A 57,671-nucleotide genomic window follows, 5' to 3' on the forward strand; every position below is an offset into this window, starting at 1 on the left:
GGCGACCTGGTGGGCCACCGTCTGCAGAGCGCTCAACGTGCCGCCGAACGCCTCGCGTCGAGCCGTGTGCGTGAGCGTCGCGTCGAGTGCCGCCTGTGCCATGCCGACCGCGAAGGCGCCCACGCTCGGCCGGAAGAGGTTGAGGGTGCTCATGGCCACCCGGAACCCCCGGTCGGGTTCCCCGAGCACGTCGTCGGCCGTGACGGGCACGGCGTCGAAGTCGAGGGTCCCGATGGGGTGCGGTGAGAGCAGGTCGAGCGGGGTGCCGGTGAGCCCGGGGCGGTCGGCGGGGACGAGGAAGGCGGTGACACCACGGGCGCCGGCGTCCGGGGTGGTGCGGGCGAACACGGTGGCGAAGTCGGCCTCGGGGGCGTTGGAGATCCAGCACTTCTGACCGGTGAGCCGCCATCCGCCGGAGCCGTCCGGGTCCGCCCGCAGGGCCAGCGCCGCCGCGTCCGAGCCCGCGCCGGGCTCGCTGAGGGCGAAGGCCGCGACCGCGCCGCCCTCGCACACCCGCGGCAGCCACCGGTCCCGCTGGGCCCCGGTGCCGTACGCGTGCACCGGGTGCGCGCCCAGGCCCTGCAGGGCGAGCGCCGTCTCGGCCTCCGTGCAGACCTGCGCCAACGACTCGCGCATCAGACACAGACCGAGCGCGCCCGAGGTGAACAGGCGGGAGAGCAGCCCGAGGCGGCCCAGTTCCGCGACGAGCGGGCGGTTGACGTGGCCCGGCTCGGCCTTGTCCACGAGAGGGCGCAGCCGCTCCGCGGCCAGCGTGCGCAGTTCGGCGCACCAGGCGGTCTGTGCCGGATCGAGCGAGAATACGGTCACTGCCGGTCCCCTCTCCTGCCGGGCGGCCGCACCGACCGCCGAGGCGCAGGAGCCGGTCCGGCCCCCACGGCTTCGCGAGCCGGCCGGAAGGCGGGGCCGCCCCTGCCACGGTATCGCGAACTGTTGACTGTCGTCACCAACACGATACGCTCCCCGTGCGAGCCCACCACGACAAGGGGGCGAACGGCCATGGATCCCAGGGACCCCACGGACACCGCCGACGCCGTACGGCCGCCGGTCTCGGCGCACGTCGACACCTTCGCGCGCGACCATCTTCCGCCCCCGGACCAGTGGCCGCAGCTCCGCTTCGAGCTGCCCGAGCTGCGCTACCCCGAGCGGCTGAACTGCGCCGTCGAGCTGCTCGACCGCACGGTGGAGCGGTTCGGCGCCGGACGCCCGGTGTTCCGTACGCCGTCCGGTGACGTGTGGACCTACGGCCAGCTGCTCGCCCGTGTCGACCGGATCGCGCATGTGCTGAGCGCCGAACTGGGCGTCGTACCCGGCAACCGTGTGCTGCTGCGCGGGCCCACCACTCCCTGGCTGGCCGCGTGCTGGCTGGCGGTGCTGAAGGCGGGCGCGGTCGCCGTCACCGTGCTGGCCCAGCAGCGGCCGCACGAGCTGACCACCATGTGCGGCATCGCCCAGGTGTCGCACGCGCTGTGCGACGTGCGGTCCGTGGACGACCTGGTGAAGGCGGAGATCCCCGGGCTGCGGGTGACGACGTACGGCGGGGACGCGCCCGACGACCTGCTGCTGCGGATCACGGGCGCGCCGGACGAGCCCTACCCGGCCGCGGCCACCGCCTCCGACGACATCGCGCTGATCGCGTTCACGTCCGGCACCACGGGCCGCCCCAAAGGGTGCCTGCACTTCCATCGCGATGTGCTGGCGACAGCGGACACCTTCTCGAAGCACGTGCTGCGGCCGCACGAGGACGATGTCTTCACCGGCAGTCCCCCGCTGGGCTTCACCTTCGGCCTCGGCGGGCTCGTCGTCTTCCCGATGCGGGCGGGTGCCAGCTCCCTGCTCCTCGAACAGGCGGGCCCCGGGCAGCTGTTGCCCGCCATCGCGGAGCACCGGGTGTCGGTCCTGTTCACCGCGCCGACCGCGTACCGGGCGATGCTCGACGAGCTGGACTCGTACGACGTCTCGTCCCTGCGGCGCTGCGTCTCGGCGGGCGAGAACCTGCCGGCGGCCACCTGGCGGGCCTGGCACGAGCGCACCGGGCTGCGGATCATCAACGGCATCGGCGCGACCGAGCTGCTGCACATCTTCATCTCCGCGGCCGACGAGGGGATCCGGCCCGGTACGACGGGCGTTCCCGTGCCGGGGTGGCACGCGCGCGTGGTGGACGAGGGCGGCCGGCCCGTGCCCGACGGCGAGCCGGGGCTGCTCGCGGTGCGCGGTCCGGTCGGCTGCCGCTATCTCGCCGATCCGCGGCAGCGGGAGTACGTGCGCGGCGGCTGGAACATCACCGGTGACACCTATGTGCGGGACCCCGACGGCTACTTCAGCTATGTCGCCCGCGCCGACGACATGATCATCTCGGCCGGCTACAACATCGCGGGACCTGAGGTGGAGGACGCGCTGCTGCGCCATCCCGACGTGGTGGAGACGGCCGTCGTGGGGCGCACCGACGCGGCGCGCGGCCAGGTGGTGGTGGCGTACGCCGTACTGCGGGCGGGCGCGCACCGGGACGCCGAGGCGCTGCGCGGCTTCCTCAAGTCGGAGCTGGCGCCGTACAAATGCCCGCGCGAGATCGTCTTCCTGGAGGCGCTGCCGCGCACGGCGACCGGGAAGCTCCAGCGTTTCCGGCTGCGGGCCGACGCCGAGCGGGTGCCCGGGGAGGGCGGGCGCGCGTCCGTGACAAGTCCCCGCCCGGCGGACGGCGCCGGTCCTCCCCCGGCCGGTTCTCCCCCGGTCGACCCTCACGCAGCCGCCCCTCACGCAGCCCCTTCCGGCGGTCCCGTACCCGTGGAAGGTCATCCGGAATGATCTACGCCCTCTAGAGTGATCAACGTGTCCGAGCAGCACGCCCCCCGGTCCCTCATCGTCACGTTCTACGGCGCGTACGGCCGCCATGTGCGCGGCCCCGTGCCGGTGGCCGAGCTGATCCGGCTCCTCGCCGCGGTCGGCGTCGACGCCCCCTCCGTACGGTCCTCCGTCTCGCGGCTCAAACGGCGCGGGCTGCTCGCGCCGGAGCGCACACCGGCGGGCGCGGCCGGATACGCGCTGTCGCCCGACGCGCGCCAACTGCTCGACGACGGCGACCGGCGCGTGTACGCGGCGGTGCCCCCGCGGAACGAGGGGTGGGTGCTCGCCGTGTTCTCCGTACCGGAGTCGGAGCGGCAGAAGCGGCACGTGCTGCGTTCCCGGCTGGCCGGACTCGGCTTCGGGACGGCGGCCCCGGGCGTGTGGATCGCGCCCGCTCGTCTCTACGAGGAGACGCGGCACACCCTGCAACGGCTGCGGCTCGACCCGTACGTGGACCTGTTCCGCGGCGAGCACCTGGGATTCGCGGCGACCGCCGAGGCGGCCGCGCGCTGGTGGGACCTGGCCGCGATCGCCAAGGAGCACGAGGCGTTCCTGGACCGCCACGCACCCGTGCTGCACGGATGGGAGGGGCGCGCGGACACCCCGCCCGAGGAGGCGTACCGCGACTATCTGCTCGCCCTGGACTCCTGGCGTCATCTGCCGTACACCGATCCCGGGCTGCCCGCCGAGCTGCTGCCCCAGGACTGGCCGGGCGTCCGCTCGGCCGCCGTCTTCCGCGCGCTGCACGCGCGGCTGCGGGACGCGGGGGCGGAGTTCGCGGGCGTGGATCCGGCGGTCTGAGCGCCGGCCGGTCGTTCCTGCCGAGACGCGCGACGGCCCCGGAATCATGGTCCCGGTAACAATCCAGCGCGCTAAGGGAACCCTCAGGTTCCTCCGTCCCTCCTCTCAGACTTCTTACCTAGCGTCGGGGCGCATGACTCTCCTGCGCAGTCTGAACCGGGCGCTCACCGCCACCACGGGCCTCCAGGTGCGCCGGGCCGCACCGGCCGCACCACCCGGGCGGAAGGCCTCGGCGGTCAAACCGGCGAGGCGGCCCACGCCGGTGTACCGATGTCCGGCCCCCGAGGAGCTCGCCACGGACCGGTTGCTGCGACAGCCGGTCTTCATCATGTCTCCCGTGCGTTCCGGTTCGACCCTGCTGCGGATGCTGCTCAACGCCCACTCCCGGCTGCACTCCCCGCACGAGCTGCACATCCGCCGTCTGGAGGTCGACTACGGGAGCAAGCTCTCGCAGCGCGCGATGAGCGCACTCGACCTGGAGCGCGGCGACCTGGAACACCTGCTGTGGGACCGGGTGATGCACCGCGAACTGACGCGCTCGGGCAAGGACTTCATCGTCGAGAAGACACCCAGCAACGCGTTCGTCCACGAACGCATCAGAGACTGCTGGCCCGATGCGCGCTTCGTCTTCCTGCTGCGCCACCCCGTCTCCATCGCGCAGTCGTGGCACGAGGGCGACCCGGACAAGCGCACCTATGACGAGGCGGCCGCCGACGCGCTGCGCTACATGACGGCCGTCGACACCGCGCGCGAGGCCATCACCGGCGGCCACACCCTGCGCTACGAGGACATCACCGCCGACCCCGGGAAGGAGCTGCGCGGGCTCTGCGCCTTCCTGGACCTCGACTTCGAGCCGGCGATGCTCGACTACGGCAGCCGCGACGCCTCCCAGCTGGTCAAGGGCCTCGGTGACTGGCGGGACAAGATCCGCAGCGGCAGCGTGCAGTCCGGGCGCGCGCTGCCCGCCGAGGAGGAGATACCCCCGCTGCTGCGGCCGATGTGCCGGGCCTGGGGCTACAGCTCGTGAAACCGCACGCCGAGATAGCGGAGGTCTGGCCGCGCGACGGCTGCATACGTCTGGTCGGACACCTCCACGGACGGTCCGTGCGGGACACGGACGACTGGCAGCTGCTGCTCGTGCGCCGGGCCCGCACCGACCGGTGTCTGCGCTACAAGGTGCGACTGACGGGCGACCGGTTCGAGAGCGAGCTGCCCCTCGCCGACCTGTCGACCGACGACCAGGCCGAGGCCGGGGAGTGGGACATCCATCTCACCGACGGTGAGGCGCAGTTGCGCGCCGGCCGGCAGCTCGACGACATCCGCGACAAAAAGAAGATCATGGTGTTTCCGGAGCAGTGCGTGGGCCGTCTACGGGTCCGTCCGTACTACACCGTCAAGAACAACCTGTCGCTGAAGTGCCGTACGGGAGGCGACGCATGACGGGACGTCAGTCACTCCCCCGCGTCCGCTATCTGCTGCTGCACGCGTACGGCCGCGGCGGCACCATCCGTACGGTGATGAACCAGGCCAACTCCCTTGCGGCGGCGGGCTGGCAGGTCGAACTGGTCAGCGCGGTGCGTCGCCGGGACGACCTCCAGTTCCCGCTGGATCCCCGGGTGCGCGTCTCCACCGTCGTCGATCTGCGCGAGGAGGCCCACACCCCGGCCACCGGGCTCGTCGGGCGCTGGCGCGAGTGGCACCGGGGCCGGCTGCTCGACCGGCCGGCGAGGCACATCCCCGCGGGCGAGTTCGGCTACCGGTACTTCAACCAGTACGTCGAGCGGCGACTCATCGCGTATCTGCGCACGCTGACCGACGGCGTCCTGGTGACCACGCGGCCCGCGCTCAACTTCCTCGCCGCCGGGCACGCCACCGGCGGGGTGGTCCGGGTCGCGCAGGAGCACATGAACCACGGGACGCACAGACGCGATGTGCAGCGGCGCATCCGGGAGACCTATCCGCACTTCGACACGGTCGCCGTCCTGACGGAACGCGACCGCGAGGAGTACGCACGACTGCTCCCCGGCACCCGGGTGGTCCGCATCCCCAACGCCGTGCACTCGCTCGACCAGGTGCCCTCCCGCCACCAGTCGAAGATCGCGGTCGCGGCCGGCCGGCTCTTCCCGCAGAAGGGCTTCGACCTGCTGATCCCGGCCTGGGCGAAGCTCGTGGAGACGCACCCCGACTGGCAGTTGCGGATCTACGGCAGCGGCGAGAAGAAGACCGAGCTGCGTGCTCTCGTCGAGGAGCACCACCTCTACAACCACGTCTTCCTGATGGGTCACACCGACCGCCTCGACGACGAGCTCGCCAAGGCGTCCTTCTACGTGCTCAGTTCGCGCTTCGAGGGACTGCCCATGGTGATGATCGAGGCGATGAGCCACTCGCTGCCGGTGGTGAGCTTCGACTGTCCGACCGGCCCGGCGGACGTGCTCACCCACGGAGTCGACGGCCTGCTCGTTCCACCGGAGGACCCGGACGCGCTCGCCGACGCCATGAGCCGGCTGATGGCCGACCGACGACTGCGGGCGGACATGGGCGTCGCCGCGGTCCTGACGGCCTCCTCGTACGGCCCCGACGCCGTGCACCCCCGGTGGGAGGCGCTCTTCCGTGAACTCCACGCACAACGACGCCCGGGCGGCGCCGTGAAAGGACAGCGCGCATGACCACCACGTCCAGGGCGCAGGGAGCCACGGTCTGGCTCACCGGGCTGCCGAGCGCGGGCAAGACCACCATCGCCCGTGTCCTCGCCGGCCGGCTGAGGTCCGAGGGACACCGGGTCGAGGTCCTCGACGGCGACGAAATCCGCCGGTTCCTCTCCGCCGGTCTCGGCTTCTCCCGCGCGGACCGCCACACGAACGTGCAGCGCATCGGCCTGGTCGCCGAGGTGCTCGCCCGCAACGGCGTGCTGGCCGTGGTGCCCGTCATCGCGCCGTACGCCGACAGCCGCGAGGCGGTGCGCAAGCGCCACGAGGCGAGCGGCACCCCGTACCTCGAAGTGCATGTGGCGACCCCCGTCGAGGTGTGCAGCCGGCGGGACGTGAAGGGCCTGTACGCACGCCAGGCAGCGGGCATGCTGACCGGGCTGACCGGAGTGGACGACCCTTACGAGCCGCCGCTCGACCCCGCGCTCAGCCTGGAGACGCAGCTGCAGACACCCAAGGAGTCGGCGGACGCGGTCCACGCCCTGCTGGCGACGAGGGGGCTCGTGTGACAGACCTCCTCTGCACCCCCGGCGCCCTCAAGTCCCCAGCGTGAGCCGGGGTTTGGGGGCGTCCGTGCGGCCGGTCCGCGGGGGCCGGCTGCCGGCGCGGTACGGCAGCGGCCAGGCGACGCCCGGGCCGGTGTACTCCTGCTCGGCGGCCGCGTGCAGCGTCCAGTGCGGGTCGTAGAGATGGGGCCGGGCGAGCGCGCACAGGTCCGTACGCCCGGCCAGGATCAGGGAGTTGACGTCGTCCCAGGAGGAGATCGCGCCGACGGCGATCACCGGGATCCCGGTCTCGTTGCGGATCCGGTCGGCGAACGGCGTCTGGTACGAGCGCCCGTAGTCGGGGCGTTCGTCCGCGACGACCTGCCCGGTCGACACGTCGACGGCGTCGGCACCGTGCGCGGCGAAGGCGCGGGCGATCCCGACCGCCTCGTCCGCGCCGTTGCCGCCCTCGGCCCAGTCGGTCGCCGAGATCCGTACGGTCATCGGGCGCTCCTTGGGCCACACGGCCCGTACCGCGTCGAAGACTTCGAGCGGGAAGCGCAGCCGGCCGGCGAGTGAGCCGCCGTACGCGTCGGTCCTGCGGTTGGTGAGCGGCGAGAGGAAGCCGGAGAGCAGATAGCCGTGCGCGCAGTGCAGTTCGAGCAGGTCGAAGCCGCAGTGTGCGGCCCGTCGCGCAGCGGCGGTGAACTGCTCGCGCAGCTCGTCGAGTTGGGCACGGTCGAGCTCGCCGGGTGTCTGGTTGTCCGCCGTGTACGGGATCGGGGAGGCGGCCACCACGGGCCAGTTGCCGTCCTCCAGGGGCTCGTCGATGCCTTCCCACATCAGCTTGGTGGAGCCCTTGCGCCCGGAGTGGCCGAGCTGCACGCCGATCGCCGTACCCGGTGCCTGGGCGTGCACGAAGTCGGTGATCCGCCGCCACGCGTCGGCCTGAGGGGACGTGTAGAGGCCGGCGCAGCCCGGGGTGATACGGCCCTCGGCGCTGACGCACACCATCTCCGTCATCACCAGGCCGGCGCCGCCCAGCGCCCGGGCGCCGAGGTGCACGAGGTGGAAGTCGCCGGGGACGCCGTCCGCCGCCGAGTACATGTCCATGGGCGAGACGACGACCCGGTTGCGCAGGGTCAGTCCGCGCAGCCGGAACGGCGTGAACATCGGTGGCGTGCCGGCCGGGCAGCCGAACTCGCGCTCCACGGTCTCGGCGAAGTGCGGGTCGCGCAGCCGCAGGTTGTCGTGGGTGACCCGGCGGCTGCGGGTGAGGAGGTTGAAGGCGAACTGGCGTGCCGGCTGGTCGAGATAGAGCCCGATGTTCTCGAACCACTCCAGGCTGGCGCGGGCGGCCCGCTGCGTGGACGCGACGACCGGCCGCCGCTCCGCCTCGTACGCGAGCAACGCCTCCTTGAGCGTCGGCTGTTCCTCCAGACAGGCGGCCAGCGCGAGGGCGTCCTCCACCGCCAGCTTCGTCCCGGACCCGATGGAGAAGTGCGCGGTGTGGGCGGCGTCGCCGAGGAGCACCAGATTCCCGTGCGACCAGCGGTCGTTGACGACCGTACGGAAGGTGGTCCAGGCGGACCGGTGGGAGCGCAGGGCACGGCCGCCGAGCGCGTCCGTGAAGATCTTGGCGCAGCGCTCGACGGACGCCTGCTCGTCCAGCTCCGCGAAGCCGGCCGCCCGCCAGACCTCTTCGCGCATCTCGACGATGACGGTCGACGCGCCGGGCTGATTCTGTGGCCCAGCAGGCCTCGTCGAGGTGGGGTGGTCGGGCGACGGGCGGGAGAAGGGGTAGCCGTGGAGTTGCATCACGCCGTGCTCGGTCTCCGCGATCTCGAAGCGGAAGGCCTCGAAGGCGAAGTCGGCGGCGAGCCAGATGTAGCGGCAGCGGTGCTCCTCGATGGACGGTCCGAACACCTCGGCGTGCGCGCCGCGGGCGAGGCTGTGCACTCCGTCGGCGGCCACCACGAGGTCGTACTCCGCGGTCAGCCGGGCGGTGGACGGGGCCTCGGTCCGGAAGCGCAGGTCGACGCCGAGCGAGCGACAGCGCTCGTGCAGGATTTCCAGCAGCCGGCGCCGGCCGAGCGCGGCGAAGCCGTGGCCGCCGGAGGTGTGGCGCACTCCGCGGTGCACGATGTCGATGTCGTCCCAGCGGACGAACTCGTCGCACAGCGCCGCGTACACGACGGGGTCGGCGTGCTCGATCCCGCCGAGGGTCTCGTCGGAGAGGACCACGCCGAAGCCGAAGGTGTCGTCGGGCGCGTTGCGCTCCCAGACGGTGATCTCCCGTTCCGGATCGAGACGCTTGAGCAGGGCGGCGGTGTAGAGGCCGCCGGGTCCGCCGCCGATGACGGCCACACGCAGGGCCACGGTCACCGCCCCCGCCACTTCGGCGGCCGCTTCTCCGTGAACGCCGCGTGGAACTCCGCGTAGTCCTCGCCGTTCATGAGCAGCGCCTGGGTGGCCGCGTCCAGCTCCACCGCCGCGGCGAGCGGCATGTCCAGTTCGGCGGTGAGCAGGGCCTTGGTCTGGGCGTACGCGAGCGCCGGGCCCTCGGCGAGCCGGCGGGCCAGCGCCTGGGCGGCCTGGTCGGAGCGGCCCTCGTCCGCCAGTTCGCTGATCAGGCCGATCCGCTCCGCCTCGGGCGCCCGGACGGGTTCGCCGAGCATCAGCAGCCGGGTGGCGTGCCCGAGCCCGACCACCCGGGGCAGCAGATACGCGGCGCCCATGTCGCCGCCGGACAGTCCGACGCGGGTGAAGAGGAAGGCGAACCGGGCCGAGGGATCGGCGACCCGGAAGTCGGCAGCCAGGGCGAGCACGGCCCCGGCGCCCGCGGCCACCCCGTGCACGGCGGCGATCACCGGGAACGGGCACTCCCGTACGGCCCGCACGACCTGCCCGGTCATCCGGTTGAAGTCGAGGAGCTGGGCGGTGTCCATCGCCAGGGTGGCGCCGATGATCTCGTCGACGTCACCGCCGGAGCAGAAGCCGCGCCCCTCTCCCGCCAGCACCAGGGCGCGGACGGATTTCTCGCGGGACAGCTCGGCGAGCAGATCGCGCAGGTCGGCGTAGGCGCCGAAGGTGAGCGCGTTGAGCTTCTCGGGGCGGGCGAGGGTGACCGTCGCGACCCCGTCGCTGACCCGGCACCTCACGTGCTGCCAGTCGGGGGTGCGGGCGGCGGAGCCGGTGAAGGGACTCATGACGTGCGGCCTCCTCGGGCACGGTCCCCCGAATTTATCACTCATCCGTGACTGTCGTCACGAGTACGCAATAGACCTGCCCGGAAGGCGACGGTCCCGTCATCGAGTCACGGATCCTCGATAGCCCCGTAACGACCGGATCACCCGTGCGAGGCGGGCCGTTCCCGTGGGTACGACGGCCGGTACCCGGGACGAACGTCCCGGCAGGCGCCCGCCGGGCGCCTCTGTTCCGGAACGCCGTACCCTTCCTATGTTGAAAGCAGGACAGCCTGCTGATGAACGGACCCACGTTGCACGAGCCCCCCGCTCCCGCCTCCTGGCGCATCGCGCTGCCGCACACCGCCGCGGCCGTGCCGGTCGCCCGCGCGCTGGTCCGTACGGCGCTGGCCGAGCTGAAGCACTCGGCCGACAGCGACACGGCCGAGCTGCTGACGGCGGAGCTGGTCGCGAACGCCGTGGAGCACACCGCGGGGACCGGTCCGATAGAGCTCGTGGTGGAGCTGCTGCCGTCGGGCTGTCAGGTCGAGGTCCACGACCCCGACCCCGCGCCGCCCGGCGACCTCACCGTCCCGCACCCGCTCGGCCCGCCCGACCCCTGGCAGGAGCACGGACGCGGCCTGCTGCTGATCCGCACCCTCAGCTCGTCCTGCGGACACCGCCCCACCGAGTCCGGCAAGGCGGTCTGGTTCAGACTGCCTGTCGTGCCGCCACAGCGCCGGTACGTGTAGGTTCCGCAGCGGCTTCCGCATCCGGCGCCGCGAGCCGCGAATGGCGAATGGCGGCGGGTTCCTGGCCTCCCCCGCCGGCCGTGGTGATCGCGTCGAACCCGATGTACGAGAAGAACGCGGCCGTCGCGCCGGCCCCGATGCCGCCAAGCCCGGCCCCCGCGTGCGGGAGGCCCGGGCCGGTCAGGCCATCGTCGCCACCAGGACGGCCTTGATGGTGTGCAGCCGGTTCTCGGCCTCGTCGAAGACGACCGAGTACGCCGACTCGAAGACCTCGTCGGTGACCTCGAGCGACTCCAGGCCGTGGCTCTCGTGGATCTCCCGCCCGACCTTGGAACCCAGGTCGTGGAAGGCCGGCAGACAGTGCAGGAACCTGACGTCCGGGTTGCCGGTGGCCCGCAGGACGTCCATCGTCACGGCGTACGGGGACAGGGCACCGATGCGCTCGTCCCAGACCTCCTTGGGCTCGCCCATCGAGACCCAGACGTCGGTGGCGACGAAGTCGGCGCCGCGGACGCCCTCGGCGACCTCCTCCGTGAGCGTGACCCGGGCCCCGCTGTGCTCGGCCAGCTCGCGGGCCCGGGCGACGATCTCGTCAGCAGGCCAGTACGCCTTCGGGGCGACGATCCGGACGTCCATCCCGAGCAGCGCGCCGGTGATCAGATACGAGTTGCCCATGTTGAAGCGGGCGTCGCCGAGGTAGGCGAAGCCGATCGAACCGAGCGGCTTGTCGCTGTGCTCGGTCATCGTGAGGACGTCGGCGAGCATCTGGGTGGGGTGCCAGTCGTCGGTCAGCCCGTTGTACACGGGCACTCCGGCGTACGCGGCGAGCTCCTCGACGCCGGCCTGGCTGTCGCCCCGGTACTCGATCGCGTCGAACATCCGCCCGAGCACACGCGCGGTGTCCTTCACGGACTCCTTGTGGCCTATCTGCGAACCGGACGGGTCGAGGTACGTGGTCGACGCGCCCTGGTCCGCGGCGGCGACCTCGAACGCGCAGCGGGTCCGCGTCGAGGTCTTCTCGAAGATCAGCGCGATGTTCCGGCCCCGCAGGTACTGCGTCTCGGACCCCGCCTTCTTGGCCGCCTTCAGCTCCGCGGCCAGCTCGAGCAGACCGCGGAACTCCTCGGCGGTGAAATCCAGCTCCTTGAGGAAGTGGCGTCCGGCGAGGGCGGTCGGGACTGTCGCCATGAGGGCGCTCCAGGGTGACGAAGACGGGGACCCTTGGAATTCTATACGACGCTCAACATTTCTATACGAAGACCTGCGCTGACCCCGTACGACCGTACGACCGTACGACCGTACGACGCGTCGGGCGCCCCGCTCCCCACGAGGGTCCGCCCGCGCGGTCCCTCCTACACGGCGTCCCGCTGGACGGGACAGCTCATACACCGGGGCCCGCCCCTCCCCCGGCCCAGCTCACTGCCCGGGATCTCTATGACCTCGATGCCCTGCTTGCGCAGATGGGTGTTGGTGGTCGAGTTCCGCTCGTAGGCGACGACGACACCCGGCTCGACCGCGAGGACGTTGCAGCCGTCGTCCCACTGCTCGCGCTCGGCCGCGTGCACATCCTGGGTGGCCGTCAGCACGCGGATCTCGTTGAGCCCCAGCGCGGCGGCGATCGCGCGGTGCATGTGCTCCGGCGGATGGTCGGTGACCTTCAGCTCCTTCTCCCCCACGCCCTGCTCGATCGTGTACGAGCGGAGCATGCCGAGCCCCGCGTACTGCGTGAAGATGTCGCCGTCGACCATCGTCATCACGGTGTCGAGGTGCATGAAGGCCCGCCGCTTGGGCATGTCGAGCGCCACGATCGTGGTCGCCGAGCCGGCCTCGAACAGCTTGTGCGCGAGCATCTCGACGGCCTGGGGCGTCGTCCGCTCGCTCATGCCGATGAGTACCGCGCCGTTGCCGATGACCAGCACGTCACCACCCTCGATGGTGGAGGGATAGTCCGCCTGCCCTTCCGACCAGAGATGGAAGGTCTCGTCGCGGAAGAGCGGGTGATGGCGGTAGATCGCCTCGAAGTGCACCGTCTCCCGCTGCCGCGCCGGCCAGCGCATGGCGTTGATGGAGACCCCGTCGTAGATCCAGGCGGAGGTGTCCCGGGTGAAGAGGTGGTTGGGCAGCGGACCGAGCAGGAAGTCGTCGAGGTCCATGACATGGAAACGCACGGAGGTCGGCTCCGGGTGGGCGTCCAGGAACTCCCGCTTGGTCATGCCGCCGACCAGAGCGGCGGCCAGCTCCGGGGCGGACATGGTCTCGAAGGCGTCGCGGAGATGGTCGGTGGCGAGCGGCCCGTACTCCTTCTCGTCGAACACCCGGTCAAGGACGAGCGATCTGGCCGCCGGGATCTCCAGGGCCTCGGTGAGCAGGTCGCCGAAGAGATGGACGGCGACACCGCGGTCGCGCAGGACGTCCGCGAAGCCGTCGTGCTCCGCACGCGCCCGGCGCACCCACAGCACATCGTCGAAGAGCAGAGCGTCCTTGTTGCTGGGCGTGAGCCTTTTGAGCTCTAGGTCCGGCCGGTGCAGGATGACGCGGCGCAGCCGCCCGGCCTCGGAGTCGACATGGAATCCCATGTCTCCATCCTGACCATCGGGACGCGCGTTCACCCGCCGATCGACGGGACCGGCCCTCGCGGATCCGCCCCACGGGCACCCGACGGCCGCCACCCAGGCCCTGACCCATCGATTTCGTCCCCTTGACGATAACGAGGTCGACCGATTATCGTCGCACTGACGACAATGAGCGAGGGGGCCGCTGAGTCCGCTCAGTGGCAAGGGGGTTGTTCCATGGCCGACATCACCAGGCGTTTCGGCTGGCGCCATCTGCGCGGTGCGCCGACCGCCCATGTACGGCACCACCGGTCGGGCCGGCTGCTGCACGACGGACCGGGGCTCAGCTTCTGGTACCGCGCGCTGAGCGCCGCGCTCTCCGAAGTCCCGGTCGACGACCGCGAACTGGCCATGACCTTCCACGCCCGCACCTCCGACTTCCAGGACGTGGCGGTGCAGGCGACCGTCACCTACCGGATCAGCGACCCCGCTCTCGCGGCCGGCCGCCTCGACTTCTCCATCGACCCCGACACCGGCGTCTGGCGCGGGGCACCCCTCGAACAGCTCGGGACCCTGCTGACCGAGACCGCTCAGCAGCACGCGCTGGACGTCCTGGCCCGTACGTCGCTCGCGGCGGCCCTGGTGGACGGGGTCGCGGCGGTGCGCGAACGGATCGCGGGCGGGCTCGCGGCGGAGCCGCGGCTGCCGGCGACGGGCATCGAGGTGGTCGCCGCCCGCGTAGTGGCGCTGCGCCCCGAGCCCGAGGTGGAGCGGGCGCTGCGCACCCCGGCGCGGGAGCAGATCCAGCAGGACGCGGACAAGGCGACGTACGAGCGGCGCGCCGTGGCCGTCGAACGGGAACGCGCGATCGCCGAGAACGAACTCGCCAGCCAGATCGAACTCGCCCGGCGCGAGGAGCAGTTGGTCGACCAGCGCGGTACGAACGCGCGCCGGGAGGCGGAGGAGCGTGCCGCGGCGGACGCGGTGCGGGCCGGCGCCGAGGCGGCGCGGACGGTCCGCCTCGCCGACGCCGAGGCGGCCCGCACCGTGCGCCTCGCCGGGGCCGAGGCGCAGGCCGCACGGGAGGTCGGCGAGGCGCGGGCCGCGGCCCAGGACGCCTGGCTGCGGGTGCACGCGGAGGTGCCGGTCGGCACCCTGCACGCCCTGACGGGCACCCGGCTCGCGGAGAACCTGCCGCGGATCGGAAGCGTCACGGTCTCGCCGGACGTCCTGACCGGGCTGCTCGCCCACCTGGGCGCGGGCTCCGCCGCTTCGGCGCTCGACGGACCCTCGGGGGAGTCCGCGTGAGTCTCGCGCCCCGGGTCGTGCTGGTCCACCGCACCACGGAGTACGAGGAGTTGGTGGCCCGGCACGGCACGCACGGGCAGGCGGCGTTCTTCCTGTCGTCCCGGGGGCGGGACATCGAGGAGGTCGCGGAGCGCTCCCGCAGAACCCGGCGGGCGCTCTCCGACATCGCCGCCGCCGTTCCCCTGACCTGGCGTCAGGCCCGGGTCGAGCGCGGGGACTTGGACCGCTTCCTCTTCGCCCCCGAGGACGTGGTGGTGGTCGTGGGACAGGACGGTCTGGTCGCCAACGTGGCGAAGTACCTGGCCGGGCAGCCCGTGGTCGGCATCGACACCGACCCGGGCCGCAATCCCGGCGTGCTGGTGCGCCATCGGGCCGGTGACGCCGGCGCGTTGATCGCCTCCGCGGTGGCCCGGGGCGGGCAGGCCGAGGAACTCACCATGGTCGAGGCGGTCGCGGACGACACCCAGCGGCTGCTCGCGCTCAACGAGATCTATCTGGGTGCGGCGGGGCACCAGACGGCCCGGTACCGGCTGGGGCTCGACGACGACAGGGGTGTCGTCGAGCCCCAAGCCTCCTCCGGGGTCCTCGTGGGCACGGGGACCGGGGCGAGCGGGTGGCTCCGGTCGGTGTGGCAGGAGCGGGGCGAGCCGTTCACCCTGCCGGGGCCCACCGAGGACCGGCTGCTGTGGTTCGTCCGCGAGGCCTGGCCGTCGCCGGCCACGGGCACCTCGCTGGTCGGCGGCGGCCTCACGCGCGCCGCGCACCTGCGGCTCACCGTCGAGTCCGACCGCCTCATCGCCTTCGGCGACGGAATGGAGAAGGACGCGGTGGAGCTGGTGTGGGGACAGTCGGTGCGGGTGGGGGTGGCGGACGTACGCCTGCGCTTGGTCGGGTGAGGGGCGCGCGGCCCCTCACCCATGCCGCACGCAGCCGACATCCAGCGCGCCGGCGGTGCCACGTCCGGGCCGCACATCAGCGCGCTGCGGGCCGGGGGTCACCCCCGGCCGCGCTGTGGGCCGGGGGTCACCCCCGGCCCACACCTCACAGCCGCGGGTCCACCGGCTCCGACTCCAGGGCCAGTACGCCGAACACGGCCTCGTGCACCCGCCACAGCGGCTCGCCCTCGGCCAGCCGGTCGAGAGCCTCCAGGCCCAGGGCGTACTCGCGGATCGCCAGCGACCGCTTGTGGTTGAGGAAACGGCCGCGCAGCCGCGCGAGGTTCTCCGGCCGCGTGTACTCGGCGCCGTAGATGATCCGCAGGTACTCGCGTCCCCGGCACTTGATGCCCGGCTGCACGAGCCGTCCCTTCTCGCTCCGCACCACCGGGCCGACCGGCTTGACGACCATGCCCTCGCCGCCGCGTCCGGTCATCTCCAGCCACCAGTCGACACCGGCCTGCACGGACTCCGCGTCCCCGGTGTCCACGAACAACCGCCGGGTCGTCTGCAGCAGCCCGCTCCCGTCGTGCTCCACGAGCCGGTCGATCAGCGCGAGCTGTTCGTCGTGCGGGAGGGCGGCGAGACTGCGGCCCTGGACGGCGAGGATCTGGAAGGGCGCCAGCCGGACCCCGTCCAGCCCGTCCGTCGTCCAGCAGTACCTGCGGTACGCGTCCGTGAACGCGGCCGCGTCGGCCGCCCGTTCGCGCTGCTTGGCCAGCAGGTCCTGGACGTCGACACCGCGCGCCGCCGCTCCTTCGAGCGCGGCGAGCGCACCCGGGAACACGGCCCCCGAGGCGGCGCCGACCGCCGCGTACTGCGAGCGCAGCAGCCCGGACGCCTTCAGCGACCACGGCATCAACTCGGCGTCGAGCAGCAGCCAGTCGACCATGCCGGAAGCGCTGTCGGAGGCGGCCAGGTCCGTCCACAGTCCCGCCTCGGTGGCGGCGTCCCGCAGCCGGCCGAGGATCTCCTCGGTCACCGCGGGGTCGTCGAAGAAGGGACGGCCGGTGCGCGTGTACAGCGCGCCGGTGGGCCCGCCCTCGACGCCGAAGCGCTCACGCGCGGCGTCCGCGTCCCGGCAGACCAGCGCCACCGCCCGCGAGCCCATGTGCTTCTCCTCGCACACCACCCGCGCGACCCCGTCCTCCCGGTACTGCGCGAAGGCCTCGACCGGGTGCTCCAGATAGCCGTCGAGGTGCGAGGTCGCGGTCGGCGCCATGGTCGGCGGCAGATACGGCAGCAGCCGCGGGTCCACGGCGAAACGGCTCATGACCTCAAGCGCCGCGGCCGCGTTCTCCTCACGGACGGACACCCGTCCCGCGTGCCGGGTCTCGACGACCCGCCGCCCGTGCACGTCCGCGAGGTCGAGCGGCCGCCCCTCGTGTCCGCCGGGCGCCTCGGAGGCGAGCGGCCGGGCCGGCTCGTACCAGACCTGTTCGGCCGGTACGTCGACCAGTTCGCGCTCCGGCCAGCGCAGCGCGGTGAGCTTGCCGCCGAAGACGGCACCCGTGTCGAGGCAGATGGTGTTGTTCAACCACGTGGCCTGCGGCACCGGAGTGTGCCCGTAGACGACCGCCGCGCGGCCCCGGTAGTCCTCCGCCCACGGATAGCGCACCGGCAGGCCGAACTCGTCGGTCTCCCCGGTCGTGTCGCCGTACAGCGCGTGCGAGCGCACCCGGCCCGACGTACGGCCGTGGTACTTCTCCGGCAGCCCCGCGTGGCAGACGACGAGCCGTCCGCCGTCGAGGACGTAGTGACTGACGAGCCCGTCGACGAACTCCCGTACCCGCGCCCGGAATTCGTCGCTCTCCCCCGCCAGCTGCTCGATGGTCTCGGCGAGACCGTGGGTGTGCTGGACCTGGCGGCCCTTGAGGTGGCGGCCGAGCTTGTTCTCGTGGTTGCCGGGCACGCACAGGGCGTCGCCGGACGCGACCATGGACATCACGCGGCGCAGGACGCCCGGGGTGTCCGGGCCGCGGTCGACGAGGTCGCCGACGAAGACGGCCGTACGGCCTTCCGGATGCACCCCGTCCACGTAACCGAGCTTGCCGAGCAGGGACTCCAGCTCCGCGGCGCAGCCGTGGATGTCGCCGACGATGTCGAAGGGGCCGGTGAGGTGGGTCAGGTCGTTGAACCGCTTCTCGGTGCGGACCTCGGCGCCCTCGATCTCCGCGACGCCCCGCAGGACGTGCACCTTCCGGAAGCCCTCGCGCTCCAAGTGGCGCAGGGAACGCCGGAGTTCGCGGGTGTGGCGCTGGATGACGCGGCGCGGCATGTCGGCGCGGTCGGTACGCGAGGCGTTGCGCTCGGCGCAGACCTCCTCCGGCACGTCCAGGACGATGGCGATGGGCAGGACGTCGTACTGCTTCGCCAGGTCGATCAGCTGACGGCGGCTCTCCTGCTGCACGCTGGTCGCGTCGACGACGGTGCGCCGGCCGGCCGCGAGGCGCTTGCCCGCGATGTAGTGCAGCACGTCGAAGGCGTCGCCACTGGCGCTCTGGTCGTTCTCGTCGTCGGCGACCAGGCCCCGGCAGAAGTCACTGGAGATGATCTCGGTCGGCTTGAAGTGCCTGTGGGCGAAGGTGGACTTGCCCGAGCCCGAAGCACCGATCAGGACCACGAGGGAGAGGTCGGTCACGGGCAGGGTGCGGGTCTTCGCGTGCGTCTCGTTCGTCATGCGGCCTTCTCCTCCTTCGGGGCGGTCAGCGTGAACACGGCCATCTGCGTGGGCGGGCCCACCTCGGGGTCGTCGGGTCCGACGGGCGTGAACCGCACGTCGTAGCCGTGCCGTCGGGCGACCTCGTGGGACCAGGTACGGAATTCCTCGCGCGTCCATTCAAAGCGGTGGTCGCCGTGCCGGGAGTGACCCGCCGGGAGCGTCTCCCAGCGGACGTTGTACTCGACGTTCGGCGTCGTCACGAGCACGGTCTTCGGGCGGGCCGAGCCGAACACCGCGTACTCCAGGGCCGGCAGCCGGGGCAGGTCGAGGTGCTCGATGACCTCGCTCAGCACGGCCGCGTCGTACCCCTTGAGCCGCTTGTCGGTGTACGCGAGTGAGCCCTGGAAGAGCTTGACGCGCGCGGCCTGCCGCTCGCCCATGCGGTCCAGCTTCAGCCGGCGCGAGGCGATGGTCAGCGCGCGCATCGACACGTCGACCCCGGCGATCTCGGTGTACCGGGGGTCCTTGAGCAGCGCCTGCACCAACTGCCCCTGGCCGCAGCCGAGGTCGAGGACGCGCGCCGCACCGGCGGCGTCCAGCGCGGCGAGGATCGCGTCCCGGCGGCGGACGGCGAGCGAGACGTGCTTGCCTTCGGGGTCGGGGGAAGCGAGGGCGTCGGCACCCTCGGAGGGGCCGGTGCCTTCGGGGACGTCCGCGTGACCGGTGTCCTCGGCGCGGGCGGTGCCTTCGGTTTCCGCGGATTCCTCGGGCAGGCCGGTGTACGGCACGTCCTCCACCGCGTTGTCGATCTGCTCGACCTCGCTGTCGTCGGCCTCGGCCAGCCGTACGAGCTCCAGCCGCTGCATCGCCTCACGCGTCAGCGACCAGCGGCGCGCGAGGTACCGGCTGGTGATCAGCGTCTGCTCGGGGTGGTCCGGCAGCCAGCCCTCGCCGGCCCGCAGCAGCTTGTCGACCTCGTCGGAGGCCACCCAGTAGTGCTTGGTGTCGTCGAGCACCGGGAGCAGGACATAGAGGTGCCGCAGCGCCTCGGCCAGCGTCAGCTCCCCGGCCGACTCCAGAACCAGGCGTACGTAGCGGGAGTCGCCCCACGCGGGGAACTCGGTGTCCAGCGCCACCGCCTCGGCGCTCACCGTCCAGCCGAGCGGCTCGAACAGCTTGCGTACCAGGTCGGCGCCCCCGCGGGCGGGCAGGGCCGGCACCTCGATCCGCAGGGGCAGCGGCTGCCCCGGCAGATCGGGCTTCGCGTTGCACTGGCCCTTCATCGCGCTGGAGAACACGGCGCTCAGCGCCACCGCGAGCAGCGACGACGCCGCGTACGGACGGTCGTTGACGTACTGGGCGAGCGCCGCGTCGGGGGCGCCGCCACGGCCCTTGCCCTTGCCGCGCCGGACCAGCGCCACCGTATCCACCTCGAGCAACAGCGCGGCCGTGCACCGCTCGACGGACGCCTCGGGATACAGGACGTGCGCCGTGCCGTAGGAGGTGGAGAACGCCTGCGCGTTGTCGGGATGCTTGTGCAGCAGAAACCCGAGGTCGGTCGCGGGGCGCTCTGGGGTGCCGGTGGTGCTGATCGTCAGGAACACGTGTCCGAGTATGTGCGGTCCGCCAGGCCCCCACCAGGGAATTTCCGTCTCTCCCGGAGGCCTGGGACGAACCTGCGACACATCGCCGAGGCGGTTACACCAGCTGCGACTGGACCTGGGCCGAGATCAGGTCGAGGTGGTCCAGGTCGTCGAGGTCGAGGATCTGGAGGTAGACGCGCCGGGAGCCGATCTCCGCGTACCGGCCGATCTTGTCGACGACCTCAGCCGGCGAGCCGGCCAGGCCGTTGGCCTTCAGCTCGTCGACCTCGCGGCCGATCGCCGCGGCACGGCGGGCCACCTCGTGGTCGTCCTTGCCGACACAGGCCACCAGCGCGTTGGAGTACACCAGGTCCTCGCCCTTGCGCCCGGTCTCCTCGGCCGCGGCGCGGACCCGGCCGAACTGGCGCTCGCTGTCCTCGATCGAGGCGAACGGCATGTTGAACTCATCGGCGTACCGGCCCGCGAGCCGCGGCGTGCGGGTCGCGCCGTGGCCGCCGATGAGGACCGGGATCTTCGCCTGCGCCGGCTTGGGCAGTGCGGGCGAGTCGGTCAGGTCGTAATGCGTGCCGTGGTGACTGAAGGTCTCGCCGGCCTCGGTCGCCCACAGACCCGTGACGATGGCCAGCTGCTCCTCCAGACGCGCGAACTTCTCCTTCGGGAACGGAATGCCGTACGCCTTGTGCTCCTCCTCGAACCAGCCCGCGCCCAGGCCCAGTTCGACCCGGCCGCCCGACATCTGGTCGACCTGCGCGACCTGGATGGCGAGCACACCGGGCAGCCGGAAGGTGCCGGCGGTCATCAGCGTGCCGAGCCGGATGCGCCGGGTCTCACGGGCCAGCCCGGCGAGGGTGATCCAGGCGTCCGTGGGGCCGGGGAGGCCGTCGGCCGAGCCCATGCGGAGGTAGTGATCGGAGCGGAAGAAGGCGTCGAAGCCGAGGTCTTCGGTGGCCTTGGCGACCGTGAGAAGGGTGTCGTAGGTGGCGCCCTGCTGGGGCTCGGTGAAGATGCGAAGATCCATACCTCCATCCTGCACGGTCGAACGCCGGTCAACCCCGTCGGTCCCGCCGGTCGCCGCCTGCCACGGTCGGGTGAATATCCGTCCACCCCGGGTGGGGTGCGGGGCCGTGCCAGTGACCCGGCTCAGCGGTGATCGTTGGCTCGGGCGGAGCCGGGCCGCCCGGCACTCGTCGCCGGCGTCGCCGGGGCGTCACCCGTGCCGGTCCCCTTGCGGGGCCGAGGCCGAGGAGGCCGTCATGTCCCAGGAAGCCGTGCCGCAGCAGGGGGTTCCTGAACAGCCCGGTGCTGAGCAGCCGAAGGGGCTGTTGCAGCAGATGGAGGAGCTGATGGCGGCGCTCAATGCGGATCTGTCCCAGCTGGACGCGCACTTTCAGTCTTCCGGGGCTCGGGGTGTGGCGGTGGCCGCGGAGGACTCCGAGTCCGCCTGACGTCACGGCCTACCGGCCTATGGGTTGCCTCCGGCGGACGGGTCGCCTCCGGCGGACGGGTCGCACCCCGGCCGACGGGTCGCATCCACCCCGGCTGACGGGCGCGCCTGCGGCGGGCTTCTCGCCCCCTCCGCCCCTTCCCGTCCCGTCCCGTACCTGGGGCTCCGCCCCAATCCCCGCTCCTCAAACGCCGGAGGGGCTGAGACTTGCCCCGGCGACACTGATGTTTGTCCGGGCTGCAGTTGAGGCCGCCGCGCCAGGGCCGGGCGGTGGGAGCTTGCCCGGTCCTCAACCCGGCGCCGGGTCCCGTTCCGCCACCCCCTGGTTCTGGTCTCGGGCCGCCAGGCGGCGGAGCATTTCGAGGACGCGGTCGCGGGACTCGTCCGCGGCGTCGATGGCCTCCATGCACTGCCAGTACGTGCTCTCGTCGTCCGCCGCGCAGGCGACGCCGACGAGGGCGATGCCGACCTCACCGAGGAGGCCGCCGAGGTCGAGGAGGGTCCGGCGGGCGTCGCCGAGGTCGGTGAGCTGGGCGGCGCGCAAATCGGCGACGTCGATGGACGGAACGTCCAGGACGCCACAGCCTCGGCCGGCCAGCTCGGTCAAACCCAGTGCCTCGCCCCGTAATTCGGGTGGCCCCGACACTGCCAGGCGGCTGCCGATCGCCTGCGCCAGAGCCTGTGCCTGCCACACCTCCGTCATGGTTTCCGGTATCTCGCCGCTCCTCGCCAGCGCACGTCTGCTCGCCGCGATGAGCCGCACAGCGTCCATGCGCTGCCCCCGTCTGTCCGACGCGCTGATTTCGCACGTCCGCCCGAACTCCGTTGTCCACTACCCAGAGTGAGGGTCGACGGGACGAAAAGCCAGAGGAAGCCCGAAATCTGTGGACACGGAGTTGGTTGTGGACAACTCAACGACTCCGGAGAGTGACATACGGACGCTCCCGCTCAGGGCCCCTCCGGAGCCGGAAATCTCCGTTCGTTGCGGTCGATCTTCGCGTCCAGTGCCGCGAGCGGGTCGATGCCGAGCACCTCGCACAGCTGGAGCAAATAGGCGAGCACGTCCGCGACTTCGTCGGTCACCCGATGCGCCGTTTCGGGGTTCTCCATCACCCGCGCCGATTGCTCCGGGGTCAACCACTGGAAGATCTCGACGAGTTCAGACGCCTCCACGCTGAGCGCGGCGACCAGGTTCTTGGGGGTGTGGTACGGCCCCCAGTTCCGCGCGGCCGCGAACTCGGCCAGGCGGCGCTGCAGATGCGCTACGTCCAGTTCCTTCACGTTCCCAGATCTACCATCCGTGGCGTTCCTCGTGGCCCCGGGCGCCCCGGTCAGGTCCGCGAAGTCAGCGTCCGCGCCGCCGGCCCGGCTTCCGGCACCCCCACCCGAGGGCACGGTGTCACCGCCCCCACGGCCCCCGCCGCCTCCTCAGCCTTCCCCCACTCCGTCCGCCGGCCCCAGATCCACCACCGTCGCCCCCTCGGCCCCCGCCACGTCGCTCACCGCGGCCACCAGGCGGATGTGTCCCTGTTCGCACATCCGGGCCGCCAGCCGCAGCAGTTCTCCGCTCTGGCGTGGGTCCATGCGGCGGTCGAAGCCGTCGGCCAGGACCGTCAGGGTCTGGAGCGCCTCCGGGACTTCCCCGGCGGGGTCCACCTCCAGCACTCCGGGTCCGGTGAGCAGCACCAGGGCCAGGGCGAGGTACCGCAACTCGCCGTCCCCCAGCAGCCGTAGATCCGTACGGCGGCCGTCGCCGCGGTCGAGCAGTCCGCGGACCCGGCCGTCGAGGCCTGGCTCGGACAGCAGATCGGCGACCGGGCCGGTGCAGCCGGCGCGGACCGCCGCGACCAGCTGCCCGTGCCGCCGTCCGCACTCGGAGCGGGTGCGCCACAGCACGTCGGCCAGGTTGTCGCAGCCGCGCAGCAGCCGTCCGCCGCCGGCGGACACGGGCGCACGCATGCGGCGGGGCCGGGGGTCGCAGGCGAAGACGGACCGCAGTGCGATCACCATCTGCTCGGCGGCGGCCAGCACTTGGCGCTGGCCGTCCGTCTTGCCCGCGACGCGCAGCGGCAGCAGCGCGGTGCCGAGGCGGTCGTCGGGGAGGGGACCGCGGGTCACCGGGGAGGCGCCGCCGGTGTACCAGGCGGCCTGGACGGCGGGACGGCTCGGATCCCGCAGCGCCGTCTCGAGCAGGACGAGCCCGCCCGCGGTCAGCCGCTCCCCCACGATGCGCAGTTCGGGCTCGGCCTGTACGGCGAGGTCGAGCCGTACGGGTCCCAGGGGCCCGTCGGCCGTACAGCCGAGGCGGAAGCCGCGTCGGCTCTGGGCGTCCGGGCGGGCCCGTTCGGGTACGCAGGCGGCCGGATCCGGGAACACCTCGGCGAGTTCGGCTCCGCCGCCGAGCCGGGCGAGCGCCTCGTACGCCCGTAGTGCCGTGGATTTTCCGCTGCCGCTGGGTCCCGTGAAGAGAGTCAGCGGCCCCAGCCCGAATCCGGCCCCGCGGTGCCCGGCGAACGCGGAGAGCCGCAGGTGCGTGACGCTCGGCCGCCCCGGTGGCGGCCCGGCGGCCTCCGGCCCGTCCGGTCCGGCATCAGGGGCAACTGTCGGATACGGCACAAAGGATGACGCGGTCATATCCGGACGGTAGGGCTCCGTCGGCAGGCGAACCGTTCCGCCCGGGCCACCTTCCTACGATCGAGGGATGGGGCCCGGCCGGCGGGGCCCCGCGGGACCGCCTCACATCACGTGCCCGGAAGCCCCGCGCCCTCCATCAGCCCGCTCACCTCGGTGCCCGGCGGTGTCAGCAGAAACACGTTCCGGTCGACCCGGTGCATCCCGCTCGCCAGGCCGAATACGACGCCCGTGCTGAAGTCCAGCACCCGCTTGGCGACATCGCTCTCCGCGCTCGTCAGGTCCAGCAGGACCGGGATGCCCGCCATCAGTGTCTCGGCGACCTCGCGGGCGTCCGCGAACACATTGACCCGCAGGACGACGAAGCGGCGGCGCGCCTCGGTCGGCGCCTCGGGTATCGACCGGTGGTCGACGGACGAGGGCCAGGCGTCCCGGCCGCGCAACGGAACGACCTGGGCGAGCCCTTCCCACTGTTCATCGGTGACGTCGTGGCTGTTCACTGGCCATCCCCGTCCTGGCTCGCACTGATTGTCTGCACGGCTCAATTCTTACGCATGGTCACCCGTTCGGCCCAACAGCGACACGGTCCGCGACAGCCCCGTTGTCAGTTCGGCCGGCCCGCGCGGCGGACCGCGTCCAGCGCGGCGACGGGCGGTCCGTCCCGCCGGCGGGAGCAGCGCCGGCGGGACGGCACTGGGCTACGCGGAGCGGGCGGACCGGCCGCGGGCCAGGGCGAATCCGGCCGCGATCAGGCCGAGGACGCCGACGACGAGGCCGGCGATGCCGAGGCCCCGGGCCGTCGAATCGCTCGACGACGCCTCGGACTTGGAGCTCGGCTTGTCCGCCGGCGAGGAGGCCGCGGTGCCGCCCTCGCCCGCCGACTTGGCCGTGAGGGTGAGGACCGGGGCGGGGTTCTCCGGCTCCGCGCCGCCCTCGGGCGCCTCCTCGATCCAGCGGGCGACCTTTCCGTCGGAGTAGGTCTGCAGCGTCTTGAAGGTCAACTGTGCGGTGTTGTCGGGCAGTTGGCCGAAGGCGACATTGAAGTCCTGGTACTGGCCGTGCCTGATCCGGCCGCCGGTCCAGGTGATCTCGGAGACGGCGTCCGTGATGGTGCCGTCGTCCGTCTTGACCGGCGTCTTGAGCTTCGTGGTCGTCACCTTCGCGGTCCAGCCGTCCTGGGGGGTGACGAGCACCCCGAGGACCGGGTGGTCGGTGGGCAGGAAGACCTGCACCTTGGTGGTGCTGGCGGTGTCCTCCTCGTTGGGGACACGGAAGGTCAGGACGCCGTCCGTGGCGCCCTTCGGGTAGCTCTCCGGGTGGACGGTGACGTGGGCGAAGGCGGCGCCCGCGGCGGTCAGGACACCGGCGGTGGTGAGCGCGGCGAGCGTGGCCGCGCGGCGCAGGGTGGTGCGGGCCGGGGCGGTGCGGGCGGGGGCGGTTCGTGTCGGGGACATGGCTGGGGAATCTCCGTACTGGTGGATGAGGGGGGTCAGTTCGCGTACGGGATTCGGGCGGGCGGGCCGCGGCGGGACAGGGCGTGCCGCAGCAGCAGGCGGCACGCGGGGAGCGGCGGGGGTGCGTAGGTGCGGGGCGCGGCGGGGCGGACGGGCAGCGCCCGTGGCCGCCACCAGGCGACCAGGCCCGGCACCAGCGCCCCCGCCCGGCGCAGCAGCGACCAGAGGGCGGCCTCGCCGCGCCGCAGACACCAGGACGCGAGCAGGGCGGCCACGAGGTGCGCGGCGACCGCGTGGGAGGTCACGGCGTGCGGTGCGTGCGCCATCGCCATCCGCATGCCGTGCCCTTGGGACATGCCTGCCCCGTGGGCCATCCCGTGCCCCATGCCGGGCGCCATGTCGTAACCCGTGCCGGGCAGGCCGGCCGAGCCCGGGCCGCCGTCGTACGACCCCGGAGACGCGATCGCCCGCGACTGGACGGCGTCGAAGGCGAGATGCAGCCCGCTCTGCGCGGCGAGCATCGCCGCGCCTATCGCGGCGAGGGAGCGTTCGCGGCCGGCCAGCGCACAGCCGGCGGCGAAGAGCGGCAGGACTCCGGCCGCGTCCACCCAGACCGGTGGCAGACCGCCCGTGGCCAGCGCGTGTCCCCCGACGGCGAGCAGCACGCACACCACGGCGAACACCGCTGCGCGCACGCTCCGCACCGCCAGGGACACACTCATGGCGACGGATCCTGCCATGCGCCCGTGAGCACCACGCACCTTTCCCCCCATCCCCTGGAAGGACGGGAACACAGGGAGAACGGACGAGCACGGAGAGCCAGAACCGGACACCGTCGTGGCACTGAGTTCCCTGCTCATGGCGCACTGAGTGTCATATGCGGGGTTCGGTGCTAGTTTCCCCGCATGAGCGAGACATCCCGCCGGGACCCGTCGGCCGGGGCGGCGCCGCCGAAGCCGCCGATGCGCGACGCGCTGGTCGCGGCCGCGTTCCGGCTGTTCCTGGAGCGGGGGTACGAACAGACCACGGTCGACGACATCGTGGCACTGGCCGGAGTGGGACGGCGGTCCTTCTTCCGGTACTTCCCGTCGAAGGAGGACGTGGTCTTCCCCGACCACGAGCGCTGTCTCGCCGACATGACCGCGTTCCTGAACTCCGCCTCCGACCAGGGCGATCCGATCGAACGGGTCTGCGACGCGGCCCGGCTCGTGCTGCGGATGTACGCCGAGAACCCGACGTTCTCCGTGCAGCGCTACCGCCTCACCAAGCAGGTCCCGGGCCTGCGTGCCTACGAGCTCTCCGTGGTCTGGCGGTACGAACGCGCCCTCGCCGCCCATCTGCGCGCCCGCTTCTCGGGCCGGCGCGGCGGCACCCTGCACGCCGACGTGATCGCCGCCGCCGTGGTCGCGGCGCACAACAACGCCCTGCGTTCCTGGCTGCGTTCGGACGGCCAGGGCGACGCGGAAGCCACAGTCGACCAGGCGCTTCGCTACGTACGGCACACCTTCGGTACGGACGGTCCGGGCGGCGCGCCCCAGGAGCCGGCGGACGGGGAGGACGTGGTCGTCGTCATCTCCCGGCGCGGGGCTCCGATGTGGCGGGTGGTCCAGGAGATCGAGTCCGCCTGGGCCGGCGACTGATCTCTGCCGCCCGGTGACGGCCCATCGAGGGTACCGAGTGTCTTTACGCCTGGCACTGAGTGCCATAACCTGACGCTTGTGCACGGCGATCCGGGCACCTCAGATTCCGGCCGAGTGCAGGGAGATGACATCGTGTTCCACCCCGGAACAGGGATCACGGCGGACGTGCTGGACGCCGTCGTGCCCGAGGGCAACGCCCCCGGCACCGTCGAGAACAGCGCCTTCGGGCGGACCGGTGCGCGGCACGAGGAGACCCTCGCCTTTCAGCGGTGCCGCTGGTGCGGCACCACCATGTTCCACCGCCTGCTCTGCCCGGTCTGCGCGTCGAGCGACCTGCGCACCGAGCAGAGTGGCGGCGCGGGCATCGTCCGCAGCACCTCGGTGGCCCGCCGCAACACCCCGGCCGCCCGCAACGTCTCCCTCATCGAGATGGCCGAGGGCTTCACCGTCCGCGGCCGCGTGAAGGGCCCGTTCATCGCCATCCACCCCGGCGGCCGCGTCCGCCTCACCGTCGCCGAGGACCCCGTACGCGGCGAGCCGGTCTTCGAACTGACCGAGGACCCCTACGGCCTCGGACACTGACCCGGCCCACCCCGCGCCGAGCGCGGTATAAAGGGGCCGGTCGCCGCACCAAGCGGCGGCCGGCCCCTTTACCCTTTCCGGCACGGGCCGGCCGCCCCGAGAACCACCCGCTCCCTCACACGCGTCCTGCTCTACGGCGATCAATAATCTGCGACCAGGGGGGAACCGTGCAGCATTCGAAACCGGCACTTGCCGAGCGCATCGCCGAGCGGAGAACGGGAGGCGACGACCCCCGGGCCCTGGTCGGCGAGATGCGGCGCTCGGTCCTTCTGGTGCCGGTGGCCGACGGGGGTCTCTGGTCGGTTCGTTCGGGCGGGGTGCGGTGGATCTGCGGGTTCACCGACGAGACCGCGCTGTCCCGGTTCGCCCTGCACCACGCGCCCGGGGATCAGCCCATGGACTACGCGGCGCTGCTGGGCGCGCGCATCGTCGACGAGATCGTGCCCGCCCTGGGCGAGCCCGCCGGTCTCGCCGTCGACATCGCCACCGAGGACGGGTCGATGTTCTTCCCGCCGGTCGTCGGCATCGTTCCGGACGCGGTCGCCGTCGACGCGGGAGAGGCGGGAGAGGTGAGCGGTCATGGGCGCTGACGGAGCGGACCTGAATCTCGACCCGGCATCCGTCGCCAAGTTCGTCCAGGGCGTGGGTGCCACCATCGGCCAGCTCGGTGAACTGGACGGCACCACCGGTTCGATCATGGGAAAGGGCACCTCGGAGCTGGCGATGACCGGGATGGAGGCCGGGCACCACGGCCTCGCAACCGACTTCGAGGACTTCTGCGAACGCTGGGAGTGGGGCGTACGCACCCTGGTGCACGATGCCAGCGAGCTCGCGAACCGCCTCGGCCTGGGAGCGGGCACGCAGTGGGAGCACGACCAGTACGTCGCGGGCGCGCTCAAGGTGGGCGTCAACTCCGTGTTCGGCGGGGACCCGCACGCCAGTGAGGAGGAGATCGCCCGGCAGAACTGGGGCGACGTCTTCACGCCGGACTCCCTGAACCCGGACTGGAGCGCGGAGTCGTTCGACAAGGCCGGCCAGGACATGGCGCAGACCTGGAAGGACACCGGCCGCACCGTCCTCACCGAGGGCCAGGGCGGCCGTCAGTCGGAGCTGCTCAACGGCGCGTTCGGGGTCTCCGACGACCAGTGGAACCAGGCGCTGGACGACACCTTCGGCCCTTCGCCGGAGGAACGCGCCCAGCAGGAACAGCCGCAGGGTGAGTCCGGGGGGAACTGACGGTGGGCATCGGCGACTTCATCAGTGACATCACGCCCGACGTGGTCGAGGACGCGGTCGAGGACGGCGTCGAGTGGGCGGGCAACCGGGTCGAGGACGCGGGCAACTGGACCGCCGACCGGCTGGCGGACGCCGGCTGGGAGTCCGGCGCGGACTGGGTGCGGGAACAGTCCCGTTCGGTCGCCAACCGGATGGGCGCCGAAGTCGACGAGATGGACCTCGGGCAGACCGAGGACAAGACCAAGCTGATCTACGGCAGTCCGGGCAAGATCGACTCCACCGCCGCGAAGCTCCGCGCCTTCCAGTCGGCCTTCGACGACACCGGCGACGGTCTCAAGGGCCTCGACTCCTCCCGGCTCAAGGGCGAGATGGCCGACGCGCTGCGCACCGCGGTGAGCACACAGCCGCCCAAGTGGTACAACGCCGCGGATTCCTACGCGAAGGCGGTCGGCGCGCTGGAGGCGTTCGCCGACACCGTCACCTGGGCGCAGGGACAGGCCCAGACAGCGATCGACAAGTGGAAGGAAGGCGTCAAGGCTTCCGAGAGCGCCGCCGACGCCCACCGCAAGAAAATCGACGACTACAACGGCGCGGTCGACCGCTACAACGCCCAGCCCGCGGACAAACGCGACCCGGCCTCGCTCCCGCCCAAGCCCGCGGCGACGTTCGACGACCCCGGCAAGAAGCTGATGCAGGATGCGCAGGACATCCTCGCCGAGGCCCGCAAGCAGCGGAACTCGGCGGCGGAGACCGCACGCACCGCGGTCCGCGCCGCCCGCGACATGGCCCCGGAGAAGCCGTCCTACGCCGACCAGCTGGGCGACGGCTTCCAGGAACTGCAGCTCATGGGCGACCACTTCACTGGCGGCATCATCAAGGGCACGGCCGGGCTGCTCAACTTCGTCCGCGGTATCAACCCCATGGACCCGTACAACATCACGCACCCCGCCGAGTACGCCACGTCGCTCAACAGCCTGGCCGCGGGTCTCGTGGTGGCCGCGAACGACCCGGTCGGCACCGGCACCCAGATGGTCAAAGACTTCATGAAGGACCCGGCCGAGGGTCTCGGCCGGCTGGTGCCCGACCTCGCGCTGACCGCGGCCACCGCCGGCGGCGGCGCCGCGGTGAAGGGCGTACGCGTCGCCGAGGACGCCGCCGAAGCCGCGCGGCTGCGCCGGCTGGTCGACGACGCCGAGGACGGGACCCATCGCCGTCCGGACGGCGAGCGCACCACCGACGGCAGCGACCCGGTGGACCTCGCCACGGGCCGGATGTTCCTGCCCCAGAGCGACCTCGAGATCGCCGGCATCCTGCCGCTGGTCTTCACCCGCCGTACCGAGTCCGGCAGTTCGACCGGCCGCTTCCTGGGCCCCGCCTGGTCGTCCACTGTCGACGAGCGCCTGGAGATCGACGCCGTCGGCGTCCTGCACGTCACCGCCGACGGCCTCCTGATCCCGTATCCGCATCCGGTCCCCGGTGTGCCCACCCGGCCGCGGCCGGGCCGGTCCCGCGCGCTTCTCGCCCGCGACGCCGACGGCGACTACTCCCTGACCGACCCCGGCACCGGCCTGACCCGTCACTTCACCGCCCCGCCAGGCGGCGAGCCGGGCGGCGACGGCACGGCCTGGCTGTCCGCCATCGCCGACCGGGGCGGCCACACCGTCACCGTCGACCGCGCCGAGACCGGTCTGCCGCTGGCCCTGGTCCACTCGGCCGGCCACCACCTGAAACTGTCCGCCGCTGACGGCCTGGTCACCGCCCTGTCCCTGGCCGGCGCGGGCGAGAACGGCGCGGACCTGCCGGTGCTGGGCTACGGCTACGAGGACGGCAACCTCACCACCGTCACCAGGCCTTCCGGCGCCGTCACCACGTTCCTCTACGACGAACACCGCCGGGTCATCGCCTGGACCGACTCCAACGGACGCCGCTACGACTACGTCTACGACGACCGCGACCGCGTCGTCGCCGAGGGCGGAGAAGCCGGCCACGTCCAGATCACCCTGGCCTACACCGAACCGGACGCCGAGTCCGGCCACCGTACGACGGTCCTGACCACCGCCGACGGCCGGGCCACCCGCCACCTGATCGGCCGCGGCTGCCACGTCCTGGCCACCACCGACCCGCTCGGCCACACCACCCGGTTCCGCTACAGCCCGAGCGGCGACCTGCTGTCCCGCACGGATCCGCTGGGCGCCACGACCACGTTCGTGTACGACGAGGACGGCGGCCTGCTCGCGGCCACCCGGCCGGACGGCAGCGAACTGCGCATCGTGCGCGGCCCGTTCGGTCTGCCGGTGGAGGTCGTGGGTCCGGACGGCTCCCGCACCACGTACGAGTACGACGAGCTCGGCAACCGCACGGCGGTCACCGACCCGGCCGGCCTCACCACCCGCTGCACCTACGACCACGGCGGCCGTCTCACCTCGGTCACCGACGCCCTCGGGGCCACAACACAGGTGCGGTGCAACGCGGCGGGGCTGCCCGTGGAGGTGACCGAACCGGGCGGGTCCATCACCCGCACCGAGCGGGACGCACTCGGCCGGCCGATCCGCGTCACCGACCTGTCAGGAGGGGTCACCCGCCGGGAGTGGAACGAGGACGGATGGCTCGCCCGCCGTACAGGCCCCGGTGGTGCCACGGAGTCGTGGACCTACGACGGCGAGGGCAACTGCCTCACCCACACCGACGCGTCCGGCGGGCTCTCCCGCTACGAGTACACCCACTTCGACCTCCCGCTCGCCCACACCCGGCCCGACGGCGCACGCTACGAGTTCGAGCACGACACCGACCTGCGCCTCACCGGCGTCACCGGCCCCCAGGGGCTGACCTGGCGCTACGAGTACGACGCGGTCGGCAACATCGTCTCCGAGACCGACTTCGACGGACGCACCCTGACCTACCGGGTGGACGCAGCGGGCCGGCTCGCCGAGCGGACCGACGCGCTCGGCGGCACCATCTCGTTCGTCCGTGACCAGCTCGGCCAGGTGGTCCGCAAGGACGTCGACGGCCGGGAGACGGCCTACGCCTACGACAGGGCCGGACGCCTGCTGGAGGCAGTGGGACCGGACGGCGAACTCCGGTACCAGTACGACCGCCGCGGACAGGTCAAGGCCGAGCTGGTGGACGGCCGTCCCCTCGTCTACGCCTACGACGACCTGGGCCGCCGCAAGCGCCGCACCACACCGACCGGTCATGTCACCTCGTATTCCTACGGCGCCGACGGGCAACCCCGCCGGCTCACCACCGGTGGCCGGCACGTCGACTTCACCCACGACGACGCCGGCCGCGAGCTCGCCCGCGCCTTCGGCGACGCGATCACCGTGACGTCCGCCTGGGACGAGGCCGGACGGCTCGCCGCGCAGCACATCACCGCCGGAGCGCGCGCCGTGAACAGCCGCGCCTACGCCTACCGCGCCGACGGTCACCTGATCTCCGTCGCGGACCAGCTGTCGGGCTCCCGTACCTTCGATCTCGACCGGATCGGCCGGGTCACCGCCGTGCACGCCCACGGCTGGACGGAGCGGTACGCCTACGACGACAGCGGCAACCAGACCTCGGCGTCCTGGCCGGCCCGCCACCCCGGCAGCGAGGCCACCGGATCGCGCACCTACACCGGCACCACCATCACCCGGGCCGGAGACGTCCGCTTCGAGCACGACGCGCTCGGCCGGGTCACCCTGCGGCAGAAGACCCGCCTCTCGCACAAGCCCGACACCTGGCGCTACGCCTGGGACACGGAGAACCGCCTCACGTCCGTCACCACTCCCGACGGGACACGCTGGAGGTATCGCTACGACCCCCTGGGCCGGCGCAGTGCCAAGCAGCGCCTGGCCGCCGACGGCGAGAGCGTGGTGGAGGAGGTCCGCTTCACCTGGGACGGCCTCACCCTGTGCGAACAGACCAGCAGCCGGCCGGACGTCCCGAACACGGTCGCCCTCACCTGGGACCACCGGGACGTCGTCCCGCTCGCCCAGACCGAGCGCATCCTCACGGCCGACGACCGCCAGGAGGAGATCGACCGGCGGTTCTTCGCCATCGCCACCGACGTCGTCGGCACCCCCACCGAACTGATCGACGAGTCCGGCGACATCGCATGGCGCAGCCGCAGCACACTCTGGGGCACCACCGCCTGGGCCCGCGACAGCAGCAGCTACACACCCCTTCGTTTCCCCGGCCAGTACTACGACCCCGAGACCGGCCTCCACTACAACTACTTCCGCCACTACGACCCGGAGACCGGCCGCTACACCTCCCCGGACCCCTTGGGCCTGGCTCCCGCGCCGAATCCCGTCGGTTACGTGGACAACCCGTACACCGGGTGCGACCCGCTGGGTCTCATGCCCAAGTACACGAAGGAGCAGAGGGCCCAGCAGGCCCGGGCAAAGGCCGAACAGACCGCGGACGACGTCATCGAGAGGGCTCAGGGCGGCCGGATGAGGAAGGACGGCGGCTACCACGGAGACACCAAGCACGGGTTCAGCGACGAACGGGTCCTGGAGATCCTCAAGAACCCGGACGCGGTGTACCACTCGACGGCGGGCAGCGGAAACCTGATCTTCCGGCAGGGCGAGGACGTCGTGGTGACCAGGGGTGGCGGTTCCGGGCCGGGCAACGCCGTGACGGCATACGGTCCTTCGGGCATCAAGGGTGAATCCGGGGCGCAGGCGCTGGGTGGCCTGCCCACCGACGCCGGCGGGCCGATTACCCACGCCGACATCCTGGAGGGCAGGATTCCGGCCAAGAACGGCTTTATGGCTCCGGCCGAACAGATCCGATGAGGAACCCACCATGAAACTCACCTTCGACGGCGACTGGAACGCGACGGTGACGGACGAACCGCTGCGCATCACCCCGCGCTTCGGTGACTCGAGCGCGCGCGTGCTCATCGCGGAGTACCAGGACGCAACGGAGCGCGAGCGGTTCCTGGCGGACACGTTCGGCAGCACGGACTGGCTGTGGGACACCCCCGACGAACTCCGGTTCGACCCGGCCGACCGGGAACTGGTCGGCGCCAGGTTCCAGTTGCCCGACGAGTTCGCTGATGCCGAGGACTGCGCCCGCATTCCCGGCTCGCCCCCCGTCCACCCGGGCGGGCTGCGCGCGGACGAGGCCCGGGACTTCCGTCTGGAGGTGACCTCGGTGCTCTGCTGCGCGCCCGGAGCGGCGGTACTGACCTGCCTGCGCGACCTGGACGTCCTCGACGAACCACTGGAGGCCCGCATCGGCATCGCCCCCGACGTGGCACTCCTCGTCCAGGCCGGCACCGTCGTCGGCTGGAGCCTGACCGACCCGGCCCGCTATCTGTCCACCGGGTTCGCCGCCCCCGACCCCGCCCCGCCGTCCCCCGCCACCCGGGCCCTGCTCACCGAATGCCTGCAGCTGATCACCGTGCCGCTGCGCTACGAGATCATGGACCGCGAGCCGGCCGCCCTGGCCCGCCTCCGCGCAGCCGACGAAGCCCTCCGCAACCAGCCCGACGACCGATCCCGCGCCGACGCCCTCCTCTCCCTCATCGCCAATCTGGTCGAGGACTACGGGAGTTGAGGGTCATGCCGCGTTCGGCACGGTGAAGCAGGTCAGCTCACTACGATCATGGGATGTTTGAGTACCACGGTTGGGTCACGGTCAGGGAGACCGCAGCTGATGACGACGATGAGGCCCGTCTGCCGCAGATCGTCGATGAGCTGCGGCTTCGCATCGCCCGGATGGACAGCCCGTACCTGCTTGACCTCAGGTGGATGAACGGCGAGCCCTTCATCCACCTCGGCGGCTACTCCAACCACCGCTCGTCGCCTGATGTCGTCGAACTGTTCGAGCATGTGGCCGTCGTCGCCCCCGGTTCCTACGGGCTCCTCCACGTTCGCGACGACGAGGAACCGGACCACGAAAACGAGGTGCGCGTGCTCAGACTCGTGCGGGGCGTCATCACGCAGCACACGGAGGCGCTGCTGTCTCCGTGCGTCCCGACCGTGGAGGACCCCTTCCCGGGCTGAGGCGTCTCCGGCGCATCACGCGAGGAGCACGCCGCCATGTCCCGCTCAGGGCTCCCGGCCGGGCCCCCGGGCCCCCGGCCCCGCAAGCCGAAACACTCACGATCCACCGGACCGGCCTCAGTAACGCAACGCCGAAAAGAGCACCCGGGAGCACGCTCGCGCTTCCCGGGCCGGCCCTCTCAACAAACCCGAGGTCAGGCGCCTTTGGCCACGGGCTCAAGGATCGCGACGCACTCCACGTGATGCGTCATAGGAAAGCGATCAGCATCAGCGCCGTGGCATTGAAGGCCAGGTCAGGGCGGTTTCCGCGGCAGTTTGGCAGCTGTCAGGAGCCCGAGTGGGGGTCAAACCTCTGCAGCCGCTGGCCGGAATTCGTCGGCGTGAGCGCATAAATGGCCGTCACCTGACCGAGGTATCGCCCTATCCCCCTGCGTCGCCTGCACCAGGACCGATAGTCTGCCCCTGGTCACGGGGGTCGAGTCCGGCGAGTTGCTCATCAGCACCCGGCGAAGCTCTTCACAACAATGGGGGAAGGGGCCATCGGAATGCCCTACACAGCCGAGATCAGCCGCACCAGTCCGACCTGCTTCATCTTCTTGGTCGACCAATCCACTTCTATGACCGATCCGATCGGTGGCGAGGACCCCAAGAAGAAGGCCGACGTGGTGGCCGATGCCATCAACCGGCTGCTGACCGAACTGTCGGTCAAGTGCGCCAAAGAGGAAGGCGTACGCGACTATTTCCATATCGCGGTGATTGGTTACGGGGCGGCAGTGGGCTCCGCTTTCCAAGGAGAACTCACCGGCCGCGACCTGGTGCCTCTGAGTGAGGTCGCCGACGCCCCCGCGAGAATCGAGACTCGGGCGAAGAAGGTTCCAGACGGCGCCGGCGGGCTGGTAGAAACCACGGTGCAGTTCCCGCTCTGGATGGACCCTGTCGCGCAGGGCGGCACCCCGATGAATCGTGCGCTGAAGTACGCCGAAACTCTGGTGGCCGGCTGGACCGAGCGCTATCCCGGCAGCTTTCCGCCCATCGTCCTCAACCTGACCGACGGAGAGTCGACCGACGGCGATCCGGCCGCGTCGGCGGCTGCGATCACCGCGCATGCGACGGCTGACGGCGCCGTGCTCCTGTTCAACCTGCACGTCTCCGCGGCCGGCGGTGCTCCCAGCGCGTTCCCCGACTCGGACACCGATCTGCCGGACGACTACGCCCGCGCGCTGTTCGCCATGTCCAGTCCCCTGCCCACACACATGCGTTCCTACGCCGCGTCCCAGGGGCAGCGCGTGAGCGAGAACACCCGCGGCTTCGTCTACAACGCCGACGTCACGTCGGTGGTCCAGTTCCTCGACATCGGCACCCGCGCCACCGAACTCCGGTGACGTCTAGCGGCCTTTACGTCACTCGGCTTCTCGCACCCAAGAACGGCAGCACGGAAGCCGAGTGCGAGGATGCCGCCCACGTCGTCCCCGCTCTATCCTTCGACGAACTGGTGGTTTACCCGCTGGCCGTGGGCATGTCCGACGGGGCGACGGAAAGCGTTCTGGCCAAGGACTGGGCTCACTTGTTGGCCCAGTCCGCCGCCCAGGACGCCTGGGAGAACGAACAGGTCTTCCGCGGTGGAACTTCTTTTGAATCGTTCGCTCAAACCACGGTCTCGCACTGGGAACCGTGGCTGGAGGAGTACACCGCGGCACGCGCGGCGCAAGGCAATCCTCTGAAGTGGTACGAACAGGCGAAGCTGACAGACGGAGCGTCTGCCACCTTGCTGATGTTGCGTATGGACCCGAAACCGGGTGGCGACTGGCGTTGGCGATGTGCCGCGTTGGGTGACAGCTGCCTCTTTCACGTTCGTGACGGAAAGGTGCTCCGGTCCTTCCCCGTGGAAAACCCGGACGAGTTCGGCCTCACTCCGAATCTGTTCAACAGCCTCAACCGGGACAGCGCGCTGATCGCGGCCCGGACCCTGTTCGCCGAAGGCAGTTGTGAAGCCGGTGACCGCCTGCTGCTCATGACCGACGCGCTCGCCCACTGGTTCCTTTCCGCCACGGATCACGCGCGGGTTCTGGGTGAGCTGTCAGATTTCGCGGGTCCTCACGACGGTCCTCGTTTCTCGGAGTGGCTTCGGGGACTTCGCGCAGAGGGTGCACTCCACAACGACGACGTGGCTGTCGTGCGCATTGATGTTGAGGGGCAGTGAGGCATGAGTACCGCGCAGGGGCCGCTGGCCTTTCCTTCGGGGCGGGAGTATCAGGAAGCTCTGCAGAACACCGCGGTGTGCTTTCTGGATCGCGACCTCCGCGGAGCCCTGCCCCAGACCAATAAGCTCGGCCTCCCCCGCCCCATATCCGGGCAGTTCGCGAGCGTCTTCTCCCTGACGAACACCGCCGGCCGCCGTTTTGCCCTGAAGTGTTTCACCTCCCACGTACGCGATCAGCAGGATCGTTACGAGGCGATCAGCGACAAACTGTCCGTCATCGCTCCGCATTCGCTCTCGCAGCCATGGCGGATCGGATTCGATTACGTTCCGGCCGGCATCCTCGTCAACGGATCGCGTTTTCCGGTCCTGAAGATGGACTGGGTGGAGGCCGTGACACTCTCCAACTGGCTCGACCATCACTACGCGGACACCGCGGCGGTGCGGGAGCTCGCCGAGCGGTTCGCCGAACTCACCGCGGATCTCGCCACGCACGACATCGCGCACGGCGATCTGCAGCACGGAAATCTGTTGGTCGCCCAGGACGGTACCTTCCGGCTGGTCGACTACGACGGAATGTTCGTACCGGCCCTGCGCGGGCGTCACAGCACAGAACGCGGACACCGCAACTACCAGTCCCCGGCCCGGGGCGACGACGACTTCGACGGCACACTCGACCACTTCTCGAACTGGGTCATCTATATGGCGCTGCGTGCCGTCGCCGCCGACCCCTCCTTGTGGACACGCCTCCACGAGCCGGACGGCGAATACCTCCTGCTGGCTGAGGACGACTTCAAGAACCCTGCCGGGTCCGTCCGCCTCAGCACTCTGCTCAGCCACACCGACCGTACTGTGCGTGACCTGGCAGAACAGATCAAAGTTCTGGCCTGGCAGCCATTGCCGCTCGTCCCGCGCCTCTCGATGACGGTGGCCGCCACAACCGGACCGCACATCCCAGGCCCCCGGACGGCTGGTGCGGGACGCAGGCCCGACTGGCTCGACGACCATGTCACCGCCCCCGCCACGCCGGACCCGGTCGCGTCCGCGCCGTCCTCCGGCCCGCTTCCGGGCAAGTACACCCACCGCCGTACAGCGGACGTACTACTCGGGCTCCTGCTTCCGTTGGCTGTGCTTGCGCCGGCCGTCCTCACTCTGGCCGAGCTCGTTTCGCCGCTCGTTACAGCACTGTCCTACGGCGGAACACTGGGCGTCACAGCGCTCACCACCCGCACGACCCGTGGCACACGTCCGGAGACCAGGGCCGTGCGCGCCCACCTGAGTCAGCTCCGGGAAAAGCGGCGCGCCACGCTCGGTCCCGTCCGGGCCGCTGATCAACTCCGGCGGGAGCAGCAGGGGTTCGATGCTTCGGAGGCCGACAGGAAGAGTCAGCTCACGGCCGCTCAGACGAAACTGGAGCGCGCCCATCAGAAGGCTGTCAAAACGGCGGAGAAGAAGAAGGTCCAGGATCAGCAAGCCATCGACAAAGCCATCGCTTCCCTCGCAGTGCAGCGCCGGACTGCTCTGGACCAGGCGATGACGAGTCACCGCAAGGGCTTCATCGACGGCGAGCTGCGCAAGGCCCGCCTGCACGAGAAGGAGTTGACCGGTATCGGACGGTCACTCGTCCAGGCCCTCGCCGCGCAGGGAGTCCGGACAGCGGCCGACTTCACCGGCATCACCCTTGTCAGCGCCGGTGGCCGGTACAACAGCGTCACGGGGCTGATCAATACGGCCGATGGACGCAGCCTCGACATCAAGGGCATCGGTGAGAACCGCGCCAGAACTCTGGAGGCATGGCGAGTACGGCAGCACGCCCGCGCCTCCTCCCGCGCACCGTCGAGCCTGCCCGAAGCCAGGCGCCAGTCGATCGAAGCCGACTACGCGCGGCGGCAGACAGACCTGTCCAACCGCCGCCTTGAGACGGAGACGACCACCCGGACAGCGTGCGAGGACGCGGGAAAGAAGCTGCGGTCGGGACTGGCCCGGCTCACCAGCGAAGACCGGCTCGCAGCCAACCACGCCTCCCAGCAGCGTCAGCAATTCGCCCAACGAGCCAGGCAACTCGGCGATCCACACGGCCGGTTGGCCGCTGTGGAGTCCGAGATCGCGGCGGCCAGGCGGTCAGCACGGGCGCTGTCCTCGCTCCGGTATCTGCGCTTCGCCCTCATCGGCCGCTGAGCCGCCCCGTCACTCGCTCCGCCCGACCGGCCCATGCATGCCAGGCGGGCAGTCGCACACCGTTCGGCAGCAGGGCCGCCTGACTGAGAGCGAGCCTCAGGTGGCGCGCGTCCTCCATGCCGGTGGACGCCCCGTGGTCGATCCGGACCTGGGCCGCGCTCGTACCCCGGCGGACGTCGAAGTCGTAGGGACAGCCGTCGACCGTGACGTTCCTGTCGAGCAGGACTCCGGAGATCTCGCCAGTCAGCAGGAGTTGAAGCCGGTCGCCGACAAGCTCATGCTGCTGTCCGGATTCCGTGCCGGGCGAAGCCGACGTGGTTTTGGCCTCAGCCGCGTCCAGCAGCGCATGCGGCATCCCCGCACGGACCGACCAGAAGTCACGGTCGCCGAACACGATGAGATGCGAACGCGCGCGGGTGATGGCCACGTTCCACAGGTTCACCTCGCGGCAGAGCCAGTTGACCGCGCTGGGGCGCATCCTCGCGCCCGCGACGAGTGACAACAGGATCACGTCCTGCTGTCCTCCCTGGAAGGTGTGCACCGTACCGACCCGTACGCGCGACTCGTGCTCCCAGCGCTTGGCGATCAGGTCCTTCTGGGCCCGGAAGGGGGTGACGACCCCTATGGTCGAGTCCTCAGGCAGCCGCTTGAGCAGCCGCTCCACGGAGAGGTGGACGCGATTCGCTTCCTCCTCGTTCATCCACGACCCGTTGCCGCCTCTGCGCGCTGTTCCCACCACATCGAGCCACTGAACCGCTTCGACTCCTTCGAGGCGTCGCAGCGACCGGGGTTCGGTGAGGATCGTCAGTCGGTCCCCGTAACAATGCCGGTTGGAGATGCCGACGATGTCCGGGTGACAGCGGAAGTGCTCGTCCAGCAGCAGAGTCTCTCCGGCCGCGTGGGAGGCAGCGTGGAACGAGGAGTAACGGCGGTGCTCGAACCGGTGCTCGTCGAGCCAGCTCGCCCGCAGCCCCGCGCCCCGGTGCACCTCGGCCTCCTGCCGTGGCTGAAGTGTGGTGATGTGCTGCAACTGCATGGGGTCACCGATCACGAGGGCCCGCCGCGCACGGAAGAGCAGAGGCAGCACATCCAGCGTGGAGCACTGGCTCGCCTCGTCGACGATGACCAGGTCGAAGAGGGCGGCCCGGTCCCGGAACCGCCGTGGGGACCTGGCGGTGACGGCCCAGCCAGGCACCTGCGGCAGGATCCGCTCCAAGGACGACCACTGCCGCGGTGATCGTGACTTCACGGCCTCGATGCGGTCATGAATTGCCGCACGTGCGGCCGTTGCCTGCTCCGCCACCAACGCCTGAAGCGATGCTGCCGCCGTCTCCCGGACCCGTCGATCGGCCTCCCGGAGCATCGTCAGGAGTTGGGTGTCGTCCGCCACCGCGTCGGCTTCGGTACTCTTCTGCCGCCACACGGCCTCGGCTTCCGCGAAGGACATCAGTTCGGTGAACTCCCGGTGCCCTGCGGCCTGTACGGACAGCGGGGCGAGAGCGCGCAGGCACCGCCTTCGCAGCCACCCGCCGAAGATGCCGAGGCGTACTGCCGTACGAGCACGACGAAGCCACCGGCCGAGGGAGACATCGTCGCCCAGGGCCGTGGCGAGCACCTGAGGGTCACCGTGGTGTTGTTCGGCGTAGGAGAAGCGCAGTAGGCCGAGCTGGGCCAGTTCCCGCTCCCGACGGGCGACCTCGGCGAGTTGACGGCGCAGCGCCTTCTGCTCCCGGAGACTGTTCCGCAGCTCGCCCTGGTGTGTCTGGGACGACTGGTGGGGCCGGACGATGCGGGTCAGCTGCTCCAGTGTTCGCAACTCCTCCTCGACAGCCGCCTGGTTGCCCGTGCGTACGAGAAGGCCCGGAGCCAGGGCTTCGCAGCGCTGCCAGACCTCGTCCACCGCCTTGTTGTTGGTCGACGCGACGAGCACGGTCTGGTTGGCCGCTCTGGCCGTGGCGACCGCGTTGACGATGAGCTGGCTCTTCCCGGTGCCGGGCGGTCCAGTGGCGACAGTGAGCCTGCGCACCATGGCGGCCCGGATGACGGCCTCCTGTCCTTCGTTCAGTTCCAGGGGAGCGACGACCTGCACCTCCTGCTCGGCGCTCTCGTCCACTCCTGGGTCCGTAGGCCCCGTGAATGCCCCGAGCGCGGTGCCGGCGAACTGCCCGACGCTCTTCTGTAGCGTTGCGTAGTCCTTCATCAGCTGTGCGGTGGCCGCCGAGTCCGACCGGGCGGCGAAGACGACCGCCACATTGCGGGCGCCTTCGTGCGCGGCGTACAGCGAGCTGCCGTCTCCAAGCGCTCCGGGATCGAGGTGCTCCGTGTCGGGCAGTCCCAGCTCCTGCAGCAGACTGCGCAGGTCGCGGACCATGTCCTCCCGGAAGCCCGGCCGCCAGTTGGGCTGGTAGGCGGCGAGCAGTTCCCTGCCTTCGTCCTTGCCCAACCGGTCGAGGACGAGCTGGGGATGCAGGACGATCGGCCCGGTGGGCGTCACCGTGCTGCGTCCCTGCGGACCTGGTGCGACCTCGATCTGACGCATGGCGAGCGGCGCACACACCTGCCGCTTCCCGTCGTAAAGGACAGCGACGGGGTATCCGTACCAGAGGTCGGCCCCGTCCTTCTGGGCACGCTCGGCGAGGTCCGCGACGCGTTCCGGCGCTTGTACCGTGGCTTCCGTGCCGGAGAGAAGGACCTCCTCCGCTGCCGGCCAGACCGCACGGGGAGGATCGCTGCCCACCAGCGGCAGCAGTTCGCCGACGGAATTCTCCGCCTCCAGACAGTGCTGGTAGTACGTCAGCAGTCGTGCCCAGTCGCTGTCGGTGAAGGCGGAGTCGTCGTGCACTGCCTCGGTACTTTTGACCGGCGCGGGCATCACCGCGCCGGCTCCGTCGGTGACTGCGGTGAGCCCGGCCGGCAACGGTTTGAGGGCGGGGATCTGTCGGCCGGCGGCGGCATTGGCGAGATAGATGTCTCCGGTCACCTGGAGACTGGACTGGGTGGGTGTCTGCCGGCGTCCGTCAGGTGCTTTCTTCAAGTCACGGCTGATGTGCCGGAACAGATCGTTCGCAGAGACCTTTCCGTCACCGTCCAGGTCCGCTTGTCCCGAGTGCAGACCTTCGACTATCGCTCTGGTGAACTGCGAGGGCTGGTCCGCATCGGTGGTGAATGCCTGCTCCCAGTGCTGCGACGCGGTGATGACGTACACCCCGCTGGCCTCGACGATCGGTGCGGCGGCCGAGTGCGAGGCACCCTTAGTACGAAAGCCCTGCACCGCGCTGCCACTAAAACAGCAGTCGAGCAGCAGGACTTTGCGCCGAGCGGCGCATCTCTCCAACTGGTCGGTCAGATAGGAGGCTTCGAGGGCGGTCTGCTGGAGCCGGTCCGCATCGGTGTCCGTGGTGACGTAGTAGAGCTGACCGCCCTCACGGTCGTACGCCCCGTGGCCGCTGAGGTAGAGCACGACCAGTTCGTCCGGTTCGCGGTCGCCCAGAAATCGTTCGACGGCCTGCTTGATCGCCGCTTTCGACGAGTCCTCGACCCGTAGGCACTCCTCGTACCGTCCGACCGCCGGCATCTGCAAGACCTGGCTCAGGTAGTGCACGTCTGCGCGTACGGAGGGCAGGGCGGGGAAGTTCCCGTCCTGGTAGGCAGCGGTGCCCACAAGTAAGGCATGGTTACGGCTCATCGCTCGTCTCCGGAACCGGTGCCCGGCCCGTCGCCCTGGCCGCCCCGCAGTGCCTTCACCTCACGCCCGGAGACTCCGCCCTGGAACTCCGTGACCGTTCCGTCGGGATGCACCACGCGCACCTTGCGGCTCTTGCGGACCTCGACCCACGCCTTGATGGCGGTCCTCGCCAGCGCGAGGGTGCCCGTGGTGAGGATGAGCACGACTTCCGGGGTCAGCAGTTCCGGCCCTTTCGCACCCTCCGTAACTCGCGACGCTTCAGGCGACGCAAAGCGCACCTGGGTGCCGTCCAGCCGGTGCAGAACCTCACGGAGCTCTCGCGCTTCGAGCTCCGCATGCCGCGGGTCGGCGCCGAACACCTGGATCCGCGCGGACTCGATCTCGTCGGACATGTTCCCCCTCGTACCGCCAACTCGCTTGCCCTGAAAGGTGATTACGAGCGTTGCTGATGTACCGTCACCCTAGTGACTTTTGTCGGCACCATGATCCGGGGGCCCAGCGCCTGCGTCGTGGGCCCTCATCCGGGACCCGCAGAATTCGGTACAGCGGCTCTCCCAGGTCCGCCCACCTCTCCAGCGCGTCCCGGTCCACCAGGCGAATCCCGTAGCGTGGGCCGCTGGCTCTCGCGGCTGCCGTAAAACCTCCGGTGGTGACGATCACCGCGAACTGGGCGCCGTGATCGTGGCGGTATGTGCCGTTGACCCGCTGCACGTCCTGGTCGCCAACCCTTCGGTCCGGTCGCAGCCGCTTGCACTGCACGACGACCCGTCGCCCTGAGCGGTCGACGACGAGTACGTCGGCCCCCTTGTCCCCCGCCCTGCCGACATGCTGGGCCGTCAGTCCGTCCCGACGGAGCAGGGCACAGATCGCCAGCTCGAACGCCCGGGGGGCCAAGGCATCGAGATGCGCCAGCGAATATCGCACGGGTCCCGCAGGAAGCGCCGAGCGGCCGGCCCACCTCTGTACGGCAAGTCGCCCCGGCTTCAGGCCCAGCCCCAGCGCTACGGCGGTCAGCACGACACCGGTCGGCGCCGGCCAAAGCTCGGCCGCCCTCCACAGGCCACTGGCCCCGGCCAGGACGCCCAGCCCCCACACCCACCAGGGAACGGCCGCCCACCCTCCTTGACTCCTCCTACGCCGCATCAGGCGGCCGGGCCCAAGAGCGCCCACGTACCGAAGGCCAGCCCGTACAGCGCGAGGCCCGCCAGGTCGGTGACCGTGATCAAGGTGAAGGTGTGGTCCCGGCAGCGTGCGAACAGTCCCCTGCGCCTCCGCCGACACGGCCGGTGGAAGGCTGTCGGACCACCGCACCGCGACACCAGAGCGGTGCCGCCGATCACCAGTAATGCCAAGACGAGCAGCATCGGATCCCCCCGTTCCCCGACCCAAGCCCCCATGAATAGCGGGAAAGCCTCCGTCTCGGCCAGTGCATCTTCGGCCGAACCAGCCGAAATGGTGGCGCGTTGGAGCGCTGGCAACGTTATTGCCTCGTGCGTCCCCTGCGTGCCCTCGGGCCTATGGCTTCGGCTAGGAGTCGCCCGGTCGGTGTCGTGGCGGAGAAGAGTAAGGGACCGCGACATTCCCTTTCGCTCAGCGCGAGTCCGCCGACGGTCCTCAGCGGCACAGCGGTCGTATCGGAGGCACGCCGATGGGAGGCGAACCCACGTCCGGCCCGAGGCCGCATCACACAGCAGGGTGGTGTCATCGACGAGGTCGAGGGCCCGCTCGGCTGGGAGCTGCGGGCGTCCCCGCCGCCTCTCCCATCATGCCCCACGCCGCCGCGCGGGCCCGCCATAATGAGAGCCATGCCCGCCAGCTCACAGCCCCATCCGTCCGGGAAAGAAGACCTCTCCGGCGCCTACGCCGAGGACCTCACGCTGTACCAAGAGAAGTTCCGGCGTCGCCTGCCGGAGTCGCTGGACGAGTTGCACGGCCCCACGGAAGGAGTCGTGGAGCTTCCACTGCACGTGGCCTGGTCCGGGATGGCCTCGTACGACCTGGGCAAGCCTCGCCAGCGCATGGGCCTGTACCGCACCGTCCTGCACGAAGGCCTGAGCGACGACCTGCCCCGCTACCTCAACCGGGACCTGCTCCTCCAGATGTGGCCGGTCCTCCGCACCCTCGTCGGGCGCACTGTGCGCACCGTGTGGGAGGACGGGTTCCCCGAGCTCGCCGCACACACCCGGGCAGCCGCGTGACGGACATGCCGGAGCTGCATGCACGGCTCCTGGCGGATGTGATCACCCTCGGTGCCCCATACCCACTGGTTCTCACTGGCGGGTACGCCGTGCAGGCCCACCGCCTCGTCAGCCGTCCCAGCCAGGACCTCGACGTCGCCACTGAGAACCCGGCGCCCATGGCCGACATCGCCGCCACGCTCCGCGCCGGCCTGGAAGCGCGGGGCTGGCAGGTGCAGGCGCTGGAAACCGCCCCGCTGTCCGCCCGCTTCACCGTGTCCGACCCGATCACCGGGCAGGACTGCGAGGTCGACATTCTCAAGGAGATTTTCTGGCGGCCGGTCGTCCAGAGCTCGTACGGGCCCGTCCTCGCGGAAGAAGATGTGATCGGGACCAAGGTCCGCGCCCTCGCCGACCGCGGAGCCCCCCGCGACCTGATCGACGTCTTCGCGGCATCCCGCCGCTGGAGTCCGGCCGACCTCGAAGAGTTCGGCCGTCGGCACGCCCGTGGCCGCTTTGAACGGGAAGACCTGCAGGCCAGCCTCACAGGAGCCGAGTGGACCGACGACGAGGCTTTCGCCGCCTACGGCCTCGATGACTCCACCATCAGCGCACTGCGCACCTGGGCCGTGGATTGGGCCGATGCCCTCGCGGCTCTGCTTCTTGAGGAGTCCGAAGAGCCGGACGCCGACTGATCGCGAGGCATTCCGGCACAGCGTCGACATCCGCCCCAACAGATTTACCTGCGAGCCTGACACGCGCTCAGAACGAGCGTCGTTTGAGCGTCAATATTCCTGGGAGGCAGAGTGGCACTACTGCCGAACTGGTCACCAATACTGCACAAAACAGCAGCTCAGAACGCGTAGGGCAGGCAGCCGATCTACTCAACCTGATGGCTGACCGGAAACAGATCGAACCGCCCAGCCATCGGCGAACCCACAGGTCAGGCGCCGTTGGCCACGGGCTCCAGAATCGCCGCGCACTCCACGTGATGCGTCATAGGAAGGGTGTCGGCTTGGGCGAGTCAAGGAGGTCTTTCAGCGTTGCCGCTCCAGGGTGAGGACGGCGGCGGCGATTGACGTCATTCGATTCGGGCTGCACCGGGATCTGCGGAAGATGCGCCATGACTTCAGTCGTGCGATGCCGCGCTCGACCGGTGCCCGGGCCGCGGACAGCGCACGGTTGACGGTCTGTTGGGTGGGTGTGAGCCCGCGGCCCGGCGGGCGTCTGAGGGCCGTCGTCACCCAGGGGCCGGCTCCCATATAGGCATGATCGGCAAGGACCGGGATGCCCTGGCGTTCGCAGATCCGGATGATCCGGTGGGTGCGGGCGGCGGTGAGGTCGTGTGTGCGGCCGGGCAGTGCGGGTGAGATCCACAGCAGTCGCCCGGCCGGGTCGGTCACGACCTGCACGTTCACCCCGTGTCGGCGGTGCTTGTGGGAGAAGTCGGCCCGGCTGTCGCCGACCCGGTCGCACTCCGCAAGCGTGCCATCCACCAGGACGTAGTCCGGATCGGCCTCGCGCAGGGCACGCAGCAGGCCGGGCGCGCGGTCGGTGAACAGGTCGACGACGGCTGTCGTGTCGGCGTGCGCGGTGCCGACGGAAATGCCGAAGCCGGCCGCGGGCTGGGCGAGGGTGTCGTGCCGGCGCGGGTACACCAGGCCGACCAGCGCACGCTGGTGCGGCGGGAGCTTGCAACGGCGGTCATTACCCTCGCGGGTGACAATGAGCAGGGTGACCCACTCGACCAGGGCATGAGGCAGGTCGAGTGAGGCAGGATAGGGAACCAACAAGGCTCCTGCGCCAATGAGTTGAGACGTCGAACACCTCTCTCAACGGCACAGGATCCTTGTCCGTTGCGGGCGACGGCGTCGTCACCCGTCAGTGGCCACTCTGAAACAGCTCAATGTCTGACGCTGAACGCCCGACGCTCCTTGTCGTCATGGGGATGCGCTCACGTCCGGCGATACCGGATGGCCCGCGAGTCGTCGCCATTACTGCTCCGCGCACGCGGGGCTTTGGTGAGAGGAGAAGCGACCATGTACGGGTTGCAGAAGACCGCGGAACTTGGCCGCATTGACCTCACTGAGGTCAAGCTCCCGCCGCTCGCCTTCGAGTCCCCGCGTGATGTTTTGCCCGCCTCGCTCTTACCCTCGAGATAATTACACGCTGTGCCACCATTCCCCCAGGGGGTAGGGGCCGGTTGTCGTGCATCATTAATTGCGGGTCGGTGCGGGCTAAGGTACCACGCTTGGGGTTCACAAAAGGCCCATTGCGCGACATCATCTGCCTCTCCCACTCCCCCGTTTACGAGAAGCGCTCCCGTACAACCAGGCTTCGCTAAGGTCGCCGCATGTCCATCTTGCAATTCCTGACGGCATAGCTGCTTGTTGCGGTCGCACTCTCCCTCATCTTCAAAAGGAAGATCGCTGAGCTGCTGTCAAACGGGCGTCAGACACCTCAGAGTTGGGCCCCTCAAAGTGGAATGGGATCGGACTTCTCAGAGGCTGAGGTTGATCTGGATCAACCCGGAGCCCTGCTGACGAACAAACCAGGCCTATAACAGTCCGTTAGCCAGGAGCTCGGTGAGCTGCTGCGCATCTCGCCGGGGGGCCGCAGTTTTAGAATCTCATTCCTGAGTGAAACGAGCACTTTTTGACCTCGCCAGCGATGTCGAAGAACAGCAAAACCTACGGGGCGGGGCAGCTGGTCTAGTTCGAATCGCAGTCAATCACAACCGCATCAACGAGGAGACTGCGAAAGCGGGGAAGGCATTGAGCGTACCGCGTAATCTTGTCGCCACCGGTCGAGTAGGCAACACCGGACAAGACCGCACAACGGACTATCTGAGGCTCGTGACACGGTGCTGTATTTGATCACCCGAGGTAGGCGGTTCAGGCCCCAGTCCGCAATGGGATTGCGCGACGCCGGTTGTTCTTTCTCCCCCTATCGATCAGTGTTCCCACCTGCGAACGTACCCTCCCCAAGTAACACCCGCCAGAGAGTGTCGTCAAACCTCCTGACAGCACCACCCCAGCGTGTCACGATGAGCTGCTGCGTGGGGGATGCCCCGGGTAGGGAATCTGTGTCTGGGGGTGCGTATTGAACGCTACGAAGTTCGCATGCCTGGGCAGCGGCGTCCTTCTCCTGCTCCCAGGGCTCTATCTGCTCCTTGTGATCGGAATGAGGGGGAACATCAAAGCGGGATCATTCGAGATATCGGAGCCCCACGTACTGAAGCATCGTGTCCGCCTCTCGCTATTCGCCTGGGGCCTCGTAGTGCTCGCTATCCTTGTCGCGGCCGCCCCATTCATCGCGAGCGATGCAAACACCTCAACAAGTGCAGCACCCTCAGACAGCGATAGTTCTACGCCAATTAGCGAAGAAACGAGACCCGGTACATCTCCTGGCAACAGCTCACCAACACCTGCCAGTGTTACTCCGACCGAGCTGGCCTCCTCCCCAACTGTAGCGAGCGGAAACGTGGCGCCGCTTTTCCTCAGCGATACGGAGCCCGTGGCCGCCCAGGGAATTGGGTCACACTCAACGTCTGCAACGATCGACAAAGTCCCCTACCCTCATAGCGTGGCCCAGTTCCAGAGCCGATGCTCAGAGAGTGGCGAGCCGAAGCAGTGGGAATACAGCATTGGGGCCAACTACCAGTCCTTCTCTGCCTGGATCGGCCTGGACGACAATAACCGTGCCGCCGACCTCAGCGTCACGTTCGAGATATACGCCGACGGTAAACCCGTATATGAGAAGCGCGTCACTGCTGGGGCAGCGATCCAAGCACACATAGATGTGCTGAACGTGCGACGTCTCAAGCTGGTGAGCTCCTTCTCCATCTCGACAAATTGCAACAGCTTCGACGAAGCCGTGTGGGGCAATGCCAAATTCTCCTGACGACTCGCCCCGCTGATGAGCCGAGTACGGCGGAACACTTCGGCGTAGACGAATAAGAAAACCTGTTTTACCCATACGGAACAAAGACGGACAATCCGCCCATGACGAGCGGCTTCATATCGGGCGTCGTGGCGCTCGCTGGCATCGACATTCAGACGCCGGACGATGCGCCCCTTGAGTGGGAGAACGTCACTATCCGCCGTTTGTCAGCGGCCGAGCAGGGCGACCCCATGGTGGGGTTGGGCGCGGCCTTCTGGAGGTCGGCCTGCCGCTGGCCGTCGAGGACCTCGGAGAGGGCCGCTCATCGGTCCTCCGCGAGCTGGGCAGCGGTCTCCCGTCGAGGGACGGGGAGGGGAACGGGTGCCGATGCCGGTGCGGCGCGGGCACCGTGCCGCACCCTGAGGTCGACGATGTCGATCAGGTGGTCGGGACCGCTGAACACACCGTCGGGAGTGCGCCCTTCGGCCGTCGATCCGTCGTCGATTGCGGTCAGCCGGATCTCCATCGAACCGTCCCCGCTGGTGGCCGTGGTGGTGGTGTGCCCGGCCGCCAGGTGGCGCGCGAGTCGCCGAGCAGCCCCAGGAACAGCTGGAAGGCGAGTGGGTCGAGTTCGCCGAGCCGGGACAGCCGCACCGGCCCGCCCGTCACGAGACGGTCCCGGGCCCGCCTGGTCTCCTCCGTCTGCGGGGCGGCGATCTCGGCGAGCCGGCGCTTCGCCTCGCCCCGGTCGGCCACCCACCGGGGCCTGCCGCGCCGTTCGTAGCTGCCGGTGCGGCGCAACTGGGGCTGGCCCTGAGCGGTCGCGCCTCACTCCAGGGGGTAGAGGCCGCCACCGGGGAAGCGGTCCTTTCGGCGAGGGTATCGGCGTCGACGGTGAGGTGCCGGGAGGTGTGCAGCCCGAACGCCATCCGCCACAACCGGTGCCGCGCCGCGTCGTCCGGCGCCTGGGCGAACACCAGCGCGCGAGGGTGCGGAAGTCGGCTGAGCGATCCGAGCGTCCGGCCTGCCGCTCGTTGAGCTGCCGTACGACGGCCAGGAGCTGCGGGATCGATCCGAGCACCCGCCCACGCAGCAGTCTGGCCTGCGACTCCCGCCCCTCCCCCGACACGAACCACTCGGCCAGCCCGGACCGCCGGGCCGTCCACCGCTCGCACGCCACCGTCTCCGCCCGCCCAGCGTCCTCGGGAGCAGCGTCGGCGGCCTCGCGGGCGGCGGCCAGCCGTAGCAGCGGACCGACCCGCTCCTGCTCCTCAAGCTCCCCGATCAGCAGAGCGATGCGCCCGCCGAGGGTGATGAAGTCCTGGATGAAGCGCTCCAGGTACTGGATCAGCCGGTCCTTGTAGGCGAGGAACGCCTCGACCTCGATGTCGTGCAGGTCGATGGTGCGCTGGAGCGAGCCCCGGAAGGCACGGGCGTTGTCGGCGAGGTCGATGAACCGCGCCGTCAGCACGGACAGGGCTACGTACGCCTTGGTCGGGTCGGGCTCGTCCTCCGCGGCGATCACCAGCAGCGCATGCAGCTGCGTGACGATGTCGTGCAGCGCGACCGTTCCGTTGGTTGCGTAGCGTGACCAACGGTGACGCACGACGCGGCCCGTTGTACGCATCGCGCCGGAACGTGTACGAGGTCCGCGGCGTGACGAGGCCGCCGGGATGGCGTTGAGCCTGGGAGGCGGTAGCGATGGCCGAGGGCACGGAGGAGGGGTCCGAGACCGTGATCCGCAGGCCACGCGGGACAGGCGACAACGGACACATCCGGCCGTCCAGGCTGTCGTCATCGCGTTCGGGCAGACTTGAAGACTTTGCGGGTGCGGGCGGGCCTGGAGCGCGAGGAGTTCGGACGGCGGATCGGATACTCGGCGTCCACTGTCGCGTCGTACGAGCAGGGACGGCGGATCCCCTCTCCCAGGACCATCGACCGGGCCGACGAGGTTCTGGACGCGAGCGGGTTGCTGACGGTGTGGAAAGAGCAGGTGAAACGAGCTCAGTATCCGGTGTTCTTCTAGGGGATGACGACGCTGGAGAAGGGGGCTCTGGAGCTCCTCAAGTTCGACACCCATGTGGTCAACGGCCTGCTGCAGACCGAGGAGTACATGAGGCCCTACTCGCCTTGCGGTGTCGCCCGGTCATCCGCGTGTCGCGTGAAACGTGGGCGGGGTTCGTCGGGGAGGCCTGACGGTCGTACGTCGAGCAAGAGCCCTGCCGCCCGATCCCAGGACGGCAGGGCTTCCTCACACCGCTACTTGGGCAAGTACGGGCTCGGCTTGCCGTACCAGCTGATCCGCAAGGTGTCACGGGCGCGGGTGGCCGCGACGAACAGCAGTGACCGGGCCTTGAGTTCCTCGCGGGCGAGGCGCCGGGGGTCCGTGTCGCGGTAGCGCTGGACGACGGACGCCCGGGGAATGACGCCGTCGCGGGCACCGACGATGGCGAGCCTCTGGTATTCGAGGCCCTTGAAGCGGTGCATGGTGCCGACGTGGATGTCACCGTCTCCTTTGACACCCTCCTTGGTGAGTTCGGCTACGGTCAGCTCGGCCTCGGTCGCCAGGTGGTACATGACCTGGTTGACGGCTTCGCGGTCGGCGACACACACCGCGATGGTGCCTCGGGGATCGCGGACCTTGCCGTCGGCTCCGCCGGTGGCGAGTTCCTGGCGCCAGGCTCGCAGGGTCGTGGCGAGCTGCGCGAGTTCGTCGTCCCAGCTCTCGCAGCGGACGAACTCAGGAGCCGGACCGCGCAGAACCGAGCGGTAGCCGTCGAGATTGTCGGTGCCGTCGTCGAGGTCGTCGAAGGTGATCTGGTCGCTCTTGGGGTTCACCACTTCCATGGCCCGGTTCAGGATCTCGCGGGTGGTGCGGTAGCTGAGGGTGAGGCGGGCCGCGCGACCGCGGATGTTGACGCCCACGGTCCCCAGGGTGACCTGCTGGTCGTAGATGCGCTGGTGGGTGTCGCCGGCGATGAACATGTCGTCCTCGCCCGGCGCGACCATGGCACGGAGCATCTTCCAGTGGGCCGGCCTGAGGTCCTGCGCCTCGTCGACGACGACGTGCTTGTAGCGGTGGCCCAGGTAGTACATGCCGGAGCTGTCGTCGCGGTGGATGAGGTCCTTGCCGCCGATCTCGTCCTTGTACTCATGCCGTTGCTGGATCTTTGCCGCGCGCTGCATCTCGAAGCGGGCGGCGCGCTCGGCGGCCTGACCCCAGGTCTCGCGGCCCTCCTTGTCGAGACGCGTGGTGAACTGCTCCAGGAACTTCCAGATCTGCGCCCGGTCGGGGCGGCTGACGGACCGCCCCCGTCCGGCTCGACGGGCGTCGAAGTACGCCTTGCGCGTGCCGAGGGACTGGCCGAGGATCACCTGCTCCCATTCCTCGTAGAGGAACTCCGCGTCCCACCGCTTCTCGTCGAGTTCCAGAAGAACCTGGCGGAGCGTGCCCAGTGCGACGTTGTCGTAGATGCGCTGCTTTCCGGCGCCGGCGACGGTGTTCTCGTTGAGGACGCGGGCGGCGAGCTGGTCGATGTGCGTGATGTCGACGCGGGCCAGCTGCTCAGGTTCGAGCAGGGACGCCAGGCGGGCCCTCAGGTCGGTGGTGAGATTCTTGGTGAAGGTGGTGAGCAGGATCGGCTTGTTGTGGCCGGGGGGCAGCTGTTCGGCGAGGTGCTTGACGCGGTGCAGGGCGACGATGGTCTTGCCGGTACCGGGGCCGCCGGACACCCTGAACGGACCGCTGCAGCGGCGGTCCACGAGCTTGGCCTGGGCCGGGTGGAGAAAGACCTTCCAGGCACGGAAGTCTCCCTCTTCGATGATGTCCTTGAGGGCGTCGTCGATGGTGGTGACCGTGGTGCGGGCGAGCGCCGCGTCCAGGTCGTGCCGCTGGGCTTCGTCGAGTTCGACGTCGACGGGAGCGGTGATCTCCTTGCGCACGTCCGCGATGGACAGGCCGGCGGCAAGGCCGTACAGGATGTCCTTGGTGAGGAGGGGGGCGCCGGAGACGAGAGCGTCGAGTTCGGTGCTCTCGGTGACCGCGAGGGCGAGGTCGATGAGCTGTTCGGCGACGCCGAGGTCGCGGAGGTCTTCGGCGGTGACGTCGACGAGGAGCGGTTCGGCCTGGGAAACGGCGGCCGTGCTGTCCGCCGGTTCGGCGGTGGCCGGTTCGGGGGCGGACGTCTCCGGCTCGTCCGCGGTTTCGGGCTGCTCGGCCGGGGTGAGCGTCATCCCGGCCCGCTGCAGAACGCTCTGGCCCACCACGGAGAGGTCGACGAACTCGATCTCTCCGGTGATGCGGTTGATCGCGACGGAGAGTTCTTCGTAGACGTGTTTGCGGTGCCGGACGGCGACGACCAGCCACTTCTCGCGGCCGGCGTCGTCGATGCCGATCTTGGCGAGAAGCGCGCGGTAGGACTGGTCGATCTTGGCGCGGTAGACGCGGCCGTCGCCCTTGAGCGGCTTGAGGTCGAGGCCGGGGTGGTCGGGGTTCTGCCGGAAGCGGTGGCAAAAGTCGTAGAACTTGCCCTTGACCGAGCGGTCGAGCTTGTACAGCTCTTGTTCGGCCTTCTCGTACAGGCTGAGCCGTGCGGTCATCGGTGGGTGGCGCCTTCCGTGTCCGGGAGCAGGGTGAGCAGGGTGTCGAGGTGGTCGAGCCAGTCGGCTGCCGTGCGCACGGTCCAGCCGTCGCCGGTGTAGGCGTCGTCCCGCTTCTTGCGTTCCTCGCTGTCATGGGCGTCGGAGTCGACGAACGCCGCCACCTTGGTGGCACCGGGCCAGGCGAAGTCGGCCTGCCAGCCGCGGTCACCGAGCTCATAACCGAAGACCGGTGCCTTCTTGCCCCGTGCGGCGAGTGACCTGGCCAGTTGGGTGAGGTCGGAGTCGGGCTCGTCCTCTTCGAGCAGTTCCAGAATGTCCTCGTCCCAGGCCGCGTCCCGAAGCAGTCCTTCGACCGCCTGCTCCAGCGAGGAGGTCGATTCCCGGTCCGGCGCCGCTGCCGGACCGGTGCTCGCCGCCGCGGCCGTCGTACCGTCCGCCGAAGGGCCAGGCGTAGCCGTCTCGGGGTGCAGCCGCGCGATGAGCGTCTCCAGCTCTCCGGGGCCGCCGCCGACCCGCAGCGCCTCCACGGCGAAGTCGGCGGCCAGGCTGCCGGCAAGTTGCACGCCGTCGCCGCCGGTGAAGGCCAGGAACTGGAGGAGGTTGGACCAGTAGAGCCAGGAGCGCCACCGAAGTTTGTGGGCGACGGTCCCGAGCTGGTCCTGGTCCTGGTCGTCGAGTACGGCGAGGGCGCCCCAGCCGACCCCGGCGGTGCCGTCCGGTCCGCTGGACGGGTCGACGGTGTAGAGCAGCGACAGGCCGTGCTCGTCGGTGGCGGACAGGACGAGGATCTCGCCGTTCCCGGTGACGGGTTCGACGCCGGCCGCCGGGTTCCCGCCGCTCGCGAGGGAACCCAGGGCGCTGCGCAGAGTTGCGCGGGCCTGCGCGGGGTTGACGTTCTGGGCCAGCGGTTCGGGCGCGCTGAGGAGTCCGCCGACCAGCGCCTGGGCCCGCCGTCCCCAGCGGGCGCGGGAGGGGTCGCGCAGGTAGCCGAGGAGCGTGTCGACGGGGTTGGCGAAGACGGCGCCGGCGAGGTCGGCGCGGTTGCCGCCGAGTTCCTCGTACCAGTCCTTGGCGGTGTCCTGACCGGTGCGCCGGTAGGGCGGCCACACCGGGCGGGCCTTGGCGCGTTCGCCCTTCTCGAAGAGTTCGAGGTCGTCCCAGGTGACCTGGAAGACCAGGGCTCCACCGGCGCGCAGCTCGTCACGCTTCCGGCAGTCGGAAGCGATCCGGTTGTGCGTGCGGGTCGCGTGGAAGCGGTGACCGTCGAGGAAGACGTGCACCTTCTGGGGTGTGCCGTCGGTCCGCTCGAAGGTGAAGTCGGTCCGGGTGAACTCCTCGTCGCGCTGGGCGGTCATGCGCCAGGCCGCGGTCCCCGCGAACCGCAGGAGGCCGCTGTGCGCGCCGCTCTCCTCCAGAGCGGCGTCGTCCTGACCGGTGCTCCAGGTACGCAGGGCGGCGAGGAAGCGGGCCTCCAGGTCGGACTCGACCTGCCGGTCCAGGCCGATCGCCGCGGTCGTCGGAATCTCCTTGGTGGCCCAGTGGCTGACCGGGTTGCCCTCATCGTCGGTGAGCGGACGGCCGTCCTCGTCGACGGGGCCGAGGAGACTGTTGATGATCTCCAACGCGTCCTTGCGCGACACGGCGTCCTGATATCGCTCTTCCGCGTGCCGGTGCAGGCAGCGGTGGCAGGCGCGCCGCCCCTCTTCCTTGCAGGGACAGCCCACCAACATCTCTCGGGCTTCGGCGAGGGTGTCGCGGAAGGCGTCGGGCTTCTTGAGCCGGTCCAGGTAGCCGGTGCCGCCGGGCAGCCGGTCGTACAGGACGAGGAAGTGCCGCCTCTCGCCGGTGGCCGCGTCGGGCATCGTGGCGAGGGTGGTGTCCAGGTGGACGGGGTCGCCGCCGAAGTGCCGGTCGACACCCAGCCGTAGGGCGGCCCGGAAGGAGTGGACCTTCTCGTCGACGAGGACGGTCGCGGCCGGGAGCAGGATGCGCAGGGCCTCGGTGGTGAGCTGGTGGGCGAGGAGCACCGGTTCTTGCTTCGGCGCGTCCGGCCCCCTCTTGCCCCGGCGCAGCGGGCACCAGGGCTGGTGGTGCTTGACAGCGGGGTTGCGTACGGCGGAGGTGTCGAGGGCATCGGTGTCGTGGTCGAAGACGGGTTTGCCGTCGGCGCTCGCCGCCCCGCAGGCGGTGCAGACGTGGAAGGGCGCCAGCCGGACGTCGTGTCCGGCCAGCTCCTCCTCGGCGCGGGCGTCGAACCGCATCGGGCCGACGTTGATCCTCCGGATGACCGCCTTGCGGGAGTAGTCGACGCCGAAGGTCTCGCGGGTGTGCCGCCAGGACGCTTTGGCCTGGATGTGCTCCGCCGGAAAGTCGACCGCGTCGACGATGGTGTAGAAGCGCTGCTCGCGGTCGTCCTTGTCGTCTCCGATACGGGCGTCGTCGCGCTTGTCGCGAGAGGTGACGACGGTCGGTTCGATCACGTGGTGGAGACAGGAGCCGTCGTCGGCGATGCCGGTGCTGTGGCAGCGCGGGCACGGGCGGCGGTCCTCGGCGGCGTTCTCGGTGCGGACGTAGCCGCACTCTCGGCAGAAGCGCCAGGGCGTCCAGTCGGGCCGGGTGGAGCTGCCGATCTCGATGCCGGTGATCTGGTGCTTGTAGCCGTTGACGTAGAACGTGTTGCCGGGGGCGAGTTCGGACAGTGCGTAGCGCTGGGGCCGCTCGTACGGGCGCACCTTGGAATCGAAGCGTTCCCGCCCGGTCTTCGGGTCGGGGCCGTCGAACCAGTACAGGGTGGCGTTGAGCGTCGTGGTGGCGTCGAGGAGCGCGTAGTTCGGCAGCAGGCCGAGGTCGCAGAGGGCCTGCTGGGCGGTCACGTTGCCGCGTTTCATCAGGCGTCGGCCGACGGCCCGGTGCTCCGCCTCGAGTTCGGCCTTGCGGACGCGCTGCTCGTCGTCGTCCTCGTGCAGTTCGCGGACGGCGTCGTCGATGAAGGTGAGCCTGCGCCGCAGTTCCTCCTCTCCGCGCTTCCACTGCCGTGCGGCCTCCTCGACGGCGCCGCGCAACTCGCGCTCGGCGTAGGCGCGCAGTTCGTCGGCGGCCTGGGGGTTGACGCCGGTGGGGAAGAGGCCGAGGAAGGCCTCCACGTGCTCGGCGGCACCGGCGAGGGCGGCCTCCACGAGGTCTTCGAGATAGCCGGTGGAGCCGAAGAGGGCGGGCGCTTCACGAGGGATCGCGGCGAGCGTCCGTCCGTCGGCACGCTTCAGCCGACCCTGCGCGGCGAGGTCGAGGAGGTGGGCGAGGTACTGCCGGCGCAGGATCTCGATGGCCGACAGGTAACTGCCCGGCGGCACGATCTGCCCGGCGATCATCTCGCGGGGCTGGTCGAGGTAGTACAAGTCCCGGCGACTGCGGTCGGGGATGGTGAGGAGGAAGGCGTTGCCGGTACGCCGTCCCGCACGGCCGACCTGCTGGACGTAGTTGGCGGCGCGGCGGGGCAGCGCGGCGAGCACGACCGCCGACAGGTCGCCGATGTCGATGCCCATTTCCAGGGTGGGCGTGCAGGACAGCACGTTGGGGTCCTTGAACCCGCTGCCGTCCCGGAACGCCGCCTCGACCCGTTCGCGTTCCGGGCGGGTGAGCATGCCGGTGTGCTCGGCGGTGATCACCTGGTAGGTGCCCGCCTTGCGGTACAGCCTGCGGTAATAGTCCTCGCGGTGGTCGCGGTCGCGCTGGTGCCGGCCGAGCCCGTCCGGCCTGGTTCCGGCGACGAGACGGCCGGTGCGGCAGCGGTAGGCGGGGCACTTCTGGCCGTCCCACTGGCCGAGCAGGGACGGGTGGACGGTCTGTTCCCAGAAGCAGGACGGGCAGCGGACGAACGCCTCGTTGACCTCGTCGTCCTTCAGGAGCTGTACGTCGACGGCGCCCGGCTTGAGCCCGTAGATCCGCAGGCTGCTGTCCTCGGGCGTGCGTGCGGCGATGAGTCCGGCGGCGACGAGTTCGGGCAGCAGCCGCGACCAGAACTCGGCGGCCTGCTCACGGGGCAGGCCGAGGCTGCGCTGGGCCCACCGCTCGTACCAGGAGAGGCGTCCGGTGGCGAAGTCGAACTCGCTCCTCGACTTC

General features: G+C 70.3%; 44 protein-coding genes and 3 pseudogenes (2 of these 47 running past the window's edge). 24 read left to right on the forward strand and 23 right to left on the reverse strand.

Annotation, left to right across the window (positions count from 1 at the left end):
* A protein-coding gene (locus ACFVYF_RS23585) for an acyl-CoA dehydrogenase family protein (RefSeq protein ID WP_389458238.1) crosses the window boundary here: on the reverse strand, positions 1 to 828 show its 5' portion. The gene continues 324 nt to the left of window position 1, outside the view; only the first 828 of its 1,152 coding nucleotides appear in the window; it begins with the start codon at positions 826 to 828; the stop codon falls past the left edge of the window.
* 189 nt (positions 829 to 1,017) lie between these two features.
* Between ACFVYF_RS23585 and ACFVYF_RS23590 the strand changes: the two genes are divergently transcribed.
* From ACFVYF_RS23590 to cysC, 6 genes are all read left to right on the forward strand, one after another.
* Positions 1,018 to 2,823, forward strand: a complete 1,806-nt coding sequence (locus tag ACFVYF_RS23590) for an AMP-binding protein (RefSeq protein ID WP_389458239.1) — start codon at positions 1,018 to 1,020, stop codon at positions 2,821 to 2,823.
* 15 nt (positions 2,824 to 2,838) lie between these two features.
* Positions 2,839 to 3,663 (forward strand): PaaX family transcriptional regulator C-terminal domain-containing protein, encoded by an 825-nt coding sequence (locus tag ACFVYF_RS23595; RefSeq protein ID WP_389458241.1) that lies wholly within the window; start codon positions 2,839 to 2,841, stop codon positions 3,661 to 3,663.
* 133 nt (positions 3,664 to 3,796) lie between these two features.
* On the forward strand, positions 3,797 to 4,690 hold the full coding sequence (locus tag ACFVYF_RS23600) for a sulfotransferase family protein (protein WP_389458243.1): 894 nt from the start codon (positions 3,797 to 3,799) through the stop codon (positions 4,688 to 4,690).
* Positions 4,687 to 5,103 carry a hypothetical protein gene (locus ACFVYF_RS23605; RefSeq protein WP_389458245.1) on the forward strand — a complete coding sequence of 139 codons (417 nt, stop codon included), beginning with the start codon at positions 4,687 to 4,689 and terminating at the stop codon, positions 5,101 to 5,103. The genes ACFVYF_RS23600 and ACFVYF_RS23605 overlap by 4 nt, the downstream gene beginning before the upstream one ends.
* Positions 5,100 to 6,329, forward strand: coding sequence for a glycosyltransferase family 4 protein (locus ACFVYF_RS23610; RefSeq protein ID WP_389458247.1), 1,230 nt, complete (start codon positions 5,100 to 5,102; stop codon positions 6,327 to 6,329). Before ACFVYF_RS23605 ends, ACFVYF_RS23610 begins: the two co-directional genes overlap by 4 nt.
* A complete protein-coding gene (gene cysC / locus ACFVYF_RS23615; protein WP_389458249.1) occupies positions 6,326 to 6,877 on the forward strand; it encodes an adenylyl-sulfate kinase in 552 nt (183 codons plus the stop codon). The genes ACFVYF_RS23610 and cysC overlap by 4 nt, the downstream gene beginning before the upstream one ends.
* A 27-nt stretch (positions 6,878 to 6,904) precedes the next feature.
* Here cysC and ACFVYF_RS23620 read toward each other — a convergent pair whose 3' ends face one another.
* Both ACFVYF_RS23620 and ACFVYF_RS23625 read right to left on the reverse strand, forming a co-directional pair.
* Positions 6,905 to 9,238, reverse strand: a complete 2,334-nt coding sequence (locus ACFVYF_RS23620) for a bifunctional salicylyl-CoA 5-hydroxylase/oxidoreductase (protein ID WP_389458347.1) — start codon at positions 9,236 to 9,238, stop codon at positions 6,905 to 6,907.
* Entirely contained in the window at positions 9,235 to 10,062 is an 828-nt protein-coding gene (locus ACFVYF_RS23625; RefSeq protein WP_389458251.1) for an enoyl-CoA hydratase family protein, read from the reverse strand. Before ACFVYF_RS23625 ends, ACFVYF_RS23620 begins: the two co-directional genes overlap by 4 nt.
* A gap of 275 nt (positions 10,063 to 10,337) precedes the next feature.
* Between ACFVYF_RS23625 and ACFVYF_RS23630 the strand changes: the two genes are divergently transcribed.
* Positions 10,338 to 10,790: an ATP-binding protein gene (locus ACFVYF_RS23630; RefSeq protein WP_389458254.1), complete on the forward strand. Its 453-nt coding sequence runs from the start codon at positions 10,338 to 10,340 to the stop codon at positions 10,788 to 10,790.
* A 180-nt stretch (positions 10,791 to 10,970) separates the two neighbouring features.
* Here the strand turns inward: ACFVYF_RS23630 and argF are convergent, their stop codons facing one another.
* A complete protein-coding gene (gene argF, locus ACFVYF_RS23635) occupies positions 10,971 to 11,978 on the reverse strand; it encodes an ornithine carbamoyltransferase (RefSeq protein WP_389458256.1) in 1,008 nt (335 codons plus the stop codon).
* A 164-nt stretch (positions 11,979 to 12,142) separates the two neighbouring features.
* Positions 12,143 to 13,366, reverse strand: coding sequence for an arginine deiminase (locus tag ACFVYF_RS23640; RefSeq protein WP_389458258.1), 1,224 nt, complete (start codon positions 13,364 to 13,366; stop codon positions 12,143 to 12,145).
* Positions 13,367 to 13,579: 213 nt separating this feature from the next.
* Here ACFVYF_RS23640 and ACFVYF_RS23645 point away from each other — a divergent pair, with 213 nt between their 5' ends.
* On the forward strand, positions 13,580 to 14,650 hold the full coding sequence (locus tag ACFVYF_RS23645; RefSeq protein ID WP_389458260.1) for an SPFH domain-containing protein: 1,071 nt from the start codon (positions 13,580 to 13,582) through the stop codon (positions 14,648 to 14,650).
* Positions 14,647 to 15,546 carry a hypothetical protein gene (locus ACFVYF_RS23650; protein ID WP_389458262.1) on the forward strand — a complete coding sequence of 300 codons (900 nt, stop codon included), beginning with the start codon at positions 14,647 to 14,649 and terminating at the stop codon, positions 15,544 to 15,546. Before ACFVYF_RS23645 ends, ACFVYF_RS23650 begins: the two co-directional genes overlap by 4 nt.
* Positions 15,547 to 15,691: 145 nt before the next feature.
* Here ACFVYF_RS23650 and ACFVYF_RS23655 read toward each other — a convergent pair whose 3' ends face one another.
* The 3 genes from ACFVYF_RS23655 to ACFVYF_RS23665 form a co-directional block, all read right to left on the reverse strand.
* Complete coding sequence (locus ACFVYF_RS23655; protein WP_389458264.1) at positions 15,692 to 18,265, reverse strand: polynucleotide kinase-phosphatase; 2,574 nt, start codon at positions 18,263 to 18,265, stop codon at positions 15,692 to 15,694.
* A complete protein-coding gene (locus ACFVYF_RS23660; protein ID WP_389458266.1) occupies positions 18,262 to 19,851 on the reverse strand; it encodes a 3' terminal RNA ribose 2'-O-methyltransferase Hen1 in 1,590 nt (529 codons plus the stop codon). The genes ACFVYF_RS23655 and ACFVYF_RS23660 overlap by 4 nt, the downstream gene beginning before the upstream one ends.
* Before the next feature lie 94 nt (positions 19,852 to 19,945).
* On the reverse strand, positions 19,946 to 20,869 hold the full coding sequence (locus ACFVYF_RS23665; protein ID WP_389458268.1) for an LLM class F420-dependent oxidoreductase: 924 nt from the start codon (positions 20,867 to 20,869) through the stop codon (positions 19,946 to 19,948).
* Positions 20,870 to 21,104: 235 nt separating this feature from the next.
* Between ACFVYF_RS23665 and ACFVYF_RS23670 the strand changes: the two genes are divergently transcribed.
* Entirely contained in the window at positions 21,105 to 21,296 is a 192-nt protein-coding gene (locus ACFVYF_RS23670; protein ID WP_389458270.1) for a hypothetical protein, read from the forward strand.
* 288 nt (positions 21,297 to 21,584) lie between these two features.
* Here the strand turns inward: ACFVYF_RS23670 and ACFVYF_RS23675 are convergent, their stop codons facing one another.
* The 6 genes from ACFVYF_RS23675 to ACFVYF_RS23700 form a co-directional block, all read right to left on the reverse strand.
* A complete protein-coding gene (locus ACFVYF_RS23675; RefSeq protein ID WP_389458272.1) occupies positions 21,585 to 22,067 on the reverse strand; it encodes a DUF6099 family protein in 483 nt (160 codons plus the stop codon).
* A gap of 176 nt (positions 22,068 to 22,243) precedes the next feature.
* Complete coding sequence (locus ACFVYF_RS23680) at positions 22,244 to 22,576, reverse strand: nucleotide pyrophosphohydrolase (RefSeq protein ID WP_389458274.1); 333 nt, start codon at positions 22,574 to 22,576, stop codon at positions 22,244 to 22,246.
* A gap of 147 nt (positions 22,577 to 22,723) precedes the next feature.
* Positions 22,724 to 23,929, reverse strand: a complete 1,206-nt coding sequence (locus tag ACFVYF_RS23685; protein WP_389458276.1) for an AAA family ATPase — start codon at positions 23,927 to 23,929, stop codon at positions 22,724 to 22,726.
* Between the two features lie 107 nt (positions 23,930 to 24,036).
* Complete coding sequence (locus tag ACFVYF_RS23690) at positions 24,037 to 24,426, reverse strand: cell division protein SepF (RefSeq protein ID WP_389458278.1); 390 nt, start codon at positions 24,424 to 24,426, stop codon at positions 24,037 to 24,039.
* Positions 24,427 to 24,624: 198 nt separating this feature from the next.
* Positions 24,625 to 25,380 (reverse strand): YcnI family protein, encoded by a 756-nt coding sequence (locus tag ACFVYF_RS23695; protein WP_389458279.1) that lies wholly within the window; start codon positions 25,378 to 25,380, stop codon positions 24,625 to 24,627.
* 35 nt (positions 25,381 to 25,415) lie between these two features.
* Positions 25,416 to 26,102 (reverse strand): hypothetical protein, encoded by a 687-nt coding sequence (locus ACFVYF_RS23700; protein WP_389458281.1) that lies wholly within the window; start codon positions 26,100 to 26,102, stop codon positions 25,416 to 25,418.
* 183 nt (positions 26,103 to 26,285) lie between these two features.
* Between ACFVYF_RS23700 and ACFVYF_RS23705 the strand changes: the two genes are divergently transcribed.
* The 10 genes from ACFVYF_RS23705 to ACFVYF_RS23750 all read left to right on the forward strand — a co-directional run bounded on the left by ACFVYF_RS23705 (position 26,286) and on the right by ACFVYF_RS23750 (position 39,206).
* Positions 26,286 to 27,020 carry a TetR/AcrR family transcriptional regulator gene (locus tag ACFVYF_RS23705; protein WP_389458283.1) on the forward strand — a complete coding sequence of 245 codons (735 nt, stop codon included), beginning with the start codon at positions 26,286 to 26,288 and terminating at the stop codon, positions 27,018 to 27,020.
* A gap of 132 nt (positions 27,021 to 27,152) precedes the next feature.
* Positions 27,153 to 27,602 (forward strand): Zn-ribbon domain-containing OB-fold protein, encoded by a 450-nt coding sequence (locus tag ACFVYF_RS23710; protein WP_389458285.1) that lies wholly within the window; start codon positions 27,153 to 27,155, stop codon positions 27,600 to 27,602.
* A gap of 251 nt (positions 27,603 to 27,853) precedes the next feature.
* Positions 27,854 to 28,192 (forward strand): SseB family protein, encoded by a 339-nt coding sequence (locus ACFVYF_RS23715; RefSeq protein WP_389458349.1) that lies wholly within the window; start codon positions 27,854 to 27,856, stop codon positions 28,190 to 28,192.
* On the forward strand, positions 28,182 to 28,838 hold the full coding sequence (locus tag ACFVYF_RS23720) for a hypothetical protein (RefSeq protein WP_389458287.1): 657 nt from the start codon (positions 28,182 to 28,184) through the stop codon (positions 28,836 to 28,838). The genes ACFVYF_RS23715 and ACFVYF_RS23720 overlap by 11 nt, the downstream gene beginning before the upstream one ends.
* Positions 28,839 to 28,840: 2 nt before the next feature.
* A complete protein-coding gene (locus ACFVYF_RS23725) occupies positions 28,841 to 33,616 on the forward strand; it encodes a putative T7SS-secreted protein (protein ID WP_389458289.1) in 4,776 nt (1,591 codons plus the stop codon).
* A gap of 10 nt (positions 33,617 to 33,626) precedes the next feature.
* Positions 33,627 to 34,382 carry a hypothetical protein gene (locus tag ACFVYF_RS23730; RefSeq protein WP_389458291.1) on the forward strand — a complete coding sequence of 252 codons (756 nt, stop codon included), beginning with the start codon at positions 33,627 to 33,629 and terminating at the stop codon, positions 34,380 to 34,382.
* Positions 34,383 to 34,435: 53 nt separating this feature from the next.
* Positions 34,436 to 34,831 (forward strand): Imm7 family immunity protein, encoded by a 396-nt coding sequence (locus ACFVYF_RS23735; protein ID WP_389458293.1) that lies wholly within the window; start codon positions 34,436 to 34,438, stop codon positions 34,829 to 34,831.
* A 545-nt stretch (positions 34,832 to 35,376) separates the two neighbouring features.
* A complete protein-coding gene (locus tag ACFVYF_RS23740) occupies positions 35,377 to 36,213 on the forward strand; it encodes a vWA domain-containing protein (protein ID WP_389458295.1) in 837 nt (278 codons plus the stop codon).
* On the forward strand, positions 36,210 to 37,031 hold the full coding sequence (locus ACFVYF_RS23745; protein ID WP_389458297.1) for a hypothetical protein: 822 nt from the start codon (positions 36,210 to 36,212) through the stop codon (positions 37,029 to 37,031). Before ACFVYF_RS23740 ends, ACFVYF_RS23745 begins: the two co-directional genes overlap by 4 nt.
* A gap of 3 nt (positions 37,032 to 37,034) precedes the next feature.
* Positions 37,035 to 39,206, forward strand: a complete 2,172-nt coding sequence (locus ACFVYF_RS23750) for a hypothetical protein (RefSeq protein ID WP_389458299.1) — start codon at positions 37,035 to 37,037, stop codon at positions 39,204 to 39,206.
* On the opposite strand, the gene ACFVYF_RS23755 is transcribed toward ACFVYF_RS23750, so the two are convergent.
* The 3 genes from ACFVYF_RS23755 to ACFVYF_RS23765 all read right to left on the reverse strand — a co-directional run bounded on the left by ACFVYF_RS23755 (position 39,193) and on the right by ACFVYF_RS23765 (position 44,034).
* A complete protein-coding gene (locus ACFVYF_RS23755) occupies positions 39,193 to 42,891 on the reverse strand; it encodes an AAA domain-containing protein (RefSeq protein ID WP_389458301.1) in 3,699 nt (1,232 codons plus the stop codon). The genes ACFVYF_RS23750 and ACFVYF_RS23755 overlap by 14 nt on opposite strands.
* Positions 42,888 to 43,283, reverse strand: coding sequence for a hypothetical protein (locus tag ACFVYF_RS23760; RefSeq protein WP_389458302.1), 396 nt, complete (start codon positions 43,281 to 43,283; stop codon positions 42,888 to 42,890). The genes ACFVYF_RS23755 and ACFVYF_RS23760 overlap by 4 nt, the downstream gene beginning before the upstream one ends.
* Positions 43,284 to 43,347: 64 nt before the next feature.
* Positions 43,348 to 44,034, reverse strand: coding sequence for a restriction endonuclease (locus tag ACFVYF_RS23765; protein WP_389458351.1), 687 nt, complete (start codon positions 44,032 to 44,034; stop codon positions 43,348 to 43,350).
* 662 nt (positions 44,035 to 44,696) lie between these two features.
* Here ACFVYF_RS23765 and ACFVYF_RS23770 point away from each other — a divergent pair.
* Together ACFVYF_RS23770 and ACFVYF_RS23775 are read left to right on the forward strand one after the other, a co-directional pair.
* Positions 44,697 to 45,089: a hypothetical protein gene (locus tag ACFVYF_RS23770; protein ID WP_389458353.1), complete on the forward strand. Its 393-nt coding sequence runs from the start codon at positions 44,697 to 44,699 to the stop codon at positions 45,087 to 45,089.
* Positions 45,090 to 45,094: 5 nt separating this feature from the next.
* A complete protein-coding gene (locus ACFVYF_RS23775) occupies positions 45,095 to 45,763 on the forward strand; it encodes a nucleotidyl transferase AbiEii/AbiGii toxin family protein (RefSeq protein ID WP_389458304.1) in 669 nt (222 codons plus the stop codon).
* A 342-nt stretch (positions 45,764 to 46,105) separates the two neighbouring features.
* On the opposite strand, the gene ACFVYF_RS23780 is transcribed toward ACFVYF_RS23775, so the two are convergent.
* Positions 46,106 to 46,858 (reverse strand): transposase family protein, encoded by a 753-nt coding sequence (locus tag ACFVYF_RS23780; protein ID WP_389458306.1) that lies wholly within the window; start codon positions 46,856 to 46,858, stop codon positions 46,106 to 46,108.
* A 1,393-nt stretch (positions 46,859 to 48,251) separates the two neighbouring features.
* Between ACFVYF_RS23780 and ACFVYF_RS23785 the strand changes: the two genes are divergently transcribed.
* On the forward strand, positions 48,252 to 48,971 hold the full coding sequence (locus tag ACFVYF_RS23785; RefSeq protein ID WP_389458355.1) for an NPCBM/NEW2 domain-containing protein: 720 nt from the start codon (positions 48,252 to 48,254) through the stop codon (positions 48,969 to 48,971).
* 301 nt (positions 48,972 to 49,272) lie between these two features.
* On the opposite strand, the gene ACFVYF_RS23790 is transcribed toward ACFVYF_RS23785, so the two are convergent.
* The 3 genes and pseudogenes from ACFVYF_RS23790 to ACFVYF_RS23800 all read right to left on the reverse strand — a co-directional run.
* Positions 49,273 to 49,476: a hypothetical protein gene (locus ACFVYF_RS23790; protein WP_389458308.1), complete on the reverse strand. Its 204-nt coding sequence runs from the start codon at positions 49,474 to 49,476 to the stop codon at positions 49,273 to 49,275.
* Positions 49,461 to 49,879: pseudogene (locus ACFVYF_RS23795) on the reverse strand (DUF2397 family protein). Before ACFVYF_RS23795 ends, ACFVYF_RS23790 begins: the two are co-directional and overlap by 16 nt.
* Positions 49,880 to 49,932: 53 nt before the next feature.
* Positions 49,933 to 50,577, reverse strand: a pseudogene (locus tag ACFVYF_RS23800) (TIGR02677 family protein); the annotation flags it as partial.
* 46 nt (positions 50,578 to 50,623) lie between these two features.
* Between ACFVYF_RS23800 and ACFVYF_RS23805 the strand changes: the two are divergent.
* A pseudogene (locus tag ACFVYF_RS23805) lies at positions 50,624 to 51,069 on the forward strand (helix-turn-helix domain-containing protein); the annotation flags it as partial.
* 140 nt (positions 51,070 to 51,209) lie between these two features.
* Here the strand turns inward: ACFVYF_RS23805 and ACFVYF_RS23810 are convergent.
* A complete protein-coding gene (locus ACFVYF_RS23810; RefSeq protein ID WP_389458310.1) occupies positions 51,210 to 53,549 on the reverse strand; it encodes a UvrD-helicase domain-containing protein in 2,340 nt (779 codons plus the stop codon).
* Positions 53,546 to 57,671, reverse strand: the 3' portion of a protein-coding gene (locus ACFVYF_RS23815) for a DEAD/DEAH box helicase (RefSeq protein ID WP_389458312.1). It continues 2,711 nt past the right edge of the window; 4,126 of the gene's 6,837 nt are visible here — the last part of the coding sequence; the start codon falls outside the window, past its right edge; it ends in the stop codon at positions 53,546 to 53,548. Before ACFVYF_RS23815 ends, ACFVYF_RS23810 begins: the two co-directional genes overlap by 4 nt.

Origin of the sequence: Streptomyces sp. NPDC058274 (genome assembly GCF_042881375.1) — a bacterium.
In the GTDB taxonomy this organism is placed as follows: domain Bacteria; phylum Actinomycetota; class Actinomycetes; order Streptomycetales; family Streptomycetaceae; genus Streptomyces.

Bases quoted from the DNA above. Each gene is read 5' to 3' on its own strand.
- ACFVYF_RS23785 (WP_389458355.1), top strand. From the start codon at position 48,252: ATGAGGGGGAACATCAAAGCGGGATCATTCGAGATATCGGAGCCCCAC.
- ACFVYF_RS23760 (WP_389458302.1), bottom strand. From the start codon at position 43,283: ATGTCCGACGAGATCGAGTCCGCGCGGATCCAGGTGTTCGGCGCCGAC.
- ACFVYF_RS23715 (WP_389458349.1), top strand. From the start codon at position 27,854: ATGCGGCGCTCGGTCCTTCTGGTGCCGGTGGCCGACGGGGGTCTCTGG.
- ACFVYF_RS23700 (WP_389458281.1), bottom strand. From the start codon at position 26,102: ATGAGTGTGTCCCTGGCGGTGCGGAGCGTGCGCGCAGCGGTGTTCGCC.
- ACFVYF_RS23695 (WP_389458279.1), bottom strand. From the start codon at position 25,380: ATGTCCCCGACACGAACCGCCCCCGCCCGCACCGCCCCGGCCCGCACC.
- ACFVYF_RS23665 (WP_389458268.1), bottom strand. From the start codon at position 20,869: ATGGATCTTCGCATCTTCACCGAGCCCCAGCAGGGCGCCACCTACGAC.
- ACFVYF_RS23770 (WP_389458353.1), top strand. From the start codon at position 44,697: ATGCCCGCCAGCTCACAGCCCCATCCGTCCGGGAAAGAAGACCTCTCC.
- ACFVYF_RS23675 (WP_389458272.1), bottom strand. From the start codon at position 22,067: ATGGACGCTGTGCGGCTCATCGCGGCGAGCAGACGTGCGCTGGCGAGG.
- ACFVYF_RS23810 (WP_389458310.1), bottom strand. From the start codon at position 53,549: ATGACCGCACGGCTCAGCCTGTACGAGAAGGCCGAACAAGAGCTGTAC.
- ACFVYF_RS23730 (WP_389458291.1), top strand. From the start codon at position 33,627: ATGAAACTCACCTTCGACGGCGACTGGAACGCGACGGTGACGGACGAA.
- ACFVYF_RS23735 (WP_389458293.1), top strand. From the start codon at position 34,436: ATGTTTGAGTACCACGGTTGGGTCACGGTCAGGGAGACCGCAGCTGAT.
- ACFVYF_RS23590 (WP_389458239.1), top strand. From the start codon at position 1,018: ATGGATCCCAGGGACCCCACGGACACCGCCGACGCCGTACGGCCGCCG.
- ACFVYF_RS23630 (WP_389458254.1), top strand. From the start codon at position 10,338: ATGAACGGACCCACGTTGCACGAGCCCCCCGCTCCCGCCTCCTGGCGC.
- ACFVYF_RS23790 (WP_389458308.1), bottom strand. From the start codon at position 49,476: ATGGAGATCCGGCTGACCGCAATCGACGACGGATCGACGGCCGAAGGG.
- ACFVYF_RS23600 (WP_389458243.1), top strand. From the start codon at position 3,797: ATGACTCTCCTGCGCAGTCTGAACCGGGCGCTCACCGCCACCACGGGC.
- ACFVYF_RS23740 (WP_389458295.1), top strand. From the start codon at position 35,377: ATGCCCTACACAGCCGAGATCAGCCGCACCAGTCCGACCTGCTTCATC.
- argF (WP_389458256.1), bottom strand. From the start codon at position 11,978: ATGGCGACAGTCCCGACCGCCCTCGCCGGACGCCACTTCCTCAAGGAG.
- ACFVYF_RS23705 (WP_389458283.1), top strand. From the start codon at position 26,286: ATGAGCGAGACATCCCGCCGGGACCCGTCGGCCGGGGCGGCGCCGCCG.
- ACFVYF_RS23755 (WP_389458301.1), bottom strand. From the start codon at position 42,891: ATGAGCCGTAACCATGCCTTACTTGTGGGCACCGCTGCCTACCAGGAC.
- cysC (WP_389458249.1), top strand. From the start codon at position 6,326: ATGACCACCACGTCCAGGGCGCAGGGAGCCACGGTCTGGCTCACCGGG.
- ACFVYF_RS23765 (WP_389458351.1), bottom strand. From the start codon at position 44,034: ATGCGGCGTAGGAGGAGTCAAGGAGGGTGGGCGGCCGTTCCCTGGTGG.
- ACFVYF_RS23655 (WP_389458264.1), bottom strand. From the start codon at position 18,265: ATGACGAACGAGACGCACGCGAAGACCCGCACCCTGCCCGTGACCGAC.
- ACFVYF_RS23775 (WP_389458304.1), top strand. From the start codon at position 45,095: ATGCCGGAGCTGCATGCACGGCTCCTGGCGGATGTGATCACCCTCGGT.
- ACFVYF_RS23610 (WP_389458247.1), top strand. From the start codon at position 5,100: ATGACGGGACGTCAGTCACTCCCCCGCGTCCGCTATCTGCTGCTGCAC.
- ACFVYF_RS23640 (WP_389458258.1), bottom strand. From the start codon at position 13,366: ATGGGATTCCATGTCGACTCCGAGGCCGGGCGGCTGCGCCGCGTCATC.
- ACFVYF_RS23720 (WP_389458287.1), top strand. From the start codon at position 28,182: ATGGGCGCTGACGGAGCGGACCTGAATCTCGACCCGGCATCCGTCGCC.
- ACFVYF_RS23625 (WP_389458251.1), bottom strand. From the start codon at position 10,062: ATGAGTCCCTTCACCGGCTCCGCCGCCCGCACCCCCGACTGGCAGCAC.
- ACFVYF_RS23645 (WP_389458260.1), top strand. From the start codon at position 13,580: ATGGCCGACATCACCAGGCGTTTCGGCTGGCGCCATCTGCGCGGTGCG.
- ACFVYF_RS23685 (WP_389458276.1), bottom strand. From the start codon at position 23,929: ATGACCGCGTCATCCTTTGTGCCGTATCCGACAGTTGCCCCTGATGCC.
- ACFVYF_RS23750 (WP_389458299.1), top strand. From the start codon at position 37,035: ATGAGTACCGCGCAGGGGCCGCTGGCCTTTCCTTCGGGGCGGGAGTAT.
- ACFVYF_RS23670 (WP_389458270.1), top strand. From the start codon at position 21,105: ATGTCCCAGGAAGCCGTGCCGCAGCAGGGGGTTCCTGAACAGCCCGGT.